Annotated in this window: 43 protein-coding genes and 3 pseudogenes; 25 read left to right on the top strand and 21 right to left on the bottom strand. The window is 70.1% G+C overall.

The features are described from left to right. Positions 1 to 310, bottom strand: a pseudogene (locus ABZ910_RS33405) (IS200/IS605 family accessory protein TnpB-related protein); the annotation flags it as partial. A 182-nt stretch (positions 311 to 492) separates the two neighbouring features. Between ABZ910_RS33405 and ABZ910_RS33400 the strand changes: the two are divergent. Further along, positions 493 to 582: pseudogene (locus ABZ910_RS33400) on the top strand (hemerythrin domain-containing protein); the annotation flags it as partial. 52 nt (positions 583 to 634) lie between these two features. On the opposite strand, the gene ABZ910_RS33395 reads toward ABZ910_RS33400, so the two are convergent. Genes ABZ910_RS33395 through ABZ910_RS33380 form a run of 4 tightly spaced genes read right to left on the bottom strand, consistent with a single transcriptional unit; the run spans position 635 to position 2,847 of the window. After that, positions 635 to 889 carry a gas vesicle protein GvpG gene (locus ABZ910_RS33395; RefSeq protein WP_361372667.1) on the bottom strand — a complete coding sequence of 85 codons (255 nt, stop codon included), beginning with the start codon at positions 887 to 889 and terminating at the stop codon, positions 635 to 637. Between the two features lie 9 nt (positions 890 to 898). Next, complete coding sequence (locus ABZ910_RS33390; RefSeq protein WP_361372665.1) at positions 899 to 1,612, bottom strand: GvpL/GvpF family gas vesicle protein; 714 nt, start codon at positions 1,610 to 1,612, stop codon at positions 899 to 901. A gap of 3 nt (positions 1,613 to 1,615) precedes the next feature. Then, a complete protein-coding gene (locus tag ABZ910_RS33385) occupies positions 1,616 to 2,023 on the bottom strand; it encodes a gas vesicle structural protein GvpA (protein ID WP_361372663.1) in 408 nt (135 codons plus the stop codon). After that, positions 2,020 to 2,847 carry an ANTAR domain-containing protein gene (locus ABZ910_RS33380; protein ID WP_361372661.1) on the bottom strand — a complete coding sequence of 276 codons (828 nt, stop codon included), beginning with the start codon at positions 2,845 to 2,847 and terminating at the stop codon, positions 2,020 to 2,022. The genes ABZ910_RS33385 and ABZ910_RS33380 overlap by 4 nt, the downstream gene beginning before the upstream one ends. 112 nt (positions 2,848 to 2,959) lie before the next feature. On the opposite strand from ABZ910_RS33380, the gene ABZ910_RS33375 reads away from it, so the two are divergent. From ABZ910_RS33375 to ABZ910_RS33345, 7 genes are all read left to right on the top strand, one after another. Further along, positions 2,960 to 3,307, top strand: a complete 348-nt coding sequence (locus ABZ910_RS33375; RefSeq protein ID WP_361372659.1) for a helix-turn-helix domain-containing protein — start codon at positions 2,960 to 2,962, stop codon at positions 3,305 to 3,307. A 188-nt stretch (positions 3,308 to 3,495) separates the two neighbouring features. Then, positions 3,496 to 3,672 carry a hypothetical protein gene (locus ABZ910_RS33370; RefSeq protein WP_361372657.1) on the top strand — a complete coding sequence of 59 codons (177 nt, stop codon included), beginning with the start codon at positions 3,496 to 3,498 and terminating at the stop codon, positions 3,670 to 3,672. Then, complete coding sequence (locus ABZ910_RS33365; protein WP_361372655.1) at positions 3,669 to 4,130, top strand: MrpF/PhaF family protein; 462 nt, start codon at positions 3,669 to 3,671, stop codon at positions 4,128 to 4,130. The genes ABZ910_RS33370 and ABZ910_RS33365 overlap by 4 nt, the downstream gene beginning before the upstream one ends. Next, positions 4,123 to 4,431: a DUF4040 domain-containing protein gene (locus tag ABZ910_RS33360; protein ID WP_361372653.1), complete on the top strand. Its 309-nt coding sequence runs from the start codon at positions 4,123 to 4,125 to the stop codon at positions 4,429 to 4,431. The genes ABZ910_RS33365 and ABZ910_RS33360 overlap by 8 nt, the downstream gene beginning before the upstream one ends. Continuing rightward, positions 4,428 to 5,186, top strand: a complete 759-nt coding sequence (gene mbhE / locus ABZ910_RS33355) for a hydrogen gas-evolving membrane-bound hydrogenase subunit E (protein WP_361372651.1) — start codon at positions 4,428 to 4,430, stop codon at positions 5,184 to 5,186. Before ABZ910_RS33360 ends, mbhE begins: the two co-directional genes overlap by 4 nt. Before the next feature lie 21 nt (positions 5,187 to 5,207). Next, on the top strand, positions 5,208 to 5,555 hold the full coding sequence (locus ABZ910_RS33350) for a cation:proton antiporter subunit C (RefSeq protein WP_361372649.1): 348 nt from the start codon (positions 5,208 to 5,210) through the stop codon (positions 5,553 to 5,555). A 43-nt stretch (positions 5,556 to 5,598) separates the two neighbouring features. Next, a complete protein-coding gene (locus tag ABZ910_RS33345) occupies positions 5,599 to 7,362 on the top strand; it encodes a proton-conducting transporter membrane subunit (RefSeq protein WP_361372647.1) in 1,764 nt (587 codons plus the stop codon). 22 nt (positions 7,363 to 7,384) lie between these two features. Here the strand turns inward: ABZ910_RS33345 and ABZ910_RS33340 are convergent, their stop codons facing one another. Both ABZ910_RS33340 and ABZ910_RS33335 read right to left on the bottom strand, forming a co-directional pair. After that, positions 7,385 to 7,876: a hypothetical protein gene (locus ABZ910_RS33340; RefSeq protein ID WP_361372645.1), complete on the bottom strand. Its 492-nt coding sequence runs from the start codon at positions 7,874 to 7,876 to the stop codon at positions 7,385 to 7,387. A gap of 53 nt (positions 7,877 to 7,929) precedes the next feature. Further along, positions 7,930 to 8,520 (bottom strand): hypothetical protein, encoded by a 591-nt coding sequence (locus ABZ910_RS33335; protein ID WP_361372643.1) that lies wholly within the window; start codon positions 8,518 to 8,520, stop codon positions 7,930 to 7,932. Between the two features lie 318 nt (positions 8,521 to 8,838). Here ABZ910_RS33335 and ABZ910_RS33330 point away from each other — a divergent pair, with 318 nt between their 5' ends. The 5 genes and pseudogenes from ABZ910_RS33330 to ABZ910_RS33310 form a co-directional block, all read left to right on the top strand. Next, positions 8,839 to 9,198, top strand: a complete 360-nt coding sequence (locus ABZ910_RS33330; protein WP_361372641.1) for a DUF6343 family protein — start codon at positions 8,839 to 8,841, stop codon at positions 9,196 to 9,198. A 6-nt stretch (positions 9,199 to 9,204) separates the two neighbouring features. Then, positions 9,205 to 9,969: a UdgX family uracil-DNA binding protein gene (locus ABZ910_RS33325; protein ID WP_361372639.1), complete on the top strand. Its 765-nt coding sequence runs from the start codon at positions 9,205 to 9,207 to the stop codon at positions 9,967 to 9,969. Further along, on the top strand, positions 9,966 to 10,334 hold the full coding sequence (locus ABZ910_RS33320) for a hypothetical protein (protein WP_361372637.1): 369 nt from the start codon (positions 9,966 to 9,968) through the stop codon (positions 10,332 to 10,334). The genes ABZ910_RS33325 and ABZ910_RS33320 overlap by 4 nt, the downstream gene beginning before the upstream one ends. Before the next feature lie 60 nt (positions 10,335 to 10,394). Beyond that, a complete protein-coding gene (locus ABZ910_RS33315) occupies positions 10,395 to 11,177 on the top strand; it encodes a DNA-formamidopyrimidine glycosylase family protein (protein WP_361372635.1) in 783 nt (260 codons plus the stop codon). 466 nt (positions 11,178 to 11,643) lie between these two features. Then, positions 11,644 to 11,770 (top strand): annotated as a pseudogene (locus ABZ910_RS33310) (short-chain dehydrogenase); the annotation flags it as partial. 118 nt (positions 11,771 to 11,888) lie between these two features. Here ABZ910_RS33310 and ABZ910_RS33305 read toward each other — a convergent pair. From ABZ910_RS33305 to ABZ910_RS33295, 3 genes are all read right to left on the bottom strand, one after another. Further along, positions 11,889 to 12,308: a CBS domain-containing protein gene (locus ABZ910_RS33305; protein ID WP_361372633.1), complete on the bottom strand. Its 420-nt coding sequence runs from the start codon at positions 12,306 to 12,308 to the stop codon at positions 11,889 to 11,891. A 125-nt stretch (positions 12,309 to 12,433) separates the two neighbouring features. After that, on the bottom strand, positions 12,434 to 13,381 hold the full coding sequence (locus ABZ910_RS33300; RefSeq protein ID WP_361372631.1) for a Ku protein: 948 nt from the start codon (positions 13,379 to 13,381) through the stop codon (positions 12,434 to 12,436). Between the two features lie 27 nt (positions 13,382 to 13,408). Further along, positions 13,409 to 13,564, bottom strand: coding sequence for a DUF6131 family protein (locus ABZ910_RS33295; RefSeq protein WP_361372629.1), 156 nt, complete (start codon positions 13,562 to 13,564; stop codon positions 13,409 to 13,411). Between the two features lie 244 nt (positions 13,565 to 13,808). Between ABZ910_RS33295 and ctaD the strand changes: the two genes are divergently transcribed. Both ctaD and ABZ910_RS33285 read left to right on the top strand, forming a co-directional pair. Then, on the top strand, positions 13,809 to 15,506 hold the full coding sequence (gene ctaD / locus ABZ910_RS33290; RefSeq protein ID WP_361372627.1) for a cytochrome c oxidase subunit I: 1,698 nt from the start codon (positions 13,809 to 13,811) through the stop codon (positions 15,504 to 15,506). Further along, positions 15,503 to 15,907, top strand: coding sequence for a cytochrome c oxidase subunit 4 (locus tag ABZ910_RS33285; RefSeq protein WP_361372625.1), 405 nt, complete (start codon positions 15,503 to 15,505; stop codon positions 15,905 to 15,907). Before ctaD ends, ABZ910_RS33285 begins: the two co-directional genes overlap by 4 nt. Here the strand turns inward: ABZ910_RS33285 and ABZ910_RS33280 are convergent. Continuing rightward, positions 15,825 to 17,354, bottom strand: a complete 1,530-nt coding sequence (locus ABZ910_RS33280) for a ubiquinol-cytochrome c reductase cytochrome b subunit (RefSeq protein WP_361372623.1) — start codon at positions 17,352 to 17,354, stop codon at positions 15,825 to 15,827. The genes ABZ910_RS33285 and ABZ910_RS33280 overlap by 83 nt on opposite strands. 266 nt (positions 17,355 to 17,620) lie before the next feature. Between ABZ910_RS33280 and ABZ910_RS33275 the strand changes: the two genes are divergently transcribed. Genes ABZ910_RS33275 through ABZ910_RS33265 form a run of 3 tightly spaced genes read left to right on the top strand, consistent with a single transcriptional unit; the run spans position 17,621 to position 19,275 of the window. Beyond that, positions 17,621 to 18,478, top strand: coding sequence for a Rieske 2Fe-2S domain-containing protein (locus tag ABZ910_RS33275; protein ID WP_361372621.1), 858 nt, complete (start codon positions 17,621 to 17,623; stop codon positions 18,476 to 18,478). Positions 18,479 to 18,514: 36 nt separating this feature from the next. Further along, the gene (locus tag ABZ910_RS33270) at positions 18,515 to 18,736 is read left to right on the top strand and encodes a DUF2945 domain-containing protein (protein ID WP_361372619.1); all 222 of its coding nucleotides are present in this window, start codon (positions 18,515 to 18,517) and stop codon (positions 18,734 to 18,736) included. Further along, the gene (locus ABZ910_RS33265) at positions 18,733 to 19,275 is read left to right on the top strand and encodes a DUF488 domain-containing protein (RefSeq protein ID WP_361372617.1); all 543 of its coding nucleotides are present in this window, start codon (positions 18,733 to 18,735) and stop codon (positions 19,273 to 19,275) included. Before ABZ910_RS33270 ends, ABZ910_RS33265 begins: the two co-directional genes overlap by 4 nt. A gap of 7 nt (positions 19,276 to 19,282) precedes the next feature. Here ABZ910_RS33265 and ABZ910_RS33260 read toward each other — a convergent pair whose 3' ends face one another. The 3 genes from ABZ910_RS33260 to ABZ910_RS33250 are packed head-to-tail and all read right to left on the bottom strand — an operon-like array spanning position 19,283 to position 21,592. After that, on the bottom strand, positions 19,283 to 21,013 hold the full coding sequence (locus ABZ910_RS33260) for a SpoIIE family protein phosphatase (RefSeq protein WP_361372615.1): 1,731 nt from the start codon (positions 21,011 to 21,013) through the stop codon (positions 19,283 to 19,285). 52 nt (positions 21,014 to 21,065) lie between these two features. Then, complete coding sequence (locus ABZ910_RS33255) at positions 21,066 to 21,386, bottom strand: PAS domain-containing protein (protein WP_361372673.1); 321 nt, start codon at positions 21,384 to 21,386, stop codon at positions 21,066 to 21,068. A gap of 26 nt (positions 21,387 to 21,412) precedes the next feature. Next, entirely contained in the window at positions 21,413 to 21,592 is a 180-nt protein-coding gene (locus tag ABZ910_RS33250) for a hypothetical protein (RefSeq protein ID WP_361372613.1), read from the bottom strand. 309 nt (positions 21,593 to 21,901) lie between these two features. Between ABZ910_RS33250 and ABZ910_RS33245 the strand changes: the two genes are divergently transcribed. The 3 genes from ABZ910_RS33245 to boxB all read left to right on the top strand — a co-directional run bounded on the left by ABZ910_RS33245 (position 21,902) and on the right by boxB (position 26,318). Further along, positions 21,902 to 23,083, top strand: a complete 1,182-nt coding sequence (locus tag ABZ910_RS33245; protein ID WP_361372611.1) for a hypothetical protein — start codon at positions 21,902 to 21,904, stop codon at positions 23,081 to 23,083. A 136-nt stretch (positions 23,084 to 23,219) separates the two neighbouring features. Beyond that, a complete protein-coding gene (boxC, locus tag ABZ910_RS33240) occupies positions 23,220 to 24,893 on the top strand; it encodes a 2,3-epoxybenzoyl-CoA dihydrolase (protein ID WP_361372609.1) in 1,674 nt (557 codons plus the stop codon). A gap of 3 nt (positions 24,894 to 24,896) precedes the next feature. Beyond that, positions 24,897 to 26,318 (top strand): benzoyl-CoA 2,3-epoxidase subunit BoxB, encoded by a 1,422-nt coding sequence (gene boxB / locus ABZ910_RS33235; protein WP_361372607.1) that lies wholly within the window; start codon positions 24,897 to 24,899, stop codon positions 26,316 to 26,318. Between the two features lie 37 nt (positions 26,319 to 26,355). On the opposite strand, the gene ABZ910_RS33230 is transcribed toward boxB, so the two are convergent. Then, on the bottom strand, positions 26,356 to 27,204 hold the full coding sequence (locus ABZ910_RS33230; RefSeq protein ID WP_361372605.1) for a PaaX family transcriptional regulator C-terminal domain-containing protein: 849 nt from the start codon (positions 27,202 to 27,204) through the stop codon (positions 26,356 to 26,358). Positions 27,205 to 27,441: 237 nt separating this feature from the next. Between ABZ910_RS33230 and ABZ910_RS33225 the strand changes: the two genes are divergently transcribed. Then, positions 27,442 to 28,494: an AI-2E family transporter gene (locus tag ABZ910_RS33225; protein ID WP_361372671.1), complete on the top strand. Its 1,053-nt coding sequence runs from the start codon at positions 27,442 to 27,444 to the stop codon at positions 28,492 to 28,494. A 16-nt stretch (positions 28,495 to 28,510) separates the two neighbouring features. Here the strand turns inward: ABZ910_RS33225 and sbnA are convergent, their stop codons facing one another. The 5 genes from sbnA to ABZ910_RS33200 are packed head-to-tail and all read right to left on the bottom strand — an operon-like array spanning position 28,511 to position 37,633. Continuing rightward, complete coding sequence (gene sbnA, locus ABZ910_RS33220; protein WP_361372603.1) at positions 28,511 to 29,536, bottom strand: 2,3-diaminopropionate biosynthesis protein SbnA; 1,026 nt, start codon at positions 29,534 to 29,536, stop codon at positions 28,511 to 28,513. 36 nt (positions 29,537 to 29,572) lie between these two features. Beyond that, positions 29,573 to 30,643 carry a 2,3-diaminopropionate biosynthesis protein SbnB gene (gene sbnB / locus ABZ910_RS33215; RefSeq protein ID WP_361372601.1) on the bottom strand — a complete coding sequence of 357 codons (1,071 nt, stop codon included), beginning with the start codon at positions 30,641 to 30,643 and terminating at the stop codon, positions 29,573 to 29,575. Next, a complete protein-coding gene (locus ABZ910_RS33210; protein ID WP_361372599.1) occupies positions 30,640 to 31,644 on the bottom strand; it encodes a TauD/TfdA family dioxygenase in 1,005 nt (334 codons plus the stop codon). Before ABZ910_RS33210 ends, sbnB begins: the two co-directional genes overlap by 4 nt. Positions 31,645 to 31,704: 60 nt before the next feature. Next, positions 31,705 to 35,013, bottom strand: a complete 3,309-nt coding sequence (locus ABZ910_RS33205) for an amino acid adenylation domain-containing protein (protein ID WP_361372597.1) — start codon at positions 35,011 to 35,013, stop codon at positions 31,705 to 31,707. Between the two features lie 13 nt (positions 35,014 to 35,026). Next, positions 35,027 to 37,633: a Pls/PosA family non-ribosomal peptide synthetase gene (locus ABZ910_RS33200; protein WP_361372669.1), complete on the bottom strand. Its 2,607-nt coding sequence runs from the start codon at positions 37,631 to 37,633 to the stop codon at positions 35,027 to 35,029. Positions 37,634 to 38,133: 500 nt separating this feature from the next. Here ABZ910_RS33200 and ABZ910_RS33195 point away from each other — a divergent pair, with 500 nt between their 5' ends. Both ABZ910_RS33195 and katG read left to right on the top strand, forming a co-directional pair. Beyond that, positions 38,134 to 38,580 carry a Fur family transcriptional regulator gene (locus ABZ910_RS33195; protein WP_361372595.1) on the top strand — a complete coding sequence of 149 codons (447 nt, stop codon included), beginning with the start codon at positions 38,134 to 38,136 and terminating at the stop codon, positions 38,578 to 38,580. 24 nt (positions 38,581 to 38,604) lie between these two features. Continuing rightward, a complete protein-coding gene (gene katG, locus ABZ910_RS33190; protein ID WP_361372593.1) occupies positions 38,605 to 40,836 on the top strand; it encodes a catalase/peroxidase HPI in 2,232 nt (743 codons plus the stop codon). Between the two features lie 117 nt (positions 40,837 to 40,953). Here katG and ABZ910_RS33185 read toward each other — a convergent pair whose 3' ends face one another. Continuing rightward, complete coding sequence (locus ABZ910_RS33185; protein WP_361372591.1) at positions 40,954 to 41,184, bottom strand: helix-turn-helix transcriptional regulator; 231 nt, start codon at positions 41,182 to 41,184, stop codon at positions 40,954 to 40,956. 227 nt (positions 41,185 to 41,411) lie between these two features. On the opposite strand from ABZ910_RS33185, the gene ABZ910_RS33180 reads away from it, so the two are divergent. Then, positions 41,412 to 41,708 (top strand): PAS domain-containing protein (locus ABZ910_RS33180; protein ID WP_361372589.1); only part of this gene is annotated, 297 nt, incomplete at its 3' end.

Below are 41,708 nucleotides of genomic sequence, written 5' to 3'. Positions count from 1 at the left end.
TGTGCGCGAGTTGAGCGCGCCGGGCCAGAGCCCACTGATCGTGCGTGGCCTTCGTGATCGACCCGGCCCAGCGGGACGACGACCGGGCGGTGAGCGCACGCTTGCGCTCCGCCCATGCATCGCCGTCGTGGTCCAGCCCGGCCGCACAGCGCGTCTTCAGATCACGGGAGGCAAGCGACCCCAGATGCTCACCGACCAGCCGCAGCACCTTCTCGTCCCCCGGGCTCAGGCATTTGAGCCGGTCACGGACCGCCACACCGGCGGGGCCGGGCACCACGAACGGCGCCGCCAACGCCCGCACCCCACCCACCCCGTCCCCCTCCCGGCCGAAGCAACCGCCACCACACCCAACGACCACCACCCGACAAAGGTCACCCATTCGACAGACGAATTCCCGTTCCCTCTCCAGGCAGAAGCGTCCACCCGAGTCGTGAGCACTCACTCATGCTCGCGACAACACACTTGAGCGCTGTTATGCAGTAGCAGCTCACAACCCCTCCGGGAAACAAGCTGCTGGCCTCGGGTGCCGGGCTGATCGACCGGATGCGCGACGCGCTGACAGGCCGCGGCGAACATGACTGAGCACGGCTGAGTGCGACTGGTGCGACTAGTGCGACAAGGGCTGGGACCGCGGTCAGGGCCCGTCGGCGCCCTGCCGATGCACCTGTATCTCCTCCAGCCGGTCGAGCAGTTCGTCCTCGCGCCGGTCGAACGTCTCCTGGTCGATCTCTCCCTCGACGAGCTTTCGCTCGAGCTCGGCGAGTTCGCGGTGTATGGGCGCCGGGTCGTAGTACTCGTTCTCAGCCGCTTCCCGAACGCGATCGACCACCCACACGACGCCACGCACCGGCGCCAGGGGGAGGGTGGCGAGCTGGGTGAAGAGGCCCATGGGAACTCCTCAGACGAAACTGTAGGGAGGAAGAGGACCGCCCAGCCGGAACTCGAAGTCGTCGCCCATCTGGTTGGCGACGCTCAACTCGGTGGTCAGGAAGGCCTCTTCCTGCTCCTCGGTCACCAGGAACGAGACGCTGAGGAAGTCCGGCCCGCTCGGCTGGTAGCAGTCGAGCTCCCGGGCGAACGGGCGGAGCGCCTCGATCACCCCCGTGGCCAGCGCCTCCTCGCGCGCCTGCACTTCGTAGGCGACCAGCTCACCGAGCCTGACCGAGGCGTCGGGCCCCGCGGCATCGGCACGGATCGCCTCGTTGAGCTGTCGCGCGTCGTCCGACTCCCGGAGGATCTGGCGCAGCAGGGCATCCTCGTCCTGTGAGGCCTTGAGGTGGTATTCAGTGCACCCTTCGAGTGCCCGGAGCCGCTCCAAGTACTCCTCGGCACGTTCCTCCAGAGCGGCCCGTACGGCATCGTCGTCCGCCGCCATGAGGCCGAATCTCAGGGGCAGCACGGTGCCGTCGGACATGAGCCGCTCCTGCACCTCCTGGTGGGCGCTGATGTCGCGGCGCTTGGGACGAAGTTCCTCCGGGGCATCGCTGACCACGGCGCACAGCGAGCCGGCGGTCACGGTCCGCAGGTCGGCCGGGGACTCACCGACGCCGCGGAGATCGTCGAGGCGCAGCGGGTGCTGCTCGCCGGTGATGGAGTAGACGTACACGGCCATGACTCATTCCCTCTCGCGGGGCGAGCGCCTCTCCTGCCGGGAGGTGTCACGTTCGGTCACGCCCTTGAGGGAGTCGGTGACCGCTTCCACGGCGCCGGAGAGGGCGCCCTTGGCCTTGCCTTTGGCTCCGCTCTCCATCGACTCACCGACGAGGTCGGTCAGCTGGCTGGGGGCCTTTCTTCCGGCTTCGAGATCAAGGCGGTTGCATGCCTCAGCGAAGCGCAGGTAGGTGTCGACGCTGGCGACGACGATGCGGGCGTCGATCTTGAGTATTTCGATGCCCACGAGCGACACGCGGGCGAAGACATCGATCACCAGTCCGCGATCAAGAATGAGTTCCAGGACGTCGTAGAGACTGCCGCTACCGCCGCCGCGAGCGACGCCGCCTCCGCCCTGTGGCACCACGGTCATCGTGAGTACTCGCTCCCCTTGCGGGGCCTGTCCGTCATGGTGCCCCTGACCTGCCGCTCGCTCGTTCCTCGACCTCCTCGCTGCGGTGCGGGAGCGGTGTGGACCTCGGCCACCGCGGCCGACAGCACTTCCCGCACGCCCTCGGGCAGCGGCTCACCCGTGACGGTGTCCACCAGTTCCTGGGCTACGGCGTGGAGTTTGACGTTGGTGTTCTGCGAGGTCATGACGAGGGCGTGCCAAGCTCCCTCAGGAGTGAGGCCGAAGGAGGCCATGAGGATGCCGCGGGCCAGGTCGATGGTCGGCCGGGTCCGCATCGCCCTCCGGAGCTGACCGACTTCGACGCGCAACTCCTCTTCGCTGCCCTCGGCTTGCGGCGCGGCGGCGCCGGGCCGCGGGCCCTGGTCGCTGTCGACCGCCGTGAGCGGGAAGGGCGGCGTGCCGGTCACCCTGAGGATCCGGCGGAAAGCGTGGCTGGCCGTACGGACGGTGACCGTCTTCGACTCCTCCAGCGCCTGCCGTCTGATGCCCAGCAGGACGTTGAGACCCGAGCAGTCGCAGAACTCGACCCCCTTCAGATCGAGGTCGATGCCGCGGACCGACCACGTGAGCGCGGCGCGCAAGGCGCGTTGCAGCTCCTGGCTCACGACGATGTCGAGTTCGCCGCACAGGCTGACGGTCGTCCGGTCACCGTTGAGCCGGGAAGCGATCGTGAACTCGGGCGGAGGGGCGGGGCCCGCACCGACGGCGTCGCCGGGCGCGGCACACGGGCCGACTGCCTCCCTCTGCACGGAATGTGCCAGCTCGGACATGGCCGTTTCTTCCATCGGAAAATCGTGTACGTCTCCCCAGGCTCCCCCTCCCCGGAAAATACGTCAAGATACATGAAATAAACTTCCGGTTTTTGTATGCGTGAATGATCAGTCGTATGGTGCACCCATGGACGGAGTGCCTGAGCCGCAGACGAGCTGGACGTTCCTGACCAATCACGCGCGAGTTCTGGCTGCCATCGCAGACAACCGCAACATCCGCATCCGCGATATCGCCGCGCGCTGCCGGCTCACCGAACGTGCCGTACAGAAGATCATTTCCGATCTCGAGCAGGACGGTTACCTGTCCCACACCCGAGCGGGCCGTGGCAACACGTACCAGATCGAGCCGGAAAAGGTCCTGCGTCATCCTGCCGAGGCCGGGCTCACCGTCGCCTCACTGCTCTCCCTCCTCATCCGCGACGAAGCGCAGCGCGCCGGTCGGCTCTCCGGCAGTCGGGCGCACACCGACCAATAGCCTCCGGCACGAACAGCCGCAGGTGCCTGATGGACCGGACGCCGAGGCTCGGCGGAGACTCTGTCGGCCTGCCGACGGTACGGATCGCCGCCCCGGATGCTTACATTTCGGGGATTCGGGGAACCGAGCCCCCAGTTCTCGGGGACGCCGAAGATCCCGTCGGGCCGGGGCGGGCTGGAGGAGGTCGGGTGAGGTCCAAGGTCGTCGCGGTCGCCGAGTTCCTCGCCTGGTGGGCCGCGCTCGCGGTGCTGTGGCTGCTGTTGATCGGTCCCGTCGACGGGCTGGAGTTGCTGGTGGGTGGTTCGGTCGCCGTCGTCGGTGCGCTCGCGGCCGGTGCCGCGCGGCGGGCGGTGAGCGACCGATGACGTCCTGGCCCTGGCTCGCGGCGGCGTTCGCCCTTCTCGTGGCCGGTCTCGCGCCCGCGGTGTGGGGCGTCGCGACGGGGCCGCTGCGGCGCCGGGTCGTCGCCCAGAACACGGCCACGCTCGTCGTGTGCCTGGCCTTCCTGCTGCTGTCGCAGGGGTACGGCCGGACGTCGTACGTCGACCTGGCGCTCGTCCTCGCCGTGGTCGGACCGGCCGGCACCCTCGTGTACGCGCGGCTGCTCGCCGAGGATCTGGAGCGCGACCCTCCGCGTGCGCGGGGCACCGTCCACGTCGCCGTCGCCCTCACCGTGCTGGTCGTCGTACCGCTGTGTGTCGCCGCAGGGCCAGGCCGCGCGACGGCGAAGCTGGTCGTCATCGGAGCCCTGCTCGTCGTAGGCAACGTGGTCGCGTCCCGCGCCCTCGGCGGGCGGCAACTGAAGGAGCTCGGTCATGGATGACGCCCTCGTCGCGCTGAGCCTGCTCCTCGTCGCCGCGTCGGCCACGGCCGCCGTCGCCGCCCGTGACCCCGTCCGGCAGTCCCTGGTGCTCGCGCTCCTCGGGCTCACCCTCGCCGTGCTGTTCACCGTGCTCCAGGCCCCTGACGTGGCCCTGTCGCAGCTCGCGGTCGGATCGGTGCTGACTCCGCTGCTGATCCTGCTCACGGCACGCAAGGTACGCAGGCGCGGCCGCAACCACGACCGCGGCCGGAGACGGGACGGGAAGCCGGGGCCGGAGACGGGCGGGGAGCGTGCAGGTTGAGCCGCCGGCTGCGCGCGTGCGTCCTCGCCGTGGGGCTGCTCGGCCTGGCGGCCCTGCTGGGCGCGGCCTGTCTGCGGCTTCCCGGCTTCGGCGGCACCGTGCACCCGTACGGCGACCGTGCCGTGCACGCCTCGCTCTCCCGTCACACCGCGAACGTCGTCTCCTCGGTCAACTTCGACCAGCGTGCGTTCGACACGCTCGGCGAGGAGAGCATCCTGTTCGCGGCGGTGCTCGGGACGGTCGTCCTGCTGCGCCAGACCCGCGACGAACGGGAGGTCGAGCCCGCTCCGGCGCAGGTCGCCCGGTCCGTGTGCCGCTACGCGCTCCTCGCGCTGCCCGTGACGCTCGTCATCGGCCTCTACGTCGTCGCGCACGGGCAGTTGAGCCCCGGCGGCGGTTTCCAGGGCGGCGTGGTGGCGGCGACGGCGCTGCATCTGCTGTACATCGCCGTCGACTACCGCGCGCTGGAACGCATCCGGCCCGTGGGCCTGTACGAGGTCGCGGACGCCGTCGGCGAGGGCGCCTTCCTGGTGATCGGGATCGCGGGGCTGCTCGCGGGCGCCGCCTTCCTCGCCAACTTCCTGCCGTACGGGACGTTCAACACCCTCGCGTCGGGCGGCACGGTGCCGCTGCTGAACGCGGCGATCGGCATGGAGGTCGCCGGCGCGGTGGTCGTCCTGCTCGCCCGCTTCCTGGACCAGGCGGTCGAGATCGAGTCCGAGGGCGACGATGCGAAGAAGAAGACGAAGGCATGAGTAAGGAGGGAACGACGCCTGATGTCCGTCCTGCCCTACCTGGTGGCCGTATGGCTCCTCCTCGTCGGCTGCGTCGGCCTCGCGACCAGCCGCAACCTCATCCACGCGGTCGGCTGTCTGACGGTCTGCCAGGCCTCCACGTACGTCCTGCTGCTCACCGTCGGATACCGCCACGGCGGCACCGCCCCCGTGCACTCCGATCTCCCGCCCGGTTCGCGGCCGCTCGTCGACCCGGTGGTTCAGGCCCTGTGCCTCACCGATGTCGTGGTCGGCGCCACGGTCACCGCGCTGCTGCTGGCGCTGGTGATCCAGGTGTCGAAGCGGCACGGCACCGTCGTTCCCGACGAGCTCTCCGGGCTGCGGGGATGAGGGGATGAGCTGAGGGGATGAGCTGAGGGGATGAGCTGAGGGGATGGAACGTCTGCTGCCGCTGATCGTGGCGCTCCCGCTGATGGGAGCGGCCCTGCTCGTCGCCGCGGGGCGCCGGCTGCCCCGGGCCGTCGCCGAGGCCGTGGGCGGCGCGGTCGCCGCCGCCACCGCCGGGCTCGTGCTGTGGCTGCTTCTGCGGCACCCGGTGCCCGAGATGGAATGGGTCGGCGGCTGGTCGCCCGTCGACGGCGGCCCGAGCGTCGGCATCGTGCTGCGGGCGGGGCACCTGGCCCTGGGACTCACGGCCCTCGTCTCCGTGCTCGTCGTGGCCGTACTCGTCTACTCCTGGCGCTATTTCGACGAACCGCCGGAGCGCCAGACCGGTGCGTTCCCGGCCCTTGTCCTGCTGTTCGAGGCCGGCATGGCCGGCTTCGTCCTCACCGGCGACCTCTTCAACGCCTTCGTCTTCTTCGAGTTGATGAGCGTCGTCGCCTACGCGCTCACCGGCTATCGCGTCGAGGACCCCAAGGCAGTGCAGGGCGCCCTGACGTTCGGCGTGGTCAACTCGCTGGGGGCGTACCTCCTCCTGACCGGCATCGCCCTGCTGTACGCCCGAACCGGCGAACTCGGCATGCGGGCCATCGGGCACCGACTCGACGCCCAGGGCGCCCCCGACGCGCTGGTCCTCGCCGCCTTCGTGCTCGTCCTGACCGGGCTGCTGGTCAAGGCGGCCGCCGTGCCGTTCCACTTCTGGCTGCCCGATGCGCACGCCGTCGCGCCGACGCCGGTGTGCATGCTGCTGTCGGGGGTGATGGTGGAGCTGGGCGTGTACGGCGTCGGTCGCGTGTACTGGTTCGTGTTCGCCGGTCCCGGCGGCATCCCCGCACCCGCCGCGAGGGTGGCGCTCGTGACCCTGGGTGTGCTGACCGCGCTCGTGGCAGCCGTCATGTGCTGGCTCCAACGCCATGTGAAGCGGCTGTTGGCCTACTCGACGGTCGCGCACACCGGGCTGTTCCTGATCGGTGTCGGCCTGCTCACCCCGCAGTCCACAGCGGGCGCGGCCTTGTACGTCGTGGGGCATGCCGGCGTCAAGGCGGCGCTGTTCGCCTGCGCGGGTATTCTGCTCGATCGCTACGGCAGCATCGACGAGCACGAACTGCACGGCCGCGCACGGGAATTGCCGATTGTCGCGGGCCTCTTCGTGGTGGGTGGGCTGGCGCTCACCGGGCTGCCGCCGTTCGGCTCGGGCCTCGGCAAGGCGGTCACGGAGGAGGCCGCCGGAGGCCGGCTCACCGTCGTGTTCGTCGCCGTCTCCGCCGTGACGGGCGGCGCGGTACTGCGGGTGGCCGCGCGGGTCTTCGGCGGTCTCGGGGCCCGGCCCACGGAGGAGCCGTCGCACGAGACGAAGGGCGAGGACGAGGAGCCCGAGACCAAGGGGCGGCTGCGGCGCGTCCCCGACACCATGCTGGCGGTGCCTGCCGTCCTGCTCGCCGGGTCGCTCGCCGTCGGTGTCGTGCCGGGCGTGGCGGCGGCCGTCGGGGGCGCCGTGGACGAAGCGCTGAGGGTACCCTCCACCGAGGTTCCCCACTGGTCCGTCCACGGCGTGCTGCTGGGCCTGCTGTCGACCGTGCTCGCCGTCGCCCTGGCGGCATGGGCCCTCCTGCGGCCCGCCTCAGCATGGTTGAGCACCTGGACGGGACCGCTGCGCCGCCTGCAGTCGGGCCATATCGGCGACTACGTGGCCTGGCTGGTCCTGGGTGCCGTACTCCTCGGTGCCCTGGCGCTGCCGGGCACCGTGCCGGGTTGAGCGCATCGGTGACGTACGGCGGTCAGGCGTGGAGCAGTTGGTTGAAGAAGGTCCGATACTGCTGGAGTGCCACGCGCAGTTCCTCCGTCTCGACCTTCTCCCCGCGGCTCCACTCGGCCTCGAGTTCCTTCTTGTGGTCGGCGAACGTCTCGGCCAAGGACTGGATCACGTCGGCCACCAGGGCGTCCGCCGAGTGGACCGCGTCCTTGGGGTCGTCGACGAAGGTGCCTTGGATCTCTTCCCAGCGGGCACGGTAGGACTCCGTGTCCTGGGGGTCGATCAGCGGTTCCGCGCCTTCCTCGACGGTTTCGGTGGCCTCGGCATCGTCCGTGACGTCGGCTCCTCGGTCACGCTCATCGGGCGCCTTCCACGCGCGCTCCCTGGCTGTGGCTTCGCCGGGATACTTGGGCCTGGTCTCGTCGGACGTGGTGTCCCGAGAAGGAGCGGGACGGGCCAGGTCCTCCGTCGTCAGTTGGGTCTGGGTTGTGCTTCGGTCGGTGTGCCGGTCTGACATGACAACTCGCTCCACGTCGATTGACTGCCCTGTCGATTGACTGCCCTGTTGACTCAGGCCGCGTCGTGCCGTGCGGTCCCCTCGCCACGGGCCGTGTAGTCGTGGTCGCCGGGGCTGCTGAGCAACTCCCGGAAAAGGGTGCGGTAGTGCACCATCGCGCCACGCAACTCCTCGGTGGTCGCGTCACCGCGCTTGTTGCGGAGACCGACGTCGTGGGCAGAGCGGTAGTTCTCCAGCGTGCGTGCGTGGTCGACGGAAAGGTCCTTGAGCTGCTGCTCGAACCCTTCCGTGGGGTAGCCGCGGTCCTTCATGAGCCGGGTGACCAGACGATCCGCGTCGTCGACGCTCCGGCCCGGCTGGTCCACGAAGTGTTCCTCGGTTCCCTTCCACTCCGCGGCGTAGCGCTCGCGGTCCTCCGGGGACAGTTCCCTGATGTCGAGATCCCGGTGTCGCTTCTCACGGGAGTGCAGTTCGCGCTCCGCCGACATCCGGCTGTCTCCGGCCGATACGGCACGGTCGTACTCGGGCCCGAACCGCGCCTTGAGATGGCGGCGGCGCACAACGAGTCCTGTACCCACGGCGATCAGAATCAGGATGATCACGATGGGAACGATGATGGCGACAAGTGTTTCAGTAGTGGTCATCGGACCTCCCCGTCAGTCCGTCGGTCGGGAGACCTTGCGCGTAATCCGTTACTTATCGGCTCGATCGCAAGGCCGGTCTCCGAGTACCCGGGCCATGCCTGACACACACAACTGGCCGCGGATTCGGCAATATCCGTGCATGGCCACATAGCTACATAGCTATCTGCGCGTGGAACTCCGCAGGCGCGTTCCGCGACTGGGGGTGATTGCACCGCATATGTGCGGGTACTCGGAGGGCGGCACCGGGCAGCCGGAAATCCGGCCGTGGACCGGTTGTCCGGCCGCGGACCGGTTGCCCGATCGAACAGGGAGATTCTCATGTCGCGACGACGATCTCCGGACATCTCGATCGGGGTGCCGCGTTCGCCTTCGGACGTGGTCGGCCACCGTCGGGAACGCATGGACCGGGACGGCACGAACTCCGAGCCGGTGACGGCACGTGGCCCGCTGGACCTGCGGATCGTGCTGGGTCTGGTCGGGTTGCTCGTCTTCCTGCTGGGTACGGCGCTCTTCGCCCTGTGGGCCCGGTCGTCGGCCGCGCACGCCACCCCGAGCTCCTCGGAGATCGGGGCCCTGGCCGCGCTCTGCGGCGTCCTCTCGCTGCTCGCGTTCGAGGACCTCGTGCTCATGGTGAGCCGCCGCGCCCGCGAGCGGTGCCGCCGACGCCGCGAGGAATGACCCGCCATGGCCGCGGCCGGCGGACGACGCGAAGTCCAGGACGGGGAGGGCTACGACGCCACGCCCTTCCTGCCGGATCGGCGCGCCGGTCTGCCCGGGCTGCGCAAGGCGGCCGCCGAGTGCCGGGGCTGCCCGCTGTACCGGGCGGCGACACAGACGGTGTTCGGTGAGGGCGACCCGCACGCGCGCGTGTTGCTCCTCGGTGAGCAGCCCGGCGACCAGGAGGACCGGCAGGGCAGGCCGTTCGTCGGCCCCGCGGGCAAGGTGCTGGAACAGGCCCTCGCGGACGCGGGTATCGATCCGGGACAGGCGTATGTCACCAACGCGGTCAAGCACTTCAAGTTCACCGTCCCGGAAGGCCGTAAGCGCCGTATCCACAAGGCCCCGACGCTGCGCGAGATGACGGCGTGCAAGCCCTGGCTCATGGCCGAACTGCGGCTCGTGTCACCGGAGGTGGTCGTCGCGCTCGGCGCAACGGCGGGCAAGGCCCTGCTCGGCAGCGGTTTCCGGGTGACCGAGCAACGCGGGGCGCTCCTCCCCTGGCCCGGCCTGGGCGACGAACACGGCGGGACCGAGGCCCGCGAGGACATCGGCGGGCTGGTGGCGACGATCCACCCGTCGGCGGTCCTGCGCGCCGACGACCGCAGGAAGGTCTACGAGGGTCTCGTCGCCGATCTGCGGCTCGTCGCGGAGGTCCTCGCGGACGGCGACCGGCGCGGCGGAGCCGAGAGGCACGGCGAGAGAGACGGGAGAGGCGGTACGGGCCGATGACGCTTCAGCATCCCGCCGACCGCGGCGGCAGCCGGCGCCCCACGTTCGAGCGACTGGCGGAGGGCGCGTCGACCTTCACCAGCAGCCCCGTGTTCTTCGCGTTCTGTCTGGCGCTCGTCGCGGCGATGGTGATCGTCCACGCCGTCGGTCTGGACATCGCGTGGCTGGTGTTCGTGGGGGACTGCATGACGGCGGTGACGCTGCTCCTGCTCGCCCTGCTGAAGAACTCCGAGCTACGGGCCGAACGCGCCATCCAGCGCAAGCTGGACGCGATCGCCGCCGCCCTGCTCGAAGCGCAGGAGGGCGAGCCCGGCAAGGCCCACGACGATCTCAGAAATGCCATCCGTATGGAGGAGGAGATCTGAGGAGGCCGGGAGATCGGGGTCTGGTCCGGGAGATCCGAGGAGGCGGAAGAGAGGGCAGGTATGCCGGAGTTGCCCGATGTCGAGGGCTTTCGCCATGTGCTGGACTCCTGCGGGCGGGGTCGGCGTGTCCGCCGCGTGGACGTCCGTGACGCGGGTGTGTTGCGCGGGGTCACCGCGAAGCGTCTGCGCCGGGAGGTGGAGGGGCGGCGGTTCGGTCGGCCGCACCGCCATGGGAAGTTGCTGCTCGCCCCGCTCGGCGACGGCCCCGTCCTCGTCTGGCACTTCGGCATGACCGGAGCGCTGCTGGCCGCCTCCGTGGACGATCCGTTCGACGCCCATGACCGGGTGGTCGTGACCCTCGACGACGAACGGCAGCTCCGCTACCGCGACCAGCGCAAGCTCCAGGGCATCCGGCTGGCCCGGACTCCGGAGGCGGTGGAGCGGATCCTGGCCCGACTGGGCCCCGACGCGCTGGACATGGGGCGTGGGCAGTTCCTGGAGTTGCTCGCCGGGCGGCGGGGGGCCGTCAAGGGCGTCCTGATGGACCAGTCCCTCATCGCGGGGCTCGGTAACCTGCTCAGCGACGAGATCCTCTGGCGGGCGGGCGTGGCCCCCGCGCGCCCGGCGCGGGATCTCAGCGCGGCCGAGGCACGTCATGTGTTCACGGCGATGCGGCGGGTGCTCGCCTCCGCGAACCGCGCCGCACGCGTGCCGCCGCGTCGTACGTGGCTCACCGGCCACCGCGACGACGACGTGGCGGCCTGCCCACGGTGCGGCGGCCGACTGCGCTCGCGCCGCGTCTCCGGGCGCCGCAGTGTCTGGTGCCCGCACTGCCAGCACTGATCCGCGGGGCGGCTCGGCGTCGGGGCTCAGCCGGAGGGCTCGTCGGGCACGGGCTGTTCCGGGTGCACCCCGGCCGACCGCGGGGCTCCCCGCGGGCCCGCGCCGGCCTCATCCACATCAGGTACGTCGCTCGTGCCCTGTTGATCAGGCATGGGGCCGTCGTCCGGACGGGGATCCCATCGATCGCTCTCGCCTGGTGCCTGTGTCTGCTGGTCGGGCGGGTCCCTCGGCACGGGCGGCGCCGACGGCTCGTCCCTCTCCCGGCGTTGCTCGCTCATGACTCCTCCTCATCGACGCACCCCCCTGCAGGCCTCCGCAAACAGCGGCGTTTCGCGGGTACCCAGGAACATCGCGCGCAATGCCGGGTACCCGGAACACGGCGTGTCCCCGCCATCCACGCCAGGACGCGGCCGACGCCATCGGCCGAACTGGCCGCCCGGCAGAGGGGTACTCGCCCGGCGCGTTCCTCTACGTTCCGGAACCGGACACGCCGCAGTTCTCATGGGTACTGTGCCGACTGCCCCACCGCCCGCAGGCCGTCCCGCCGATCTACCAGCCCGAGGGTCGCGGCACGGGCCATCGTCCACGCGGCCGGTCGTCCCGGGCGCACTCGCCTGCGCGGCCCTGGCCCTGCCCGCACTCCGGCGCCGGGGCACCCGACGCGGTTCCGGGTGATGCCGCCGTACCTCCCGAGGAACGTAGCGGCTGCGCTCACTCGTTGGCCCGGGCCGCGCTGATGTCCGCGAGCACGGAGCCGGGATCGCGCTGAACGGCCAGGTCGCCCAGGGAGATGATGCCGACGGGCCGGTCCTCCTCGACCACGGGGACCCGGCGGACGGCCCGCTCCCGCATCAGGGCGAGGACCTCGTCGACATCGTCGTCCGGGGTGACCGTGACGAGTTCTTCGCTGCAGGCGTTCGCCACGGTGCGGTCGTTGATCCTTCCGCCCTCCGCCATGACGCGCAGGACCAGATCCCGGTCGGTCACCACGCCGCGCAGCCGGCCGTCCTCGACGACCAGCACGTCACCGACGTCCTCGCTCCGCATCAGCTGGGCGACATCGATCACCGACGTCAGCGGGTCCACCATGACGAGGTCCGTGGTCATGATCTCGCGAGCATGCTGGGTCATGCGTCCTCCCTCCACGCCGGGACCACGGGGACGCCGCTTCCGCGTCCCCATCCGCGCCCCCGGGTACCCGCAGCCCCTGTCACAGAACATCCGGAACCCTGAAGCGTCCGGAGTCGTCACATACGTCACGATGCCTGGGCGGCGTGGCTGCGGGCTCCGGCGCGCGAGAGCGCCGCGACCAGTTCCTCGCGGTTCATCGAGGAGCGGCCGGGGATGTCGGCGTCGGCCGCCAGGTCGTACAGCTCCGCCTTGGTCAACGAGTCGAGGGAGGCGGAGCCTCGCTTGCCGCCCTTCGTCGACTTCGCCCGGTCCACGCTGGCCCGGAGCGCGTCCATCAGGTCCACGACGTTGGTGGCCCGCGCCGGCTGTTCGGACTTCTCGACCGTCTCCCCCTTCTTCTTGGCCTCGACCAGGTCCTGGACCTTTTCCTGGAAGGTGTCGTGGAATTCCTGCGGGTCCCACTCCATGCTCAACGAGTCGATCAACTGCTCGGCCATCTTCAGCTCACGGTCGGCCAGCTTGATACGCCCCGGAAGGTGATCGATCTCCGTGTGCGGATCCCGGATCTCGTCCGCCCAGTGCAGGGTGTGCAGGGTCAGAATCCCGGCTTCGGCTTTCACGGCGACCAGATACTCCCGGTTGCGCATGACGAACGTGGCGATTCCCGCCTTTCCCGAGCGCTCCAGCGCCTTCTCCAGGAGCGCGTAGACCTTCTCGTACTGCTCGCTCTTGGGGCCCAGGTAGTACGTCTTGTCGAAAAAGACGGGCTCGACGTCCTCCAGATCGACGAAACCGGTGATCTCGAGCTCGCGGGACCGGCCGGGCGCGATGTCCTCCAGTTCCTCGGGCTCGACGATCACGTACTCGTCGCCCGCGTCGACTCCTTTGACGATCTCGTCCAGCGGCACCTCGTCGCCGGTGCGCTCGTTCACACGCTTGTTGCGCACCCGGTCGGAGGTGCCGCGCTGAAGTTGGCGGAATCGGATGGTGTGGCTGTCCGTGGCCGCGAACAGTTGAACCGGCAAGGAGACCAAGCCGAAGGTCAGAGCCCCGTTCCACACAGCCCGTGCCATGTCTCCGCCTCGAGGAAGCCTCGGACGTCACCAGTAGTGGCGACGGCCACCGACGGCGTGACCCACCAGTCCGAGAATCCAGAGGATGAGTCCGATAACCAACAGGATGATGCCGATCGTCCACAGGATGCCGATTCCCGTGAGGAATCCGACGACCAGCAGAATGATCCCGAGAATGATCATTTCAACCTCCAGGGAAATACTCCGGGGAAAGGTGAGGCGAATGTGGCTCGGCCCTTGTTCTCGGCCTTCTTTCTGTCTCCTGGCCACACCCCGAGTACCCGGATCGGCACGATGCATACGGCCTTTCCGCACTCGGTCATTCCCGCCGCATACGGACATCCCTCCAACGGCGGACAGTGAAGCGTGGTGGCGACGGCCGCTCGGTTGCCGCCGGTACCGTCGCCGACGGCCGTGAAGGAGGACGATGACCGAAGCCGCGGAACACGCCGACACAGCTCCCACGCCCCGCTCGGCGGCGTCGTCGTCACTGGGCCGCACACTGCTGAACTGGGCGACGACGACCGACCACAAGGTGATCGGCCGGCTGTACATGGTGACGGCGTTCAGCTTCTTCCTGCTGGGTGGGCTGCTGGCCCTGGGGATGCGTGCCGAACTCGCCCGTCCGGGGATGCAGTTCATGAGCGACCTCGCCTACAACCAGCTCTTCACGGTCCACGGCACGATCATGATGCTGCTGTTCGCGACGCCGATGTTCGCCGGTTTCGCGAACGCCGTGATGCCGCTGCAGATCGGTGCCCCGGACGTGGCCTTCCCGCGGCTGAACGCCCTGTCGTACTGGATGTACCTGTTCGGCGGCCTGATGGTGGTGTCCGGTTTCGTGGTGCCGGGCGGCGCCGCGTCCTTCGGCTGGTTCGCGTACGCGCCGCTGAACAGTGCGTACTACTCCCCCGGTGCGGGCGGTGACCTGTGGGTGATGGGTCTGGTGGTCACCGGCGTGTCCACCACCCTCGGCGCGGTCAACTTCATCACCACGATCCTGTGCCTGAGGGCACCGGGCATGACGATGTTCCGGATGCCGATCTTCACGTGGAACGTGCTGTTCACGTCGATCCTCGTGCTGCCGGCCTTTCCGGTGCTCACGGCCGCGCTGCTGTGCCTGGAGGCGGACCGGAAGTTCGGCGCCCACGTCTTCGACGCGGCGAACGGCGGGGCGATCCTGTGGCAGCACCTGTTCTGGTTCTTCGGGCATCCCGAGGTCTACATCGTCGCGCTGCCGTTCTTCGGGATCGTCACGGAGATCATCCCGGTGTTCTCCCGCAAGCCGCTCTTCGGCTATCTGCCGATGATCGGCGCGACCATCCTCATCACCATGCTGTCCGCGGTGGTGTGGGCGCACCACATGTTCGTGACCGGCGCGGTGCTGCTGCCCTTCTTCTCGCTGATGTCGTTCCTGATCGCGGTGCCGACGGGGATCAAGTTCTTCGCCTGGATCGGCACCATGCACCGTGGGTCCCTGTCGTTCGAGACGCCGATGCTGTGGTCGTTGGGCTTTCTGGTGTCGTTCCTCCTGGGCGGGTTGAGCGGGGTGCTCATCGCGTCGCCGCCGATCGACTTCCATGTCACCGACTCGTACTTCATCGTGGCGCATCTGCACTACGTCCTGTTCGGGACGGTCGTCTTCGCGATGTTCGCCGGGTTCTACTTCTGGTGGCCGAAGTTCACCGGCAGGCTGCTCGACGAGCGGCTCGGCAAGGTGCACTTCTGGCTGCTGTTCCCCGCGTTCCAGCTGACGTTCCTGGTCCAGCACTGGCTGGGCGCGGAGGGCATGCCCCGCCGGTACGCCGACTATCTGGCCGCCGACGGCTTCACCCTGCTCAACACCATCTCGTCCATCGGGGCGTTCCTGCTCGGCATCTCCACCCTGCCGTTCCTGTACAACGTCTGGCACACCGCCAGATACGGCGAGCGGGTCACGCGGGACGACCCCTGGGGCTACGGCCGTGCGCTGGAGTGGGCGACGGGGTGCCCGCCTCCGCGGCACAATTTCGTGGCCCTGCCGCGCATCCGGTCGGAGTCGCCCGCGTTCGATCTGCACCACCCGGAGATCGCCCGGTGGGCGGAGGCGGCCGAGAAGGAGCTCGGGGCGGGAGGGCGGCGGTGAAGGCCGAGTCTCTGCTCTTCGGTGGTGTGGCGGCGTTCTTCGGCGGTTCCGCCGCCCTCTACGCCTGGTGGTCCCACGCGGACCCGGCCGGTACGGCGGCGCTGGTGGTCGCGTGTCTGATGGGCGCCCTGGTGTCGTTCTTCTGCTTCGTGCAGTACCGGCGCAAGGGGCGCCGCCCGCAGGACCGTACGGACGCCGAGGTCGCCGATTCCGCCGGGCCGCTGGAGTTCTTCCCGCCCGCGAGCACGTGGCCGCTGGTGACGGCGCTGGGCTTCGCCGTCCTGTGCACGGGCGTGGTCTACGGGCTGTGGCTGTTCCTCATCGGTTTCGGCGTTCTGGCACGTGGCGTCCTTGGTCTGGTGTTCCAGTACGCTCGCCGGGAGCCGGGGCGGCGGGGCTGATCGGAGCCCGCGGGGCGCCGGGCCGGAACGTCTCGACGGGCAGGTGGTCGCTCTCGTACCCGCCGGACACGGTCTGCCGCACCTCGCCGCTCTCCACCCCCTTGGCCAGTCGCTCCTGCTCCGCCTCCAGCAACGATCCGCACAGCCGCCGGGTGAGCAGGAACGCGAGGATCGGACCGGCCACCAGGGAGATCCGGAAGATCCAGGTCAGGGCGTTGAGGGAGATCCGGAAGCTGAGGGCGGCGATGTCGTTGGACCCCGCCAGCAGCAGGACAGCGAAGAACGTGATGGCCGCCGCGCCGAGCCCGGTGCGCACGGGTCGCTCGCGCGGCCGGTCGCACAGGTGGTGCTCCTGTCGCCACTCCCCCGTCACGCGCTGCTCGACGAAGGGATACGCGTAGAGCACGAGGAACAGCAGCCCCGGGAGTACGACGGCGGGCAGCAGCACGTTCCACATGATGGTGTGGCCGGCGACCACGGTCTCCCAGGCCGGCATGAGCCGGAGCGCGCCCTCGAGGAAGCCGACGTACCAGTCGGGCTGGGAGCCGGTCGACACCTGCTCGGGGCGGTAGGGCCCGAACAGCCACACGGGGTTGATCTGAGCGAGTGCGCCGAGCACGAACAGCAGCCCGGCGACCATGAAGGACAGCCCGCCGGAGGACGCCATGAACTGCGGGAACAGGGGCTTGCCGACGGCGTTTCGGTTCGTCCGGCCCGGGCCGCGCCAGTGCGTGTGCTTGAGATAGAACACCAGGATCAGGTGGACGGTGACCAGCGCGATCAGCACGCCCGGCACCAGCAGCACATGCACGCTGTACAGCCGCGGCACGATGACGTGGCCGGGAAACTCGCCTCCGAAGAAGAAGAAACTCACGTACGTCCCCACGACCGGCAGGGACAGCATGATGCCCTGTGCGATGCGCAACCCCGTGCCGGACAGCAGGTCGTCGGGGAGCGAGTAACCGGCGAAGCCCTCGGCGAGGGCGAGCACCAGCAGGGTGACGCCGATGACCCAGTTCATCTCGCGCGGCCTGCGGAAGGCGCCGGTGAAGAAGATCCGGAGCATGTGCAGTCCGATGGCGCCGACGAAGACCAGCGCCGCCCAGTGGTGCGCCTGCCGGACGAGGAGGCCGCCGCGCACGTCGAAGCTGATGCGCAGGGTGGAGTCGAAGGCCGCGGACATGCGTACCCCCCGCAATGGCAGGTACGTGCCGTCGTACACCACTTCGCGCATTTCGGGCTGGAAGAACAGGGTCAGCCACACCCCGGTCAGGACGAGGACGATCAGGCTGTAGAGGGCCAACTCCCCGAGGAGGAAGGACCAGTGGTCGGGGAATGCCTTGCGCAGCAGCGTGCCGCCGCCGTCGTACAGCGGAAGCCGCCGGTCCACCGCGTCGGCGAGGCGCTCCCCCGCGGGGCGTGCCTCGGACCGCTCCTCGCGTGCCACAGAACGTCTCCTTCCGCCGCGGCGACAGCCCGCTTCTCGACATCCCTTGCCCGGGGTGACGTGCCGCGCGCGGCGAAACACTCGTGCGATCCGGTTGCGGCACCCCATCGGGTGATATGGGGGCCCGGGAGCATCGCGGGCCGTGAACTGCCTGTTCAGCGCAGCGAGATCCGCGAAATGGCCGACTGTCCGGCCCCGTGAGACTATGAATCGATAGCTCCGGGGAACCCTCTCGTCATGTCCGTCTGCGACGAGGAGCTGCCGCGATGCAGAAGCTGCACAAGCTGATCGACCAGATCGAAGGCCTGACCACACTTGACGACGTCTGCCAGAAGACCGCCGGCTGGGTGATGCGGGCGACGCGCTGCGACACGGTCAAGAACGCGCTGTCGGGCACCTGGCTGGGCCACGCGCTCCACCCCATACTGACGGATCTGCCCATCGGCGCCTGGGCCATGGCCTCCCTCGTGGACGTGACCGCGGGCAAGGACGGGGCCCGGGCGGCGCGTGGTCTCGTCGGCGCCGGGCTGCTCGCCGCGCTTCCGGCCGCGGCGTCGGGAGCGTCCGACTGGTCCGACACGTACGGCGGATCGCAGCGGCTCGGCTTCGTGCACGCCGCGGGCAACGGGGCGGCGACCGTCGTGCAGGCGGCGTCCTGGGTGGCCCGGCGGCGCGGACGGCACTGCACCGGGGCGGCGCTGAGCGGGCTGGGGCTGGGCCTCACCGTCGGCGCCGCCTACTTGGGCGGGCATCTGACGCTCGTCCAGGGCATCGGTGTCAGCCACACCGCGTTCCAGGAGCCCGTCACCGACTGGACCGACGTCGCGGCGGCGACCGCCCTGAGCGACGACATCCCCCTGCGGGTCACCGCGGACGGAGTGCCGGTGGTACTGGTCCGGCACGACGGGGATTTGTACGCGCTCTCGGCCACCTGCACCCACGCCGGAGGCCCGCTCGACGAGGGCGAGATCGTGGGCGACGGCTGTATCCGCTGCCCCTGGCACGGCAGCGAGTTCCGGCTGGCGGACGGGGAGGCGACGCGCGGACCGGCGTCGGTCGACGAGCCGGCCTGGGAGGTCAAGGTCGACGACGGCCGCGTGTACGTACGCTCCGCGACGGCCTGACGAAGGAGCCCTGTCCAAGGCCTGATCGGAGCGGGAATGGCGCAGCAGTTCGCCGTCGGAGACCACGTCCGGTGGAACTCGGAGGCCGGATACGTCGAAGGCGTCATCATCAAGAAGCACACGCACGACGTGGAGTTCAAGGGGTACACGCGTCACTGCAGTGAGAGCGACCCGCAGTACGAGATCAAGAGCGACAAGACCGATCACATCGCCATGCACAAGGGCGGCGCCCTGACGAAGGTCCCGAGGGCAGGATGACGAACCGTATCTATACGGTGGGGCATTCGACGCGCGACTTCGACGACATGCTGGAGATGCTGCGGAACAACGACATCACCTGTCTGGTCGACGTGCGTTCGTTCCCCTCGTCGAGGAAGTTCCCGCACTGGAACCAGTCGGAGATCATCGACGCGCTGCCTCCCGACATCGGATACCGGTGGATCCCGAAACTCGGCGGCCGGCGCCACACCCCCAAGGGCGTGCCGAGCGCCAACGGCGCATGGCGGGTCAAAGCCTTCCGTGACTACGCCGACTACATGGACAGCGACGAGTTCAGGGAAGGCCTGGACGAGCTGCTGGAGCTGGCCGAGCACGAGCGGCCGGCGATCATGTGCAGCGAGGCGGTGCCGTGGCGCTGCCATCGCCGGCTGATCACGGATGCGCTGATCGTCGCGGGCGCGGAGGTGGTGGACATCATGTCGCCCACGACGGCGAAGCCGGCGTCCCTCGACCGGCACGCCCATGTCGAGAACGGGCATCTGACCTACCCGCCTCCGCCTGAGCTGCCGTCGTCCTGAGCCGTCGTCACCCGGGCGACGGGGGCAGTTTCTGCTCGGTCCAGACGGTCTTGCCCTCTTCGGTGTAGCGGGTTCCCCAGCGTTCGGTGACGTTCGCGACGATGAAGAGGCCGCGTCCGCCCTCGTCGGCGGGGCGGGCATGGCGCAGATGGGGCGCCGTGCTGTTCTCGTCCGACACCTCGCAGGTGAGCACGCGGTCGAGGATCAGCCGCAGTTGCAGCGGTCCGCTCGCGTGCACCACGGCGTTGGTCACCAGCTCGCTGACGATCAGTGAGGTGTCGAAGGCGATGTCCTGCAGGCCCCAGGCCTCGAGCTGTTGGCGTGCCAGCGTGCGGGCGGTGTGGACGATCTCGGATTCGGGCGGCAGCGTCCACGAGGCGACGTGGTCGGCGGCCAGGCGGTGGGCGCGCGCCAGCAGCAGTACGGCGTCGTGGTCGGTCCGCGCGGGCACGAGTGCTTCGGTCACCGCCTCGCAGGTCTCCCGCAGGGAGCGGTTCGGGTGCGAGATCAGGCGCTCCAGCTGGGCCAGGGTCTGCGCCGGCGGGTGCCCGGCGGCGGTGAGGAGACCCTCGGTGTACAGCGCCAGCACGCTGTTGTCGGTGAGGCCGATCTCGGTGTTCTCGTACGAGGCTCCGCTCACGCCCAGCGGTGGGCCGGTGAAGGCGGTGACGGGGGTGGCGTCCCCGCCGGGGCTGAAGAGCAGCGGCGGGGTATGACCGGCCAGGGCGAGCGTGCACCGCTGGGAGACGGGGTCGTACACGGCGTAGGCACAGGTGGCGCCGGTGGGCCGGTCGCCCATGGGATAGTCGGTGGGCGTGGAGTAGGCGGCCTCCTCCACGAAGCGGACGACCATGTCGTTGAGCCGGGCGAGCAGTTCGTCGGGAGCGAGGTCCAGTGCGGACAGGCTGAGCCCCGCGGTACGGATGCCGCCCATCGCGGCGGCGGCGTGGATGCCGCTTCCCTTCACGACGCCCACGACCAGGGCCACGCGCGCTCCCGACAGGGGGATCACGTCGAACCATTCCCCGCCCTGGGTGCTGGGTACGTAGGCGCAGGCGGCGTCGACCGCGCTGAGGGAGGGCAGGTCGGCCGGGAGCAGCGTGCGCTGCAGGGTGCGGGCGGCGGCCTGCTCGCGGGTGTACTTCCTGGCGTTGTCCATGTAGAGGGCCGCGCGGCCGGCGATCTCGGTCAACAGCGTCAGGTCGTCCTCCTCGAACGGGGCGGGGTTGGCCCACCGGTAGAAGCCGGCGACGCCGATCACGACTCCGCGGGCGGCCAGCGGGACGACGAGCAGGGAATGGACACCGGCGTCGATGAGGCGGCGGGCCCTCTCCGTGTCGTGCAGCATCCAGTCGCCGTCCTGCTCCATGCGCCGGATCAGGCGGGGCTGCAGGTCGGTGAGCGTGCGGGCGTATGCGGGCAGCAGGGCGAGCCCGTTCAGCTCGCCGACGAGTCGTCTGTCGGGGCCGTCGGTCTCCGCGGAGCTGAACGCGACGCGCTCGGCGGCGCGGCCCGCGGCGGTCGCGGGTACGGGCTCGCCGCCGCGCAGGACGGACTCGAGGATGTCGACGACGACCGTGTCGGCGATGTCGGGGACGGCGAGGTCGGCGAGTTCCTGAGCGGTCTGCACGAGATCGAGGTCGGACCCGATGACCGTGCTGGCGCGCTGCAGCAGGTCCAGGCGGCCGTGGGAGCGCACGCGATCGGTGACGTCGACCGTGAAGACGGTGACGCCCACGCGCTCCTGACGGGCGTTTTGAATCCTGAAGGCCGAGAGCGCCAGGGTGCGCTCATGCGGGCGACCGGCGTCGGCCTGCGGGTGTCCCCCGCAGTTCGTAGTCCGTCACCGGCTCGCCCGAGTCCAGGACGCGGACCAGGATCCGCTCGACCGTGTCGCCGCCGAACGCCGCGTACACCTCACCGGCCGTCCGGCCTATGAGGTATTCGGTGGACACCCCGTGTGCTCGACCGGCCGCGGCGTTGATCCGGCGCAGCCGCAGATCGACGTCGAAGACGTACATGCCGACAGGGGATTCCGTGAACAGGCCCTCCAGTTGCCTGTCCTGGAGTAGGGGTTGCTGTGCTTCGGGAGATGGCTGATCGCCGTACACCGCGCGCGACCGCCCCTCCTCACCTGTCACGGCGCCCAGCGGCCGTTGGGCTGGCGGCGCTCGCGCGGCTGCTGGCCCTTGCTGGGCTGCTGCTCCTTCGGCTGCCGGACCGCCGCCTGGGGGGTCTGCGAGTGGAAGTAGAGCAGCTTGCCCTGTCCTCGTGCACCGATGCCGTGGTGGCCCTTTACCGGAGAGTTCTTCCGCATGACTCGACTCCTCGCGATGTCGCGTCGGCTCCACGCGTCCGGAAAGTCCCGATCGTGCCTTCCGTAGGTATTCACGGTACGCCGCCCCTGCCGAGCGAGCGACCAGGCCGGAAGGCGACCAGCGGGGTGCGCCGCGTCGCCCGTACGGCCCCTCCGAGGCGCCTTGGAGGTGATCTTTCCGCGGGGCAGGAGACGGGACGCGCGGCTCATGGAGCGGGTCGCACGGGACACCGGACGAGGAGGTCGCGGTTACTCTCCGGTCGGAGGTCTCCCCCTGCGTGTCCCAGGGATCAGTGCGACTCTGAAATCGTGCATACCTCTGATCTGACCCCCGAAATCCGGGCCGCCCTGAGCAAGCCGCGGCCGTATCCCGCGATCACGTTGGTCCTGCCGACCGATCCGGATTTCCCCTTCAGCGAGAAGGACCGCATTCTGCTGCGCGACCTCGTCACCGAGGCCAAGCGGCGGCTGGCGGACGACCCCGACGTGGAGCGGGACGCGAGGTTGGAGTTGCGGGACCACCGGCTGGACCCCTCGGCCATCGAGGAGGAGGGCGACCCCTTCCACCCCGACGACGCCATGGTGGTCTATGTGGCGGCGAACGAGCCGGTCCAGGTGTGGCGGATGACCTCGCTCGCACCCGTGGAGCCACGGGTGGAGTTCGCCACGAAGTTCCTGACGCGGTACCTCGTGGCCGCCGAGCAGCGCTCGCGGCCGTATCTGGTGCTCGTCCTGGACCAGGACATGTGCCGGCTCTTCCACGGGTCGGTCCGGCGACTGGCGCAGGTGGAGCACGACGGGTGGCCGGACGCACCGAAGATCCCCTCGCCCGAGGACGCGATGCCCGGGCTGATCCCGCACTCGGCGCCGTACGAGGGGCACGAGGAGCGGGTCGAGCAATATCTGCGCACCGTGGACAAGCGGCTGGGCGAGACGCTCAGGGAGCACAACGGTGTGCCGCTGTTCGTCATCGGCGGCGACAAGATCCTCTCGCTGTTCAAGGGGCTCACCGGCCACGGGAAGCGGATCACCGGGACGTTGCCGCTGACCGGCATGGACAACTGGCCGGTGCCCGAGCTGGCGAAGCGGCTGCAGCCGATGGTCGCGGACTTTCACGCGAAGCAGGTCGCCGAGGCCGTGGCCGAACTGGACGAGGCCCGCGGGCAGGGCAAGTACGTCGGCGGCCCGCCCGAGGTGTGGACGGCGGTCGCCGACAAACGGGTGCACCGGCTGCTGGTGGAGGAGGGGTTGGTGCTGGCAGGCCGGATCACCAGGGACGACAGGGAACTGGAGCTCGTGGAGGTGGAGAAGCCGGTGACCCTGCCGGAGCCGAAGCCGGATGTCGAGCCGCCCGCGCACACCTTCGGGGTGGCCACCGACATCGTCGAGCAGCTCGTGGACAACGCGATCGCGGGAGACGCCCGGGTGCTGTTCGTCCCCGACGGGACGCTTCCGGCGGCGGGTGGCGTGGCGGCGCTGCTGCGGTACTGATCCACCGGCTCCGCTCCCCCACTCGTCCGCGGGCGCCCACCGCAGGCTTTAGCTCTACACAACCTTGACGCATGCAGCGTTTCCTGTAGAGGATTTTCTCCGTCGGCACCCGTACCGGCGCGAGGAGGCGCTCGTCATGGTGGGGTCGGTAGTGTCCTTCGATCGCAGCCCGGATGCGTACCGGCACTGGAGGCTGCGTACGGACGGCCCGGTGGCGTGGCTGGAGTTGGACGTCGACGAGCGGGGCGGTCTGCTCCCGGGCTATGAACTGAAGCTCAATTCCTACGACTTGGGCGTGGACATCGAGCTGTACGACGCGCTGCAGCGCCTGCGGTTCGAACACCCCGGCGTGCGCGCGGTGGTGGTGACCAGCGCCAAGGAGAAGGTGTTCTGCGCGGGGGCCAACATCCGCATGCTGGCGGAGTCCCCGCACCACTGGAAGGTCAACTTCTGCAAGTTCACCAACGAGACCCGTAACAGCATGGAGGACGCCTCCGCGCACTCCGGGCTGACGTTCATCGCGGCGGTCAACGGCTCCTGCGCGGGCGGCGGTTACGAGCTCGCCCTGGCCTGCGACCGGATCCTGCTGATCGACGACAACGCCTCGGCAGTGGCGCTGCCCGAGGTGCCGCTGCTCGGCGTGCTGCCCGGCACCGGCGGGCTGACCCGGCTGGTCGACAAGCGCCGGGTGCGCAAGGACCTGGCCGATCTGTTCGCCACTCGCAGCGCCGGGGTGCGGGGCAAGACGGCGGTGGACTGGCGGCTGGTCGACGAGATCGTGCCGCGCCGGGACTTCCGTACGCTCGTCGAGCAGCGCGCCCTGGAGGCGGCCGAGCACAGCATCCGCCCCTCCGCCGGTGCCCGCGGCATCCGACTGACGCCGCTGGAGCGGGAGGTGACCGAGGACGGCATCACGTACACCACGGTGCGCGCCGCCTACGACCGCTCCCTCGGCCTGGTCCACGTCACGGTCCGCGGTCCGGCCGGGGACGCCCCGGCCGACGCGGACGCCCTCCACCGACAGGGCGCGCAGGCCTGGCTGCTGGCCGTCACCCGTGAACTCGACGACCTGATCCTGCGGTTGCGGACGAACGAGCCCGAGCTGGGGACCTGGGTGCTGCGTACCGAGGGCGATCCCGCGCGGGTGCTGGCCCACGAGCAGGCCGTGCTCGGTGCCGCCGACGGCGACTGGCTGGCGCGCGAGATCGTGCACTACTACAAGCGCACCCTGAAGCGGCTCGACGTCACCAGCCGCAGCCTGGTCGCGCTGGTGGAGCCGGGCAGTTGCTTCGCCGGGCTGCTGCTGGAACTCGCCCTGGCCTGCGACCTGCAGTACATGCTGGACGGCCCGCCGCCCGACGACCCCGACAGCACCGACCGGGCCACCCTGACCCTGTCCGAGGCCAACTTCGGCACCTTCCCCATGGGCAACGGGCTGTCCCGCCTGAAGTCCCGCTTCTACGGGGACGACGACCACCTCGACTGGCTGCGCCGGGAGACGGGGCAGGAGCTGAGCGCCGTACGGGCTCGTGAGGCGGGCCTGGTCACCGACGCGCCGGACGACATCGACTGGGAGGACGAGGTTCGCCTGGTGCTGGAGAGCCGGGCCGCCCTCAACCCCGACGCCCTGACCGGCATGGAGGCCAACCACCGCTTCGTCGGCCCCGAGACGATGGAGAGCAAGATCTTCGGCCGGCTCAGCGCCTGGCAGAACTGGATCTTCACCCGCCCCAACTCCTCCGGCCCCGAGGGCGCGCTGCGCCGCTACGGCACCGGTCGGAAGGCGGTCTACGACCGGAAGCGAGCGTGACCCGTGCCCACGAAGATCGACTACGACGCGAAGATCCCCAACAACGTCGCCCTCGCCGACGACCGCCGTCTGCAGCGCGCCCTGGAGAGCTGGCAGCCCGCGTTCCTCACCTGGTGGTCCGAGATGGGCCCGGCGCTGGAGAACCGCGGCGTCTATCTGCGGACCGCGGTGTCCGTCGGCCGGGACGGCTGGGCGCACTTCGACCACGTCCGGCCGCCCGACTACCGGTGGGGCATCTTCCTCGCGGAACGCGACCCCGACCGCCGTATCGCCTTCGGCGAGCACCAGGGCGAGCCGGTCTGGCAGCAGGTGCCCGGCGAGTACCGCGCCGAGCTGCAGCGGCTGATCGTGATCCAGGGCGACACCGAGCCGGCCTCCGTCGAACAGCAGCGCCTGCTGGGCCTGACCGCCCCCAGCCTGTACGACCTGCGCAACCTCTTCCAGGTCAACGTGGAGGAGGGCCGCCACCTGTGGGCGATGGTCTACCTGCTGCACGCCTACTTCGGCCGGGAAGGACGCGAGGAGGCCGAGGCGCTGCTGCACCGCAACTCCGGCAGCCCCGACGCGCCGCGCATCCTCGGCGCGTTCAACGAGGAGACCGCCGACTGGCTGGCCTTCTTCATGTTCACGTACTTCACCGATCGGGACGGCAAGTACCAGCTCGGCTCGCTCAAGGAGAGCGCCTTCGATCCGCTCTCGCGGACCTGCTCCTTCATGCTCAAGGAGGAGGCCCACCACATGATGGTCGGCACCACCGGCGTCGACCGGGTGGTCGCCCGCAGCGCCGAGCTGGTGCGCGAGCACGACACCCTGGACATCGCCGCGTGCGGCGGCATCCCGCTGGACGTCATCCAGAAGTACATCAACTTCCACTACACGGTCTCCCTGGACCTGTTCGGCAGCGAGACCTCCACCAACGCCGCGAACTACTACACCGCCGGGCTGAAGGGCCGCTGGCGCGAAGAGCGCCGCCGGGACGACCACCGGCTCACCGAGGACAGCGCCTTCCTGGACCGCCCGCACGACGACGGCACCTGGTCGCAGGACGAGGTCCCCGCGCTGCTCGCCCTCAACCTCGACCTGCGCGACCAGTACATCGCCGACTGCGAGACCGGCGTGACCCGGTGGAACCGGATCCTCGCGGACCACGGCATCGACGTCCGCCTCCGGCTGCCGCACCCCGGCTTCAACCGGGACGTCGGCCTCGCCGCCGGTCACCACGTCGCGCCCGACGGCACGGTCGTCGACGAGCACACCTGGGAGCTGAACCGGTCCCGCTGGCTGCCCACCGCGGAGGACCTCGCCTTCGTACGGTCGCTGATGCGGCCCGTCCACGAGCGCGGCAGGATCGCCTCCTGGGTGGCGCCGCCGACAGCCGGCATCAACGGCAAACCGTTCGACTACGCGTACGTGCACCTGGTCTGAGCCGCACAGCGCGCCCCGCCGGTGCCAGGCCGTGGTCTCACTCCGGCTCGTGCCGCGCGGTCAGCTCCGCCCAGCGCCGTAGCGCCGCAGGACTCCACTCCGCGTGTCGGTCGTGGAAGAGTGCGGCCGCCGAGGCGCCGCTCCAGTCGGCCGGCAGCAGCTTCGCGGGGAGCCTCGGGTCGAGAAAGGGGAAGCGGCGCCATTCGTGCACCAGCATGGTCTGGGCGTGCAGGACGGCGTCGCCGTCGGCCGGGTGCGGCCTCGTGAACGCGTCGATGAACGCCGCGTAGCGTTCCGCCAGCTCGCTGAGGTCCCAGGCGCGGGTCACCATGGCCGCCTCACTGCCCAGCGCGCCGTGGGTGGCGGTGAAGGACAACGCGTCGTCGGCGAGGCCGAGTTCCTTCAGGACGCCGAGCGCCTCCGCCTCGCGAGCGGCGTGGGGAGTTATCCACACGCCGGGCTCCGGGGAGCCGAAGCCGGCCCAGCTGAGCCGTGTGCGCACCCGGTGCCTGAGATCGCGCCTGGCCTCCGGCACCGAGACCAGGACCACCAGCCAGGTGCCGTCCCAGGCGCACTCGCCGCCGACGTCGTAGATGCGCTCCGCGCCCTCGGTGAGCAGCCGCCGCCCCGGCGGGGTCAGCGCCCAGCGCACCCGGCGGCCCAGCCGCTCGGGCGCCAGCCAGCCCTCCGCCGCCGTCCGGGCGAGCGCCTGACGGGCCGACTTCTCCTCGACGCCGAAGACCGCCAGCGCGTCCACGAGGACCGAGGTCCACACCGGCTCGCCCCGGGGCAGGACGTACTCGCCGAGCATCGTCATCAGCAGTGACCGTGCGCTGGCGTCACCGAGCTCCCGGCGCCTGCTGACCGCCGGCTGCACGACATCCACGCCATCAGCGTATCCGGGGCACCCCGTTCCCCTCCCGAGTTGCCCAAAGCGTGCACGTGACCGAGTGTCAGCAGCAGAGAGGAGGTGAGCGACGTGGTGTCCCATGGGGGCGATGCGGAGGGCGGGCGCGGCCGAGGGCGCCGGGCGGGCGGCTCGTCGGCGCCGGGCGACCGGCCGGGGCGGTCCGCGCGGCTCCCGTCGGGCGGCCGCGCCGGTCGCGAGGCGTACGCCGGCCGGATGACCTCGGCGGCCGAGCATACGGTGCCGTGGCTGCGCGTCGCCGCGGCCTACTCCTGGCGCCTCATTCTCGTCGGCATCGTCGTCTACGGCGCCTTCACCGTCCTCGGCCGCTTCCATCTCATCGCCGTGGCGCTGTTCCTCGCACTCGTCATCACGTCGGTCCTGCACCCCGTCGCCGACGTCCTGGACCGGGTGCTACCGAGGTCCCTGAGCGTCGCGGTGGCGCTCGTCGGCAGTGTGCTGCTGCTGTTCGGCCTGCTCGCTCTCGTGGGCGACACGGTGGCGGACGAGGCGACGGCGCTGTCGGGCCAGTTCCGGGGCGGCATCCACCGGATCGAACTGTGGCTCCAGCGCCCGCCGTTCCGGCTCAGCCCGGCCAAACTGGCGGATCTGCAGCGCCAGGTGACGGACTACCTCAACACACACCGGGCGAATCTGCTCAGCAGCGCCCTCAGCGGTCTCGGCAGGGTCGTCGAGCTGGTCGCCGGAGCGGCGCTCGCGCTCTTCTCCTCCGTCTTCTTCATCCACTCCGGCGAGCGCCTGTGGGCCTGGGTACGGGACGAGCTGCTGCCGAGGCGTGCCCGGCCGGCCTGGGACCGTGCGGGGCGCGCGGCCTGGCAGACGTTCGCCGGGTACACCCGCGGCATCATCATCGTGGCCGCCACCAACGCCGTCCTCGTCGGCGCCGCCCTGCTCGCGCTGCGGGTGCCGCTCGCGCTGCCGCTGGCGCTGCTGGAGTTCTTCGCCGCGTTCGTGCCGCTGGTGGGCTCGCCGGTGGCGCTCGGGGTGGCCACCGTGGTGGCCCTCGCCGGGCGCGGGCCACTCACGGCTCTGGCCGTGCTGGTGCTCATCGTCGTCATCGGCCAGATCGAGGGCCATGTGCTGCACCCGCTGGTCATGAGCTGGGCGGTGCGCCTCCATCCACTCGTCGTCGCCCTGTCCGTCATCGCGGGCAGCATCGTCGCGGGCGTCATCGGCGCCATCGTGGCCGTCCCGTTCATCTCCGTCGTCTGGGCGGTGCTGCGCACACTCCGGACGACGCCGCCGTAGGTCCGCCGTCGCGGCGCTACGCGCGCGGCTCGCGGCCCGACGCCCGCGGCACGGGCTTGTCGCCGTGGGACGTGGCGGGCACCTGTACGGTGTCGAGGATGGCATCGCCGTACAGGTCCTGCAGCCAGTTGATCTGGTAGATGGTGTCGAGGTAGCGCTCGCCGAGGTCGGGAGCGACGGCGACCGCGGTGACGTTCTGCGCGTCGTGCCGGGCCAGCCAGTCCATCGCGCCGCTGACCACCGTTCCGGTGGAGCCGCCGAACAGGAACCCGCGGCGGGCCAGCCGGTGGCAGGTGCGGATGGTGTCCGCCTCCTCGACCCGGATCACCTCGTCCACGTAGGACTCGTCCAGCAGCGGCGGGCGCATGCTCATGCCCAGGCCGGGAATCATGCGGCGTCCGGGCGGGCCGCCGAAGGCCACCGAGCCCACGCTGTCCACGGCGACGATCCGCACCGGTCGGTGCCACTCGCGGAAGTAGCGCGCGCAGCCCATCAGGGTGCCGGTGGTGCCCGCCCCGATGAACACCACGTCGAGCTGCGGGAACTGCTCGGCGATCTCCGGAGCCGTCGTGCGGTAGTGCGCCCGCCAGTTGCCCGCGTTGGTGTACTGGCTGAGCCACACATAGCGCTCGTCGGACGCGCACAGCGAGCGGACGTAGTCGATCCGCTTGCCGAGGAAGCCGCCGTTGGCGTCCAGGTCGGCGATGATGTGCACCTCGCTGCCCAGCGCCTCCATCAGCAGCCTGGTCGACAGGTTGCAGCGCGCGTCCGTCACGCACAGGAAGCGGTATCCCTTGCTCGCGGCGATCATGCTGAGCGCCACGCCCAGGTTCCCGGACGAGGACTCGACCAGGATCGAGTCCGGCCTCAGGGTTCCGTCGCGCTCGGCGGTCTCCACCATCTCGGTCGCGGCCTTCAGCTTGATGGAGCCGGCGAAGTTGAATCCCTCGCACTTCAGGTACAGACGCCGTCCGAGTACCGGCTGGAGATCGACGTAGAGCCGGCTTTCGTTGAAGCCATGAGGAGTGGATATGACGGGCACGGTGGGCCTCCTGATGCCAGGCTGAGGGGATGCGCTTCAGCCGTACCGGCGCAGGTCGTGGAAGAAGTCGTCGATGAGGCGGAGCTGCCCCGCCCGGGCTACTTCGTCGTAGACGTACTTACCGACGGCGAGGTCGAGGACGCCGAGTCCGAACGGCGAGAAGATCAGCGGCCGGTCGGTCGGCAGGGTGAGCCGGCCGGTCATGACGTCGTCGAGGGTGCCGTCCAGGAAGTCGCGGTCGCCGGTGAGCTGTTCGGCCAGATGGGGGGAGGTGTCGGCCTTCAGGCAGTGCTCGACGTCGTCGACGATGTTGGCCGAGCCGAGCAGGATCCGCGGGGCGAGGTCGCGCAGGGACACGTGCAGGACCAGCGGGTTGTGTCCGAACCACGCCGGGTCGGTGACATGGGGTTCGCCGGCGACGGTGGCGAAGACCACCAGGTCGCTGGAGCGGATCAGTTCCTCGGCGCTGTCGTGGACGGTGATCCGTCCCCGGGCGCCGGACTGCTTCAGGTAGCCGGAGAACCCGGCGGTGCTGTCGGCGGACACGTCGTACACGCCGATCGCGTCGAACGTCCAGCCGGTGCCGGCCAGGAACGTGTGGATGTAGCGGGCGATCAGACCCGTGCCGAAGAAGCCGATGCGGGCGGGGCGCGTCCGGTCGCGGCTGAGCCAGTCGGCCGCCAGCGCGGCGGAGGCCGCGGTCCTGGTCGCGCTGATGATGGAGCTTTCCAGGCAGGCGAAGGGATAGCCCGTGTCGTGGTCGTTGAGGATGAGCACGGCGGAGGCCCGCGGCAGGCCGGAGGTCACGTTGGCCGGGAAGCTGGAGATCCACTTCAGGCCGTCCACGTGGTCCGACCCGCCGATGGAGGCCGGTAGCGCGATGATGCGTGCCGTCGGACGGTCGGGGAAGCGCAGGAAGTACGACGCGGGGTTGACCGAGTCTCCGGCACCGTGCAGCCGGTAGGTGGCCTCGACCAGCCTGACGATCTGTTCCTCGTGCCCGCTGAGGGCGTCCTGCACCTGCGCGCCGGAGATCACCGCGAAGGTGGGCGCCGGTGCGGCGTGTGACGTGGCCCGCTCGGTGGCGGGTGACAAGAGGTCGCTCATCGGTGACTTGCCTCCGGGGGCGGGCAGGAGTCGGCCAGGGTGCGCGGCTCGGCCATGGCGACCAGCACCTCGCGCTCTCCGGCGTAGGCCTCTCTGCTGTGTGCGGTACGGATGTTGTCGACGAGCATCAGGTCGCCGGCCTGCCAGGGCTCGCGCCGGGTGTGCTCCTCGTAGGTGGTGTTGAGCAGCTGGACGACGTCCTCGCCGATCTCGGAGCCGTCGCCGAAGCGGGTGTTGAAGGGGAGTCCGTCCTGGCCGTACTCGTCGACCAGGTATTCGCGCACCTCGGGGGCGAGCGTCCACTCGTTGAGGAACGCGATCTGGTTGAACCAGCAGCGCCGGCCGGTCACCGGGTGCCGTACCACGGCGGCGCGGCGCTGCCGTGTGCGCAGGGAGCCGTCGGGCTGCCAGGTGAAGTCGATGGCGTTGTCGCGGCAGTAGCGCTCGATGGCGGCGCGGTCGTCGGTGCCGAACGACTCCGTCAGGGACGCCCCGATCTCGTCGTTGTAGCTGCGGGTCAGCAGCCATCCCTCGCGCTCGAACCGTTCGCCGAGCTCTGCGGGCAGCGCCTGCAGCACCTGTTCCGCGTCGGCCACCGCGGTGGCGCCGCCCTGACCGGGCGCGGTCAGGCAGGCGAAGAGCATCAGGCCGGGAACCTCCAGCGTGTAGCTCAGTTCGTGGTGCATGCACATGGGCTGGTTGGCCGGCCAGGTGGCGGACGAGTACAGCCCGGGGCCGTACGACTCGCGGGGGGCGAACGCCTCCCTCTCCGTCATCAGGCCGTCGGACAGCGCCGCGAAGACGGCACCGGCCTGTTGCACGTTCCGCAGTTCCAGGCCGCGCACGAGCAGCGCACCGTGCTCGGTGACCTGGGCGCGCAGGGCCTCGCGGTACTTCTCCGCCCAACTCGCCGCGTCACCGGGGGAGTCGACGCGCAGGACCGGGGGACGGTCGGGTCGCAGCTCCACGTCGAGCGGTGGCACCAGGGGTGAGGACGACATCTCGGTTTCCTTTCGGTTGCTCGGCCGAAGGCTTCGGAGGGTTCGGGAGCTTCGGCACGCTCAGGAGGACGCCAGGGGTTCGGTGGCCCCCAGGACCCCGAGCACGGCGCGTGCGGCCTCGGCCGGACGGGTGCGCAGGAAGTAGTGGCCACCGTCGGCGAGTTCGTGCAGGTCCACCTGCTCGGCCAGCAGCTGCCAGTCGCGGTGGCGATCGGCATAGCCGGGTGTGTGAGGGTCGTCGGCGGCGGCGACCACCGTGACCGGCGCGGACAGCTTCACCGTCGGCGGGGTGAGCAGGGCGTCGCGGAAGTAGCGGTGTGCGCAGACGCAGTCGTGCCGGTAGGCGGCGCCGATGTGCTCGGCGTGCTGCGCGTTCAGTTCCGCGAGTTCGGTGTAGCCGCTGTCCGCGGTCAGCCGGGCGGCGATCTCGGCGTCGCTCGGGCGGGTCAGCTCGGTGAGGGCGGTGTCCCGGTCGGCGGCAGTGCCGAGCAGTTGGGCGGCGAGGAACACCCGCGGGACGTTCACACCGGCCTCCCGCAGCTTTCCGGCCGTCGCGACGGCCAACGCGGCGCCGGAGGAGTGGCCCCACAGCATGACCCTGGTCAGGCGCCGCGCGACGATCTCGGCGACGACCTGCTCCACCACCGCCTCGATCGGCGCGAACGGCTCCTGCCGTGCGGCGAGATCGTGTCCGGGCAGGTCCACGGCGAAGACCGCGGTCCCGCTGCCCGCCAACGCACCGGCCATCGGCTGGTAGTTGACGGCGTTGCCGCCCGCGTAGGGGAAGCACACCAGGGCGCACTCCGCCCCGGCGCCCGCGTCCGACAGGGGCTGGAGCAGCTCGGAGCGCTGCGGCGCGCTGCCGTCCAGGAGCGCGGCCAGGTCGGCGAGGACCGGGTGCCGGGTGATGTCCTTGAGGGACACGGCGCGGTCCAGAGCGATGGTGAGTTTCACCGCCGTCAGGGAGGTCCCGCCGGAGTCGAAGAAGTGGTCCTGGCGTCCGATCTGGTGCTCGGGCACGCCCAGCAGTTCGGCCCAGGCGGCCGCCATCTTCCGCTCGGTCGGGCTGAGCGGGGAGCGGTCGTGTGCACCGGCCGCGTCGGCCGCCGTGAGCCCCGTGGCCTCGGCGAGTTGGTCCGGCTGCTCGGCCAGCGCGGTCAGGGCCTTGGTGTCGGTCTTGCCGTTGGCGGTCAGCGGCAGGCTCTCCTGCCAGTGGAAGGCCGAGGGGACCATGTAGGCGGGCAGGACGGCGCCCAGCGCCTCGCGCAGCCGGGGCGCGTCCTGGCGCCGGCCTGTGTAGAAGGCGATCAAATGCTTGCTGTCGCCTGCGCGTTCGGCGATGACGACCGCGGCCTCTTGAACCCCCTCCTGCCGCAGCAGGGTGTTCTCGATCTCGCCGATCTCGATCCGGAATCCGCGGATCTTGACCTGGTTGTCGCGGCGGCCGAGGAACTCCAGCTTGCCGCCGGGGTTCCAGCGCCCCCAGTCGCCTCCCAGGTAGAGCCGCTCTCCGGGCCGGTAGGGGTCTTCGCGGTACGCCTCACGGGTGCGCTCGGGATCGTTGACGTACCCGCGCCCGACGCAGACCCCGGAGAACGCGATCAGCCCGGGCGCGCCCAGCGGCACCAGGGACAGGTGCTCGTCGACGACGTAGACGCGCACGTTGTTGACCGCGCGGCCGAGGAGCACGCGCTCGGGCACCGCGTCCATGACCTCGTGGTTGGTGTCGTCCGACGTCTCGGTCAGGCCGTAAGCATTGACCAGCTTGATGCCGGGCTGGATCGCGAACCAGCGCTGGACCAGCTCGCGTTTGAGCGCCTCGCCGGTCACCGACACGCACCGCAGGTCCGGCAGCACACGGGGATGCTTCTCCAGGTACGAGACCACGACCTCGAGATAGGAGGGCACGACCTGGACGACGCCGGCGCGGCCGCGGACGAGCGTGTCGACGAAACGCTCCACGTCCACGATCACGTCCTGCCCGATCAGCAGCGTGCGCCCGCCGACCAGCAGCCCGGACACCAGCTGCCACAGCGAGATGTCGAAGCACTGCGGGGCCGTCTGCGCCACCACGCGGCCCTCGGTGATGCCCAAGTCGTCGATCTTGGCGTAGAGATGGTTGAGCATGCCCGCGTGCTCGCACATCGCGCCCTTGGGCTCGCCGGTGGAACCGGAGGTGAAGTAGATGTAGGCCAGCTGGTCGGCGGCGACCTTCACCCCGACGTCGCTGTCGCCGTGCCGCTCGGCGTACGCCGTCTCGATCGGCAGCTTCTCGACGTCGGGCAGGGTGGCCAGCGCCTCGTCGAGGGTGCCGGTGCTGCCGGACTCGGTCAGCACCAGCCGGCAACCGGCCCGCGACAACGTTGCTGTGATGCGGCCCGCCGGGAAGTGCGGCTCGATCGGCAGGTAGACACCGCCTGCCTTGAACACCGCGAGCGTCGCGGCCAGCCAGTCGAGACCCCGTTCGGTGACGACCGCGACCACGTCCTCGCGGCCCAGCCCGCGCTCCAGCAGGGCGCGTGCCAACCGGTTGGCGCGCGCGTTGAGTTCGCGGTACGTCCACGCCTGCTCGCCGTGCACCGCCGCGACCGCGTCCGGGTGCTGCCGTACGCGCTGCTCGAACAGCTCGTGCGGCCGCCCTTCCGGCAGCACCCGGCGGGGCCCTGCCAGTCCTTCGAGCTGCTCGCGCACCTCGTCGTCCGACAGCAGGGTCTGCCGTGTGTGGTCGGCGTCCGCGTCGTCGGTCATGAGCCGCAGCGCGGCCAGGTGATAGCCGCCGACGCACGCCGCGTACTCGGCGTCCAGCACCTGCCGGCGGTAGTGCAGCCGCATCACCAGCCGCCCGCCCTCGTCGGCCCAGCCCACGCCGAGCGCGGCGTCGTCCTCCAGCCCGCTCTCGGCCCCCGCCGGGTCGAACACGATCTCGTACGACGGTCCCGCCGCCCCGAGCTCCCGGCGCAGCTCGTCGACCGGGCCCTCCCGGTGCGCCAGCAACTCCGTCTCGACGCGCTGGGCTTCGGACACCAGCGCGCGCCAGGGGCCCGGTACGACGGCGAGCCGGCACGGCAGGGGGCCGCTCCGTGCCCCGGCGACGTAGCCCGTCACCACCTCGCGCTCACCGGACAGCGCGGCCAGCACCTTGGCGTGCGCCGCCAGCAGCACCGCGCTCAGCGGGGCGCCCAGCTCCCACGCCAGATGGCGCGCCGCCTCGGCCACGTCGTCCGGCACCGCCGCCTCGTACTCGGCCACTCTGGGCAGTCCGGCCGCCTTCGCCACCGGCTCCCGAACCCACCGTGGCACCGCGGTGAAACCGCCGGCGGTCAGCATGCGGCCCCAGAACTCCCGGTCCGTTTCCACAGGTGCTCCCATCGAATGGCCTTCCTCAACCCAGCGTCGCCGCGGCGCCGTCGGGTGCGGAGGTCGCTGTTGCCGTTGCCATGCCCGCACCGATGCCGAAGGGCTGGTCGGAGGGATCGGGCAGGTCCGCGGCGGGGTTACCGCCCCACCGTGCGTGCGGGGGGACTTCCTCGCCCTTCATGAGGAAGGAATCGGTCGCCAGGACGGCGCGGTCCCCCATCGTCACTCCGTAGTGCACATGGGCTCCGACGCCGAGCGTGCAGCCGGTACCGAGCGTGCTGGCGTCGGACTTGAAGGTGCCGTCCTCCTGCGAGTGGCACTGGATCTTGCTGCCGGCGTTGAGGGTGCACTCGTCGCCGATGGTGGTGAGGGTCCGCTCGGTCAGATAGCAGCCGTCGTCGAACACCCGCTTGCCGATGCGGACGCCCAGCAGCCGCCAGATGACGTTCTTGAAGGGGGTTCCGTTGAAGATGTTCAGGTACTCGTCCGGAACCTTCCACAGGCGCTCGTGCAGCCAGAACCGGCGGTCGTAGATGGAGTACAACTGGGGCCGCAGCGCACGGAACATCATGACGGAGCGCTCCACGAGGACGTGGTAGAGGGCGGTGAACGCGAGCGTGATGGCCAGGTATCCGGCGATCACCACGTGTCCGAGCACGCCGTACAGGTCGACGGAGGCGAGCGCGAGCACCGTGAGCACGAAGGTGTGCAGCCACCGCGCGAACAGCAGGACGGCCATCGAGCGGAGGTTGTAGCGGTTCTTCGCGGCGAGCCGGCGGCGCAGTGTCTCTCCGCTCCGCAGCTCGTCGAAGCGTGTGTCGCGCTCCACCGACCGCGGAATCTCGAAGCAGGGTGAGCCGAGGAGGCCGACGCCTTCGCGTACCTCGCCGTCGAGCGGCACCATCACCTTCGTCGCGAGCAGGCAGTTGTCACCGGTCCTGCCGCCCACGGGGTAAGCGATGTTGTTGCCGAGGAAGTTGTGCGGGCCGATCGACACCCGGGACACCCTGAACGACGTACTGGAATAGTCCGCGTTGAGGAGGGAGAGCCCGTCGGCGACCATCGTTCCGCTGCCGACCGTGACCAGGTACGGGTTCTCGTGCTGCACCTCGGTGCCGAAGTTGGACCCGGTCTGCTCGACGCGGGACAGGTCGTATCCGAGACCGCGCAGGTAGTAGACGATGTAGGAGCTGTCGCCGAAGAGCCAGGCGAAGAACTTGATGTTCGTCATGCGGGCCGTCGCCCGGTGCAGCGCGTACTGGAAGCCGTAGAGCGGATAGACCTTGTCCGGCTTGACGGCCAGGTTCATCAGCCGCGGAACGGTGTACAGCACGATCAGGCCGCCGACGACGAAGCCGAAGAAGAGCACGAGGGACAGGGGCAGCGCGTCGGCGACGATCGCCCCCGACGTGAGTCCGTCGGTGTCGGGGCCCAGCCGGTCACCGATCGCCGGTACCGCGGTGAACACGATGTACAGTCCGCCGACGGCCAGCGGGATGTAGAGGAAGAACAGCTGGAGCAGGGCGCCCAGTGCGAACCAGGCCCGGCGTGCGGTGCCGCACCGCGTGGGTGGGACCCGCACGTAGTCGGTCTGCGTGGGCTCCGCCGGGCACCCGTGCCAGCGCTCGCCGTCCGGGACGGTCTGGCCGCGGTACAGGGCCGAGGAGTGGCCGAGTTGTGCGCCGTCGCCCATCCAGGTGTCGATGTCAAGGACGGTCTTCTCACCGACGAACGCGTCGCGGCCGAACGTGATCCGGCCGGTCTGGATGCGCCCCGCGTGCGCGCGGTAGCAGAGGAAGAACGCGTCCTTGCGGACCACCGCTCCGGGTCCGATCGTGAGCAGGTCGGTGCAGACCGGGACGGTGTGGGAGAGGATCGTGACTCCCTTGCCGATCCGCGCGCCGAGGGCCCGCAGGTAGAGCACGTACAGCGGGTTGCCGATGAACAGGACCATCGGATTGGCGTGGAGCAGTACCTTGACGAGCCAGAAGCGCAGATAGGCCAGGCTCCAGACGGGGAACTCGCACGGCTTCCAGCGGCCTATGAGCAGCCATTTGGCGACGACCGGGAACGTGCACAGAACGACGAAGCCGCCGCCCCCGAAGACAATCGACCGCAGATAGACGTCGACCACGCCCGATCCGTCGGCGATCCATTCGTAGCCCCGGGCGGTGCAGAACCCCGTGGCGAACGAGTACGCCAGGAACAGCAGCACCTGGAAGGTCCCGCAGAGCACGTAGTTCAGCCTGCTCGTCGGCGTCACCGGTGCCGGCTCCGTCGTCCGCGGGGGCGAAGACGTCGCGAGGGGTGCGGCGGCGGGAGCGGGCTGCGCAGCGACGAGCGCGGCGGCCAGGCTTCGGATCGTCGGGTGACGGTAGATGTCCTTCATGGACGCGGACGGCAGGTCCGGCCGTTTCCTGAGCCGTGCGCAGAACTGCGCCATGACCAGGGAGTTGGCACCGAGGTCGTCGAAGAAGTGGCCGTCGACGGGGACCTTCTCGACTTCGGTGACCTCGGCCAGTACGGCGGCGAGTTGTCCCTCGGTGTCGGTTCCCGTCGGGCCGGAGCCGGAGCCGGAGTCGACGTCGGCGTCGGCGCACCTGTCGATGACGGTGTCGTCCGGCCCGGACATGACGTCCGGCCGGGATATGTGGACCTCGGACGGGTGCTCCACCGTTCGACCTCCTGGAGAACGTTTCGAAAACCACTGGCCGCAGAGGGCCGGCGCGATGTCCTCGTGCTCCGAAAAGCGGTCCGATCGGGTCTTCGGATGCCACGAGACCGTGCACTCTTCCCTGATCACGAACCGCGGACTTCAGTTTCGGCCGACCCCCCTCGGGCTGCCACTCCGAATCGATCACGCTGCGCGACAGCCGTGCCTGACGGCCCGGTCTACCTTGGCTCCCTCTCGGTCGGCCTCCCGCCGCAGATCACCCGGTTGGCGGCCCGCTCCGGCAGGCCCGGGGACACCGGACGGCGGTTCCCGCGCGTCGGTCGACGGGTGCTCCCCGGACACGCGACGATCTCCTTGCGCTCGCCTCGCGACAGCCGCATGATCGCCTTGCGAGGGCCAGACTTGAATGATTCGCTTTCTTATATCGTTCTCGTGTAGAGGGGAGTAGGTTCGGCCTCATGACGGCAGCCCAGACTCCGACCACCGCCGAGGAGCTGCGCGGTGCCGGCCTGCGGGTCACGGCCGCTCGTGTAGCGCTGCTCGAAACCGTACGGGAAGGTGATCACCTCGGTGTCGAGGCGATCGCCTCGGGTGTGCGCGCTCGCGTCGGCCACATCTCCCTCCAGGCCGTGTACGAGGCTCTCCACGCACTCACCGCGGCCGGGCTCATCCGTCGTATCGAACCGGCCGGCAGCCCGGCCCGGTTCGAGGGACGGGTGGGCGACAACCATCACCACGTCGTGTGCCGATCCTGCGGTGTCGTGCTCGACGTCGACTGCGCGGTCGGTGAGGCACCCTGCCTGACCGCGTCCGAGGACCACGGCTTCGCGATCGACGAAGCCGAGGTCACCTACTGGGGCGTCTGCCCCGACTGCTCCACCCCTCGCACCACCTCAGCACCGTGATCTGCCCCGTTCGGAAGGATTCCCATGTCTGAGAACCAAGAGGCAAGCGCCGTGAACGAGAAGACGGCGGAAGGAGGCGGCTGCCCCGTCCTGCACGGGAGCACCCCCTATCCGACACAGGGCGACCAGAACCAGCAGTGGTGGCCGCATCGGCTCAACCTGAAGATCCTCGCCCAGAACCCCCCGGTGGCCAACCCGTTCGGCGCGGACTTCGACTACGCCGAGGCGTTCAACACCCTCGACTTCCCGGGGGTGAAGCGGGACATCGCGGAGGTGCTGACGACCTCGAAGGACTGGTGGCCGGCCGACTTCGGCCATTACGGTCCACTGATCATCCGGATGGCCTGGCACAGCTCGGGCACGTACCGGATCGGCGACGGCCGCGGCGGTGGCGACACGGGCCAGCAGCGCTTCGCCCCGCTGAACAGCTGGCCGGACAACGCCAACCTCGACAAGGCCCGCCGCGTGCTGTGGCCGGTCAAGAAGAAGTACGGCAAGGCCCTGTCCTGGGCCGACCTCATGATCCTCGCCGGCAATGTCGCCCTGGAGACGATGGGCTTCAGGACCTTCGGCTACGGCGGCGGCCGGGTGGACGCCTGGGAGACCGACGCCGACGTGTACTGGGGCCCGGAGAGCACCTGGCTCGGCGACGAGCGCTACACCGGTGACCGGCACCTGGAGGAGCCCCTCGCCGCCGTCCAGATGGGTCTGATCTACGTCAACCCCGAGGGGCCGAACGGCAACCCGGACCCGCTCGCCGCGGCCCGGGACATCCGTGAGACGTTCCACCGGATGGCGATGAACGACGAGGAGACCGTCGCCCTGATCGCGGGCGGCCACACCTTCGGCAAGACCCACGGCGCGGCCCCCGAGAGCTACGTCGGCCCGGCGCCCGAGGCCGCCCCGCTCGACGAGCAGGGACTCGGCTGGAAGAACTCCTACGGCACCGGCGACGGCGACGACGCCATCACCAGCGGCCTCGAGGGCATCTGGAACTCCACCCCGGTGACCTGGGACATGGGCTTCTTCAAGACCCTCTTCGGCTACGAGTGGGAGCTGTTCAAGAGCCCCGCGGGCGCCTACCAGTGGCGGCCCAAGGACGGCGCCGGGGCGGGCACCGTTCCTGACCCGCACGACCCGTCGAAGCGGCACGCCCCGGTGATGCTGACGACCGACCTCTCGCTCCGGTTCGACCCGGTCTACGAGCCGATCTCGCGGCACTTCCTGGAGCACCCCGACGAGTTCGCGGACGCGTTCGCCCGAGCGTGGTTCAAGCTGACCCACCGCGACATGGGCCCGATCGTGCGCTACCTCGGCCCGGAGGTCCCGTCCGAGCCGCTGCCGTGGCAGGACCCCCTCCCGCCGAGGAACTTCGAGCTCATCGACGCCGCGGACGCCGCCACCCTCAAGGAGCGGATCCTCGCCTCGGGCCTGTCGGTGTCCCGGCTCGTGTACACCGCGTGGGCGTCGGCCTCCACCTTCCGCGGCAGCGACAAGCGCGGCGGCGCGAACGGTGCGCGCATCAGTCTCGCCCCGCAGCGTGAGTGGAAGGTCAACGAGCCCGACGAGCTGGCGTCGGTGCTGCGCACTCTGGAAGGCATCCAGCAGGACTTCAACGCCGCCCAGACCGGCAACAAGCGCGTCTCGCTCGCCGACCTGATCGTGCTCGGCGGCGCCGCGGCCATCGAGCGGGCGGCGAAGGACGGCGGCTTCGAGATCGAGGTCCCGTTCACGCCCGGTCGTGTGGACGCGACGCAGGAGGACACCGACGTCGAGTCGTTCGAGCCGCTCGAACCGCACGCCGACGGCTTCCGCAACTATGTCGGCAAGGGCACCCGGCTGCCGGCCGAGTACATGCTGCTCGACCGGTCGAACCTGCTGACCCTGAGCGCCCCCGAGATGACGGTCCTGGTCGGTGGCCTGCGTGTCCTGGGCGCGAACTACCAGGGGTCGCAGCTGGGCGTCTTCACGGAGACTCCCGGGGTGCTGAACAACGAGTTCTTCGTCAACCTGCTCGACATGGGCACGACGTGGGCGCCGACCTCCGAGGACGCGCACACCTTCGAGGGCCGGGACGCCGCCACGGGCAAGCCCCGGTGGGTCGGCAGCCGTGTCGACCTCGTGTTCGGCTCGAACTCCGAGCTGCGCGCGGTCGCGGAGGTCTACGGGAGCGACGACGCGAAGGAGAAGTTCGTGCACGACTTCGTGGCCGCCTGGGACAAGGTGATGAACCTGGACCGGTTCGACCTCGCCTGATCATGTCCTCATGACGTCCAGGCCGGCCCCCGCCGGTCTGGACGTCTTCGACCCCAGGAATTCGACCCAGGAATTTCGACCGGGAATTCGCCCCAGAAATATGAGGGCGCCCCGGCGTCACAGCCCCAGCGAGATGGCGAGCCGGGTGAGTTCCGCGGTGCTGGTGATGTTGAGTTTCGCGCGGATACGGCGCAGATAGGCGTCGACCGTATGCCGGGACAGTCCCATGTGGCGTGCCGTCTGCAGATAGGTGCGGCCTGCCGCGATGTGCCGGAGGGCCTCCCGCTCGCGCGGGGCCAGCGCAGGTGCGGCGGCTGCGGCGGCCGGCGTGGGGGGGGTGAAGCTCATGGGATGTCCTCCGGCAGAACGTGACCGATAACTCCGGTTTGTCCGTTATCGAAAAGTCTGGCCCGCCAGCGTCATGACGCTGTACGCCGACTGTCACAGGCGCGTCACGAGCCCCGCCGGATTGGTGCTCCGTGCCGCCCAGGATCATGCTTGTCAGTAGAGCTCTGGCCGTAAAGGCCTCGTCGGGACCGCGGAAAGACGAACGAGCAAGGGCGAGATGAGCGGCGATGGAGCGACCTCCCACCCCTCCCGGTGAGCCGACCTCAACGGGCACGGCCACGGCGACCATCAGCGAGCAGGGAATCGTCACCGGGTGGAGCGAAGGTGCCCGACGGCTGCTCGGCTACGCCCCCTCGGAGATCGTCGGGCGCCCCGCGGCCGCGCTGCTCGCGGATGACGTCGGCGACGTGCACGAGACGGTCCGCCGGGCCACGGTGCCGGGCCGGGCGGCACGCGGCGGGTGGGGTGCGGGGGGCCGCCCGGACGGGCGCCCGCGGGCCTGGGGGGTGGACCCGGCACAGCGC

This window comes from Streptomyces sp. NPDC046805, assembly GCF_040645355.1.
In the GTDB taxonomy this organism is placed as follows: Bacteria; Actinomycetota; Actinomycetes; order Streptomycetales; family Streptomycetaceae; genus Streptomyces.
This window is presented reverse-complemented; position numbering and strand designations above follow the sequence as displayed.

Excerpts from the sequence above, each read along its gene's own strand:
- ABZ910_RS33395 (WP_361372667.1), bottom strand. The coding sequence starts at position 889 with ATGGGCCTCTTCACCCAGCTCGCCACCCTCCCCCTGGCGCCGGTGCGT.
- ABZ910_RS33390 (WP_361372665.1), bottom strand. The coding sequence starts at position 1,612 with ATGGCCGTGTACGTCTACTCCATCACCGGCGAGCAGCACCCGCTGCGC.
- ABZ910_RS33385 (WP_361372663.1), bottom strand. The coding sequence starts at position 2,023 with ATGACCGTGGTGCCACAGGGCGGAGGCGGCGTCGCTCGCGGCGGCGGT.
- ABZ910_RS33380 (WP_361372661.1), bottom strand. The coding sequence starts at position 2,847 with ATGGAAGAAACGGCCATGTCCGAGCTGGCACATTCCGTGCAGAGGGAG.
- ABZ910_RS33375 (WP_361372659.1), top strand. The coding sequence starts at position 2,960 with ATGGACGGAGTGCCTGAGCCGCAGACGAGCTGGACGTTCCTGACCAAT.
- ABZ910_RS33365 (WP_361372655.1), top strand. The coding sequence starts at position 3,669 with ATGACGTCCTGGCCCTGGCTCGCGGCGGCGTTCGCCCTTCTCGTGGCC.
- ABZ910_RS33360 (WP_361372653.1), top strand. The coding sequence starts at position 4,123 with ATGGATGACGCCCTCGTCGCGCTGAGCCTGCTCCTCGTCGCCGCGTCG.
- ABZ910_RS33350 (WP_361372649.1), top strand. The coding sequence starts at position 5,208 with ATGTCCGTCCTGCCCTACCTGGTGGCCGTATGGCTCCTCCTCGTCGGC.
- ABZ910_RS33345 (WP_361372647.1), top strand. The coding sequence starts at position 5,599 with ATGGAACGTCTGCTGCCGCTGATCGTGGCGCTCCCGCTGATGGGAGCG.
- ABZ910_RS33340 (WP_361372645.1), bottom strand. The coding sequence starts at position 7,876 with ATGTCAGACCGGCACACCGACCGAAGCACAACCCAGACCCAACTGACG.
- ABZ910_RS33335 (WP_361372643.1), bottom strand. The coding sequence starts at position 8,520 with ATGACCACTACTGAAACACTTGTCGCCATCATCGTTCCCATCGTGATC.
- ABZ910_RS33330 (WP_361372641.1), top strand. The coding sequence starts at position 8,839 with ATGTCGCGACGACGATCTCCGGACATCTCGATCGGGGTGCCGCGTTCG.
- ABZ910_RS33325 (WP_361372639.1), top strand. The coding sequence starts at position 9,205 with ATGGCCGCGGCCGGCGGACGACGCGAAGTCCAGGACGGGGAGGGCTAC.
- ABZ910_RS33320 (WP_361372637.1), top strand. The coding sequence starts at position 9,966 with ATGACGCTTCAGCATCCCGCCGACCGCGGCGGCAGCCGGCGCCCCACG.
- ABZ910_RS33315 (WP_361372635.1), top strand. The coding sequence starts at position 10,395 with ATGCCGGAGTTGCCCGATGTCGAGGGCTTTCGCCATGTGCTGGACTCC.
- ABZ910_RS33305 (WP_361372633.1), bottom strand. The coding sequence starts at position 12,308 with ATGACCCAGCATGCTCGCGAGATCATGACCACGGACCTCGTCATGGTG.
- ABZ910_RS33300 (WP_361372631.1), bottom strand. The coding sequence starts at position 13,381 with ATGGCACGGGCTGTGTGGAACGGGGCTCTGACCTTCGGCTTGGTCTCC.
- ABZ910_RS33295 (WP_361372629.1), bottom strand. The coding sequence starts at position 13,564 with ATGATCATTCTCGGGATCATTCTGCTGGTCGTCGGATTCCTCACGGGA.
- ctaD (WP_361372627.1), top strand. The coding sequence starts at position 13,809 with ATGACCGAAGCCGCGGAACACGCCGACACAGCTCCCACGCCCCGCTCG.
- ABZ910_RS33275 (WP_361372621.1), top strand. The coding sequence starts at position 17,621 with ATGCAGAAGCTGCACAAGCTGATCGACCAGATCGAAGGCCTGACCACA.
- ABZ910_RS33270 (WP_361372619.1), top strand. The coding sequence starts at position 18,515 with ATGGCGCAGCAGTTCGCCGTCGGAGACCACGTCCGGTGGAACTCGGAG.
- ABZ910_RS33265 (WP_361372617.1), top strand. The coding sequence starts at position 18,733 with ATGACGAACCGTATCTATACGGTGGGGCATTCGACGCGCGACTTCGAC.
- ABZ910_RS33250 (WP_361372613.1), bottom strand. The coding sequence starts at position 21,592 with ATGCGGAAGAACTCTCCGGTAAAGGGCCACCACGGCATCGGTGCACGA.
- boxC (WP_361372609.1), top strand. The coding sequence starts at position 23,220 with ATGGTGGGGTCGGTAGTGTCCTTCGATCGCAGCCCGGATGCGTACCGG.
- ABZ910_RS33225 (WP_361372671.1), top strand. The coding sequence starts at position 27,442 with ATGACCTCGGCGGCCGAGCATACGGTGCCGTGGCTGCGCGTCGCCGCG.
- sbnB (WP_361372601.1), bottom strand. The coding sequence starts at position 30,643 with ATGAGCGACCTCTTGTCACCCGCCACCGAGCGGGCCACGTCACACGCC.
- ABZ910_RS33210 (WP_361372599.1), bottom strand. The coding sequence starts at position 31,644 with ATGTCGTCCTCACCCCTGGTGCCACCGCTCGACGTGGAGCTGCGACCC.
- ABZ910_RS33205 (WP_361372597.1), bottom strand. The coding sequence starts at position 35,013 with ATGGGAGCACCTGTGGAAACGGACCGGGAGTTCTGGGGCCGCATGCTG.
- ABZ910_RS33200 (WP_361372669.1), bottom strand. The coding sequence starts at position 37,633 with ATGTCCGGGCCGGACGACACCGTCATCGACAGGTGCGCCGACGCCGAC.
- ABZ910_RS33195 (WP_361372595.1), top strand. The coding sequence starts at position 38,134 with ATGACGGCAGCCCAGACTCCGACCACCGCCGAGGAGCTGCGCGGTGCC.
- katG (WP_361372593.1), top strand. The coding sequence starts at position 38,605 with ATGTCTGAGAACCAAGAGGCAAGCGCCGTGAACGAGAAGACGGCGGAA.
- ABZ910_RS33185 (WP_361372591.1), bottom strand. The coding sequence starts at position 41,184 with ATGAGCTTCACCCCCCCCACGCCGGCCGCCGCAGCCGCCGCACCTGCG.